44 protein-coding genes are annotated in these 43944 nt (G+C 52.4%); 28 read left to right on the top strand and 16 right to left on the bottom strand.

The features are described from left to right. The first annotated feature begins 235 nt into the window (after nucleotides 1–235). Nucleotides 236–745, top strand: coding sequence for a MarR family winged helix-turn-helix transcriptional regulator (locus JJU47_RS00215; RefSeq protein WP_228615570.1), 510 nt, complete (start codon nucleotides 236–238; stop codon nucleotides 743–745). Continuing rightward, nucleotides 729–1979, top strand: a complete 1251-nt coding sequence (gene tyrS, locus JJU47_RS00210) for a tyrosine--tRNA ligase (protein ID WP_228615569.1) — start codon at nucleotides 729–731, stop codon at nucleotides 1977–1979. The genes JJU47_RS00215 and tyrS overlap by 17 nt, the downstream gene beginning before the upstream one ends. Nucleotides 1980–2012: 33 nt before the next feature. Here tyrS and JJU47_RS00205 read toward each other — a convergent pair whose 3' ends face one another. Further along, nucleotides 2013–2444 (bottom strand): Rrf2 family transcriptional regulator, encoded by a 432-nt coding sequence (locus JJU47_RS00205; RefSeq protein ID WP_228615568.1) that lies wholly within the window; start codon nucleotides 2442–2444, stop codon nucleotides 2013–2015. Between the two features lie 146 nt (nucleotides 2445–2590). Between JJU47_RS00205 and JJU47_RS00200 the strand changes: the two genes are divergently transcribed. Further along, entirely contained in the window at nucleotides 2591–3451 is an 861-nt protein-coding gene (locus JJU47_RS00200) for an SDR family oxidoreductase (protein ID WP_228615571.1), read from the top strand. Between the two features lie 39 nt (nucleotides 3452–3490). Here the strand turns inward: JJU47_RS00200 and JJU47_RS00195 are convergent, their stop codons facing one another. The 3 genes from JJU47_RS00195 to JJU47_RS00185 form a co-directional block, all read right to left on the bottom strand. Beyond that, a complete protein-coding gene (locus JJU47_RS00195) occupies nucleotides 3491–5023 on the bottom strand; it encodes a methyl-accepting chemotaxis protein (protein WP_228615567.1) in 1533 nt (510 codons plus the stop codon). A 134-nt stretch (nucleotides 5024–5157) separates the two neighbouring features. Then, nucleotides 5158–5877, bottom strand: coding sequence for a polysaccharide deacetylase family protein (locus tag JJU47_RS00190; RefSeq protein WP_228615566.1), 720 nt, complete (start codon nucleotides 5875–5877; stop codon nucleotides 5158–5160). A gap of 106 nt (nucleotides 5878–5983) precedes the next feature. Further along, the gene (locus JJU47_RS00185; protein ID WP_228615565.1) at nucleotides 5984–6634 is read right to left on the bottom strand and encodes a TVP38/TMEM64 family protein; all 651 of its coding nucleotides are present in this window, start codon (nucleotides 6632–6634) and stop codon (nucleotides 5984–5986) included. A gap of 199 nt (nucleotides 6635–6833) precedes the next feature. Here JJU47_RS00185 and JJU47_RS00180 point away from each other — a divergent pair, with 199 nt between their 5' ends. Continuing rightward, a complete protein-coding gene (locus JJU47_RS00180) occupies nucleotides 6834–8543 on the top strand; it encodes a methyl-accepting chemotaxis protein (protein ID WP_228615564.1) in 1710 nt (569 codons plus the stop codon). A 35-nt stretch (nucleotides 8544–8578) separates the two neighbouring features. Here the strand turns inward: JJU47_RS00180 and JJU47_RS00175 are convergent, their stop codons facing one another. Further along, nucleotides 8579–9001, bottom strand: a complete 423-nt coding sequence (locus tag JJU47_RS00175; RefSeq protein WP_483298110.1) for a DUF1801 domain-containing protein — start codon at nucleotides 8999–9001, stop codon at nucleotides 8579–8581. Then, nucleotides 9001–9357 carry a DUF2200 domain-containing protein gene (locus tag JJU47_RS00170; protein ID WP_228615562.1) on the bottom strand — a complete coding sequence of 119 codons (357 nt, stop codon included), beginning with the start codon at nucleotides 9355–9357 and terminating at the stop codon, nucleotides 9001–9003. Before JJU47_RS00170 ends, JJU47_RS00175 begins: the two co-directional genes overlap by 1 nt. 143 nt (nucleotides 9358–9500) lie before the next feature. On the opposite strand from JJU47_RS00170, the gene JJU47_RS00165 reads away from it, so the two are divergent. Both JJU47_RS00165 and JJU47_RS00160 read left to right on the top strand, forming a co-directional pair. Beyond that, nucleotides 9501–9953, top strand: coding sequence for a MarR family winged helix-turn-helix transcriptional regulator (locus JJU47_RS00165; RefSeq protein WP_228615561.1), 453 nt, complete (start codon nucleotides 9501–9503; stop codon nucleotides 9951–9953). A 12-nt stretch (nucleotides 9954–9965) separates the two neighbouring features. Then, nucleotides 9966–10472, top strand: coding sequence for a GNAT family N-acetyltransferase (locus JJU47_RS00160; RefSeq protein ID WP_228615560.1), 507 nt, complete (start codon nucleotides 9966–9968; stop codon nucleotides 10470–10472). Here the strand turns inward: JJU47_RS00160 and JJU47_RS00155 are convergent. Further along, nucleotides 10447–11133 (bottom strand): haloacid dehalogenase type II, encoded by a 687-nt coding sequence (locus JJU47_RS00155; RefSeq protein ID WP_228615559.1) that lies wholly within the window; start codon nucleotides 11131–11133, stop codon nucleotides 10447–10449. The two genes, JJU47_RS00160 and JJU47_RS00155, sit on opposite strands and share 26 nt — an antisense overlap. A 125-nt stretch (nucleotides 11134–11258) precedes the next feature. Here JJU47_RS00155 and JJU47_RS00150 point away from each other — a divergent pair, with 125 nt between their 5' ends. Continuing rightward, on the top strand, nucleotides 11259–11855 hold the full coding sequence (locus JJU47_RS00150; RefSeq protein ID WP_228615558.1) for an FMN-binding negative transcriptional regulator: 597 nt from the start codon (nucleotides 11259–11261) through the stop codon (nucleotides 11853–11855). Between the two features lie 50 nt (nucleotides 11856–11905). On the opposite strand, the gene JJU47_RS00145 is transcribed toward JJU47_RS00150, so the two are convergent. After that, nucleotides 11906–12526, bottom strand: a complete 621-nt coding sequence (locus JJU47_RS00145) for a DUF624 domain-containing protein (protein ID WP_228615557.1) — start codon at nucleotides 12524–12526, stop codon at nucleotides 11906–11908. 27 nt (nucleotides 12527–12553) lie between these two features. Further along, nucleotides 12554–13678 (bottom strand): GntR family transcriptional regulator, encoded by a 1125-nt coding sequence (locus JJU47_RS00140; RefSeq protein ID WP_228615556.1) that lies wholly within the window; start codon nucleotides 13676–13678, stop codon nucleotides 12554–12556. Between the two features lie 368 nt (nucleotides 13679–14046). On the opposite strand from JJU47_RS00140, the gene JJU47_RS00135 reads away from it, so the two are divergent. From JJU47_RS00135 to JJU47_RS00055, 18 genes are all read left to right on the top strand, one after another. Beyond that, on the top strand, nucleotides 14047–15396 hold the full coding sequence (locus tag JJU47_RS00135; RefSeq protein WP_228615555.1) for an ABC transporter substrate-binding protein: 1350 nt from the start codon (nucleotides 14047–14049) through the stop codon (nucleotides 15394–15396). Between the two features lie 69 nt (nucleotides 15397–15465). After that, complete coding sequence (locus tag JJU47_RS00130; RefSeq protein ID WP_021066211.1) at nucleotides 15466–16362, top strand: carbohydrate ABC transporter permease; 897 nt, start codon at nucleotides 15466–15468, stop codon at nucleotides 16360–16362. 72 nt (nucleotides 16363–16434) lie between these two features. Further along, entirely contained in the window at nucleotides 16435–17277 is an 843-nt protein-coding gene (locus JJU47_RS00125; protein WP_031200025.1) for a carbohydrate ABC transporter permease, read from the top strand. 69 nt (nucleotides 17278–17346) lie between these two features. Continuing rightward, the gene (locus JJU47_RS00120; RefSeq protein ID WP_228615554.1) at nucleotides 17347–18747 is read left to right on the top strand and encodes an arabinan endo-1,5-alpha-L-arabinosidase; all 1401 of its coding nucleotides are present in this window, start codon (nucleotides 17347–17349) and stop codon (nucleotides 18745–18747) included. 16 nt (nucleotides 18748–18763) lie between these two features. Next, nucleotides 18764–20074: an arabinan endo-1,5-alpha-L-arabinosidase gene (locus JJU47_RS00115; protein ID WP_228615553.1), complete on the top strand. Its 1311-nt coding sequence runs from the start codon at nucleotides 18764–18766 to the stop codon at nucleotides 20072–20074. 280 nt (nucleotides 20075–20354) lie between these two features. After that, the gene (araB, locus tag JJU47_RS00110; RefSeq protein WP_228615552.1) at nucleotides 20355–22052 is read left to right on the top strand and encodes a ribulokinase; all 1698 of its coding nucleotides are present in this window, start codon (nucleotides 20355–20357) and stop codon (nucleotides 22050–22052) included. Beyond that, complete coding sequence (gene araD / locus JJU47_RS00105; protein ID WP_228615551.1) at nucleotides 22046–22744, top strand: L-ribulose-5-phosphate 4-epimerase; 699 nt, start codon at nucleotides 22046–22048, stop codon at nucleotides 22742–22744. The genes araB and araD overlap by 7 nt, the downstream gene beginning before the upstream one ends. Before the next feature lie 34 nt (nucleotides 22745–22778). Further along, a complete protein-coding gene (gene araA / locus JJU47_RS00100; RefSeq protein ID WP_228615550.1) occupies nucleotides 22779–24266 on the top strand; it encodes an L-arabinose isomerase in 1488 nt (495 codons plus the stop codon). A gap of 44 nt (nucleotides 24267–24310) precedes the next feature. After that, the gene (locus tag JJU47_RS00095) at nucleotides 24311–25834 is read left to right on the top strand and encodes an alpha-N-arabinofuranosidase (protein ID WP_228615549.1); all 1524 of its coding nucleotides are present in this window, start codon (nucleotides 24311–24313) and stop codon (nucleotides 25832–25834) included. 1 nt (nucleotide 25835) lies between these two features. Continuing rightward, on the top strand, nucleotides 25836–26081 hold the full coding sequence (locus JJU47_RS14655; RefSeq protein WP_366511927.1) for a DUF6171 family protein: 246 nt from the start codon (nucleotides 25836–25838) through the stop codon (nucleotides 26079–26081). Between the two features lie 14 nt (nucleotides 26082–26095). Beyond that, entirely contained in the window at nucleotides 26096–27100 is a 1005-nt protein-coding gene (locus JJU47_RS00090) for an aldose epimerase family protein (RefSeq protein WP_228615548.1), read from the top strand. Then, nucleotides 27097–28269, top strand: coding sequence for a sn-glycerol-1-phosphate dehydrogenase (locus JJU47_RS00085; RefSeq protein WP_228615547.1), 1173 nt, complete (start codon nucleotides 27097–27099; stop codon nucleotides 28267–28269). The genes JJU47_RS00090 and JJU47_RS00085 overlap by 4 nt, the downstream gene beginning before the upstream one ends. Further along, complete coding sequence (locus JJU47_RS00080) at nucleotides 28266–29213, top strand: glycoside hydrolase family 43 protein (protein ID WP_228615546.1); 948 nt, start codon at nucleotides 28266–28268, stop codon at nucleotides 29211–29213. The genes JJU47_RS00085 and JJU47_RS00080 overlap by 4 nt, the downstream gene beginning before the upstream one ends. Then, nucleotides 29210–30154 (top strand): glycoside hydrolase family 43 protein, encoded by a 945-nt coding sequence (locus tag JJU47_RS00075; RefSeq protein ID WP_228615545.1) that lies wholly within the window; start codon nucleotides 29210–29212, stop codon nucleotides 30152–30154. The genes JJU47_RS00080 and JJU47_RS00075 overlap by 4 nt, the downstream gene beginning before the upstream one ends. Before the next feature lie 202 nt (nucleotides 30155–30356). Beyond that, complete coding sequence (locus JJU47_RS00070) at nucleotides 30357–31391, top strand: iron-siderophore ABC transporter substrate-binding protein (RefSeq protein ID WP_228615544.1); 1035 nt, start codon at nucleotides 30357–30359, stop codon at nucleotides 31389–31391. A 4-nt stretch (nucleotides 31392–31395) separates the two neighbouring features. Further along, nucleotides 31396–32415 carry a FecCD family ABC transporter permease gene (locus JJU47_RS00065; RefSeq protein WP_228615543.1) on the top strand — a complete coding sequence of 340 codons (1020 nt, stop codon included), beginning with the start codon at nucleotides 31396–31398 and terminating at the stop codon, nucleotides 32413–32415. After that, complete coding sequence (locus JJU47_RS00060; RefSeq protein WP_228615542.1) at nucleotides 32412–33443, top strand: FecCD family ABC transporter permease; 1032 nt, start codon at nucleotides 32412–32414, stop codon at nucleotides 33441–33443. Before JJU47_RS00065 ends, JJU47_RS00060 begins: the two co-directional genes overlap by 4 nt. 158 nt (nucleotides 33444–33601) lie before the next feature. Next, nucleotides 33602–34000, top strand: coding sequence for a cytidine deaminase (locus JJU47_RS00055; protein WP_228615541.1), 399 nt, complete (start codon nucleotides 33602–33604; stop codon nucleotides 33998–34000). Between the two features lie 37 nt (nucleotides 34001–34037). Here JJU47_RS00055 and JJU47_RS00050 read toward each other — a convergent pair whose 3' ends face one another. After that, nucleotides 34038–34745, bottom strand: coding sequence for a polysaccharide deacetylase family protein (locus tag JJU47_RS00050; RefSeq protein ID WP_228615540.1), 708 nt, complete (start codon nucleotides 34743–34745; stop codon nucleotides 34038–34040). Nucleotides 34746–34883: 138 nt separating this feature from the next. Then, on the bottom strand, nucleotides 34884–35603 hold the full coding sequence (locus tag JJU47_RS00045; protein WP_228615539.1) for a GntR family transcriptional regulator: 720 nt from the start codon (nucleotides 35601–35603) through the stop codon (nucleotides 34884–34886). A gap of 146 nt (nucleotides 35604–35749) precedes the next feature. On the opposite strand from JJU47_RS00045, the gene JJU47_RS00040 reads away from it, so the two are divergent. Beyond that, nucleotides 35750–37099, top strand: coding sequence for a 6-phospho-alpha-glucosidase (locus JJU47_RS00040; protein WP_228615538.1), 1350 nt, complete (start codon nucleotides 35750–35752; stop codon nucleotides 37097–37099). Nucleotides 37100–37170: 71 nt separating this feature from the next. Further along, nucleotides 37171–38724, top strand: a complete 1554-nt coding sequence (locus JJU47_RS00035) for a PTS transporter subunit EIIC (protein ID WP_228615537.1) — start codon at nucleotides 37171–37173, stop codon at nucleotides 38722–38724. A 50-nt stretch (nucleotides 38725–38774) separates the two neighbouring features. On the opposite strand, the gene JJU47_RS00030 is transcribed toward JJU47_RS00035, so the two are convergent. The 3 genes from JJU47_RS00030 to JJU47_RS00020 all read right to left on the bottom strand — a co-directional run bounded on the left by JJU47_RS00030 (nucleotide 38775) and on the right by JJU47_RS00020 (nucleotide 40638). Next, a complete protein-coding gene (locus JJU47_RS00030; protein ID WP_228615536.1) occupies nucleotides 38775–39245 on the bottom strand; it encodes a GNAT family N-acetyltransferase in 471 nt (156 codons plus the stop codon). Nucleotides 39246–39391: 146 nt separating this feature from the next. Beyond that, a complete protein-coding gene (locus JJU47_RS00025; protein WP_228615535.1) occupies nucleotides 39392–39664 on the bottom strand; it encodes a hypothetical protein in 273 nt (90 codons plus the stop codon). An 83-nt stretch (nucleotides 39665–39747) separates the two neighbouring features. After that, the gene (locus tag JJU47_RS00020) at nucleotides 39748–40638 is read right to left on the bottom strand and encodes a helix-turn-helix transcriptional regulator (RefSeq protein ID WP_228615534.1); all 891 of its coding nucleotides are present in this window, start codon (nucleotides 40636–40638) and stop codon (nucleotides 39748–39750) included. Nucleotides 40639–40713: 75 nt separating this feature from the next. Between JJU47_RS00020 and JJU47_RS00015 the strand changes: the two genes are divergently transcribed. Next, the gene (locus JJU47_RS00015) at nucleotides 40714–41232 is read left to right on the top strand and encodes a dihydrofolate reductase family protein (RefSeq protein ID WP_228615533.1); all 519 of its coding nucleotides are present in this window, start codon (nucleotides 40714–40716) and stop codon (nucleotides 41230–41232) included. A 412-nt stretch (nucleotides 41233–41644) separates the two neighbouring features. On the opposite strand, the gene istB is transcribed toward JJU47_RS00015, so the two are convergent. Next, the gene (gene istB, locus JJU47_RS00010; RefSeq protein WP_131459130.1) at nucleotides 41645–42361 is read right to left on the bottom strand and encodes an IS21-like element helper ATPase IstB; all 717 of its coding nucleotides are present in this window, start codon (nucleotides 42359–42361) and stop codon (nucleotides 41645–41647) included. Next, nucleotides 42358–43794, bottom strand: coding sequence for an IS21 family transposase (istA, locus tag JJU47_RS00005; RefSeq protein WP_228615532.1), 1437 nt, complete (start codon nucleotides 43792–43794; stop codon nucleotides 42358–42360). Before istA ends, istB begins: the two co-directional genes overlap by 4 nt. Nucleotides 43795–43944: the final 150 nt, after the last annotated feature.

Genomic DNA, 43944 nt, shown 5'->3' with positions numbered 1-43944 from the left:
CTTCCAGGGGATCAGCAAGCGAAGGGAGACCCAGCAGCGACAAAGTCGCGATGCGGCTCCCTGCTTGCCCCCAGAAAAGCGAGCTGTGCCCGGTCGGGCAAATAAAAAAGACTGCAGACAATGTTTTGTCTACAGTCTGTGAGGCCGTCTTTGGAGACGGTCTCTTTTTTTTGGTTGCATTTTAGGGAGACTTCAATTAATATCGTTTCATAGCTAACGATTAAGGAGGATGGAAATGAGACACGACGAGCGAGAACCAGTTTTGGATGATCGATTCAAACTTTTTGTGGATGAACTCGATCGGGATGCCATTGCGATTTTGACATCGATTGATCATTTTGCCCACACGATGAGAAGTCACTTTGAGAATCAAGTGCTCGTTCATTATCGTTTATCTTGGACCGCTTTCGCGATTCTGTACGAACTATTCGTCCACGGAAAGCTAGAAGTGCGTGATTTGGCGGGCAAAGTCGGCATAAGTAAGGCCACGGTCAGCAATGTGTCAAAGACGCTTGAGAAGAACGGCTATTGCGGACGTGAGAGCGATCAAAAAGACCGCCGCATGACACGACTATTTTTGACCGAATCCGGTGAAGAGACCGTAGCGACACTATACCCACGGTTCCATGCGGAGGAACGCCGACTTGTCCGCCATTTGGACACGAGTGAGAAGAAAACATTGCTTCGGTTATTAAACAAAATGAACGACAAAGGAGAGAGTGAGTCGAATGAAACCGACGTTTGAAGAGATGACACTGACCGATGAGCAATTACGGGAAGTCGAGAGGCAGATGGCTGAGTACACGCAAGGGGTGGATGACATCATTCCGACCGAAGAGCTAAAGATGAAAGTAGCGAAATCGATGATCGATAAGCGTCCGCTCAAGGTCAAGCTCGGCCTAGATCCTTCGGCGCCTGATATCCACTTAGGACACACTGTCGTGTTAAACAAGATCCGCCAATTTCAAGAGAACGGTCATGAGATCCACTTGATTATTGGTGACTTCACTGGAAAGATTGGAGACCCGACTGGGAAGTCAACGGCGCGGGTCCAGTTGACGGATGAAGTAGTCAAACAAAATGCGCAAACGTATTTTGATCAATTCGGCAAACTGATAGATATGGACCGTGTCGTCCTGCATTATAATTCAAAATGGTTGAAAGGACTCAGCCTAGAGGATGTCATCGGCCTAGCTGGTAAAATCACGGTCGCTCGTATGATCGAACGGGATGATTTTGAGGAACGGCTCGCCCTCGGTAAACCGATTTCCCTCCATGAGTTCTTCTACCCTCTGTTACAAGGCTATGACTCGATTCATCTCGAGAGTGATATTGAAATCGGTGGAACCGATCAGCACTTCAACATCTTGATGGGACGACATTTCCAAGAAAAGTTCGGACGAGAAAAACAAGTCGCAATCTTGATGCCGCTTTTAGAAGGACTCGATGGGGTCGAGAAGATGTCGAAGTCAAAACACAACTACATCGGGATCGATGAGTCACCTGCGGACATGTATGGGAAGACGATGTCGCTTCCTGATGAGCTCATGCCAAAGTTTTTCACGTTGGCGACCGGGTTCCCGCAAGAAACGATTGAAGCGACGCTGCGCGCACTCTCGTCAGGGAACTTACACCCACGAGATGCGAAAATGCGACTCGCTAAACGGTTCGTCGAGCTATACCATGGTGAAGAAGCGGCAGATCAAGCCGAACAAGGTTTCAAACGAGTGTTTCAGCTCCGATTATTGCCAGAGGATATGGAACAACGAAAAATTCCAAACGGGGAATCTGTGACGTTACTTGAGGCAGTCATGAAATTCGATTTATTCGCTTCAAAGAGCGAAGCGAAGCGCATGATTGCCGGTGGCGGCGTCCGCATCAACGGGGACAAACAGACGGATAGCGATGCGCCAATCCTACTCAAAGCGGGTATGATTCTACAGGTCGGCAAACGTAAATTCATTCAACTGAAAGACTAAAACAAGGGAAGCCCGCGTCGGGTTTCCCTTGTTTTACGTGCTCGAGTTGTTAGCCATGTCGTTCACGACATCGGCGAGGGTCACTTGCTTTAAAACGGATTCCATCGCCGATTGGGCATGGATAAAAATTGGCTCGATTGTTGCTTGGATCTGTTGGCCGACGGGACACGCCGGGTTCGGATTATCATGGATGCTGAACAGCTCGTTCTCCTCGACGACGCTGACGGCGCGATAGACGTCATAGAGCGAGATCTCGTTCAAGTTTTTGGCGAGCTTGGCACCGGCAACGCCGGGCGTCACTTCAATCAAATCGGCTTTCTTCAACATCGCCATGATTTTTCGGATAAGGGCGGGATTCGTGTTGACGCTACCAGCCAAAAAGTTAGACGAGGTGACGCCGTCCTGATTGACCTCGATCAACGTCAAAATGTGAATGCCGACCGCGAAACGGCTACTGATGGACATAAGCCACCCCTTTCTGAACAGTCGTGTAAGCGAATTGGTTACATCTTCAGTATAACAGGGAACAAGCAATTGACAAACGAAGATGCTGTAACTATGATGATTACATGTAACTGATTAAATTACAGGTTTGAAGGAGGAAAAAAATGATGAAATACTTAATCACAGGTGCAACGGGGAAACTCGGTTCGAAAATCGTCAACACCTTACTCGAAGCGGTGCCGGCAAGTGAAGTGGCGGTCAGCGTCCGCAACCCGGAGAAAGCGACGCTGTTGAAAGAGAAAGGCGTCGACGTGCGTCACGGCGACTTCGACAAGCCAGAGACGCTCGAAACGGCGTTCAAAGGTGTTGAGCGTCTGCTCATCATCTCGGCGGACGGGGACAACGACACGCGCATCCGTCAACACGCGAGCGTCGTCGAAGCGGCGGAAGCGGCGGGGGTCAAGTTCATCGCCTACACGAGTCTCGCCGATGCGACGAACAGTCAAAACCTCATGGCGCCGCCGCACGTCGAGACGGAAGGGGCGATCGAGCGTACCGGCATCCCACACGCGTTCTTGCGCAACAACTGGTACTTAGAGAACGAACTCGGCAGCATTCAAGGCGTCCTTGCCGGTGCCCCGTGGGTGACGGCTGCCCGTGATGGGAAAGTCGGTTGGGCGTTGCAACAAGACTACGCCGAAGCCGCGGCGAACGTTCTCATGGCAGACGACTTTGAGCAAGACGTCTTCGAACTGTCCGGCCCGCTCCACACACAAGCAGAACTCGTCAAAGCGCTCGGGGAAGTGCTCGGCCGCGAAGTCGAACTCCAGGAAGTGAGTGCGGACGCTTACGCCAACGTCATGCGCGGTGCCGGTGTGCCGGAAGAAGTCATCCCGCTCGTCGTCGGGATTCAAGAGAGCATCCGCAACGGCTCGCTTGAAGTCGAATCGAACGACTTCGAGCTCTTGCTCGGGCGTCCAGTGACGCCGCTGAAAGACGCGTTGAAACAGCTGATTGAGACGTTATAAGAAACAGGCCGCGAACATTGATATGTTCACGGCCTGTTTTTAGGTTGTCTTTGATCGTTCCTCTAGCTGGGTGGTCACGGTTTCGAGCGTGTTCGCGGTCGAGGCGAGACGGTCGGACATGTGGCTCAACTCTTTTTGGACGGCGACTTGTTCCTCGGTCGCAGCGGCGACGTGTTGGATTTGTTGCTGCAAAACGCTCGCCGCTTGTTTTGTCGAGGCGAGACGCGTCTCGAGCGCTTCCATCTGGGCCGTCACGTGCTGACGTGTCTCTTGGATCGAGCCGATTTGCGTATCGATTTCAGACACGTCTTCCGTCAAGCGGTGGAAGACAGCCGTGACGTCAGCGGATACGGTTTGGCAGTTCTCGGTCGCCTGCTTGAACAAGTGGGCCGATTCGCGTACGACCGACGTGTCGTCCATGAGCCCGCCGAGGACGCGTGTCATCTCGGACGCATATTCCCGGGACTGGACGGCGAGCTTGCCGACTTCGGAAGCGACGACGGCGAAACCGCGTCCGGCTTCCCCGGCGCGTGCCGCTTCGATCGAAGCGTTCAAGGCGAGCATGTTCGTTTGTTCACTGATTGTACCGACTTGTTGCAGGATCGCTTGGATCTCGGTCGATCGGTTCGACATCGTTGTGACGACGGCTTCGAGACGCGTCGATTCACCGATGATCTCCTCGACTTTTGTTTCCATGCGCTGCATGTCGCGATTTCCTGACCGGGCGTCGCTTGCAATGCGGGAAGCGGCGTTGGCCGTCTGCCCCATCCGGTCTTGGATGAGGGCGGTGAGAGAGCGAATCGACTGAAGTTCGTCAGCCCCGCGGTTCATTGACGTCTGTTGATCGCTCGCGTGCGTGACGATTGGATCAACGGTGACAGCGATTTGTTCGCCCGATTCGAGGGAGTGATTGGCGACCGTTTCGAGTTCGGCGGCGTGGGCTTTCAATGACGCGACGAGACCGCTCGCGTCTGTGACGGCATGTTCGAGCAGACGGCGCGTCTCGGCCTCAATCGCTTTCACCCGGGTCGATTCGACGTTGCGGAAATGGATCTGCGCGACGAGGACAGCGCTCAACAGCACGAGGTAGATGGCATGTACGAGGAGCAGACTGAACGGATAGTCGCTCGTGCCGCAGATGATTTCTGGGAACAAGAAGTATCCGGCCAAATGTTGCACCGCGAACAAGACGGTGCTGTACAGGATCAAGTCGATTTGGCGCATGAACGACAAGATCGCCAAGACGACGAAAATCGAGAAGTGATACTCGACGAGTCCTTGACCGCCGGCGACGGTCGAGATGCTCGCGAACGTGAGTGTCAGCATCATCCAGTATGGGAACGAGCGGGGATGTTTCCGTTCGCTGACGAGCATAAGGATGAAGAAGACGACCGGGACGGCGAACAAGACCCATGCCGCGACCGGGTACGGGTAACCCGTGGCACCGTTTCGCAGGACGGTATAGGCGTAAGCAAAATCGGTGAAGCGGTGGAGCAGGTGGACGGCGATGGACGTCAAGACGATGACGAGCGTCGTGACGAGCATCAATTGATTGCGTTTCGTTGAACTCATTCGGATTCCTCACATTCGTTTTCTAGTTCGATATGGCTACTTTATTATCGGACGGACGTCCCGAATGTTGATTGAATTTGCATATTCGATGAAACGGGAAGCAAAAAATGAGCGAAGGGCTCGATGTCCCTCGCTCATTTTCGTGACGTATTCGTTTTCCATTTGTTGTAGAAGTGATACGGTGGCGTGGTGTCAGCGATCGTCGTGAACACGTATTGCTCTCTCTTCAAATGACGAAGGATGTAGTCAAGTGAGGCCGGGGAAATCGATTGGTCGTGCATCAACACGACCGAGGCGATCGCGTTCGCCCGGACGTGACGAATCGTCTCGTACTGCAAGAGGCGCGGCTCATTTTTTCGTTTCCAATCGAGACTGTCGACGTTCCAGTCCCACATGTGGAACCCGGCCTTTGTCATCGCGTCGCGGTGAGGTTTCGTCATATGCGGGACGCTTCCGTACGGCACGCGCATGACGTTCGTCTTCACACCGGTCGTCTCAAAGATGAGCTGTTGGACGCGCTTCATTTCCTCGACGGCGGTGTGGGGCGATTTGTAAAACTGTTTCTTGTCATGGGTCATGCTGTGCAGGCCGAGCACGTGTCCTTCGGCGACGATCCGTTTCAACGTCGCCTCATTGGCTTTGATCTGTTTACCGAGAATGAAAAATGTCGCTTTCACTTGATGCTTCCTTAACACGTCGAGCAATAACAGCGTCTCGGGACGGGGGCCGTCGTCAAACGTCATATAGACGAGTCGCTTGTCGTCGTGACGCACCGCTTTTTCCGCAGCTGAAACAGACGGCGTCAAGCTGACGAGTAGACAAAGCAACAGGCAGGATATTAGCCATTTTCTCAATGTGATCGTGTCTCCTCATCCGTATTGGTTCTCATTTCCATTTTCGATTGTACGGCAAGGAAGGGAAGCGATTCAATCGCTTCTTTTCACGATGAGGGAATCAGATTCACGTCAGGCCGAGCCACTTTTGAACGGGCTCACGGAAGTAGTAGGTCACCCCGAGCAGACTCACGAAGACGAGGGCGGCGATGAAGATCGTCGTCACGCTCCCCGAGGCGAGGCTCGCTCCTAAAAAGCTGTAGGCGAGCGTCCCGGGAATCATCCCAAGCACGGTCGCGAAGAGAAACGATCGGAACCGGACTTTTGCGATGCCGGCCGCATAACTGAGCAAATCGAAACTGACGAGCGGGATGAGCCGTAACACGAACACGTAGAGGAAGCCGCGTTGTTCCATTTGCGTGAACAGTTTTTCCGACCATGGGTAACGATCGACGTTGAGTACCGAACGCCCGAACAAGCGGGCCATGACGTACCCGGTCACGGCGGCAGCGGTCGCGCCGACGATGATGTATAACACACCGGGCCAGACGCCGAACGCGAGCCCGGCCCCGAGCGAGAGGACGGACGTCGGCAAGAAGATGAGCGGGCCGACCGCATAGATGAGGATGAACACGAGCGGTCCCCACCAGCCGAACGACAAGACGACGTCACGCACGTCAGACGGCCGCAACTCGTAATGGAAGTGCGTGAGATAAAACAGGCTTCCGAACAAAGTGAGCAGAAGACTGAGTTTGAGCCAACGTGGCACGAGAATCATTCCTTTCCGTTCCTTTATTCTTTCACTAAGCGTATCTTATTTTCCCTCACGATGACGGTGAGCCGGCTTACAGAATATGCTCGCGATGTGTCCCGAATTCGATGATGGACCTTGAAAGTGGAAACTTAGGTCAACGGATGTGTAAAACCGCTTCATTCACCTATCCTTTCCTACGATAAAGCAAGTAGGAGGGATTACAGTGAAAAATTTAAGTATGTTCAAAAAGTTTACGGTGCTGCTCACCGTTTTCATTACGACGCTCGTCGTCATCGCCGCACTCAGCCACACACTCATCGTACGGATGGCCGACGAGGGACAGGCAATCTATGAGAACCGGCTAGTGCCGATTCGCGCGCTCGGTCAGATTCGCACGGACAACCGGGCGCTAGACGGGTATTTGCTCGAACTGATGTTGACAACCGATGCGACCCGGAACGAGGAGTTGCAAGCCGACATCTCAGAACGACGCAACAGTATCGGCACGAACTTGAAGGTGTTCAATGAGACGTTCTCATCGACGGATGAGACGGTGACGCAACAAGTCGAGAAGTTGAACCGAGAAATCAGCGCCTATCTAGAAGGGACGGAAGTCGTCTTGCTCCCGGCGTTGCGCAACGAAAACGCAGCGGCGTACCGCGTCTATTTGGATGATTTGCGGCCAATCCGGTTGAACCTCGTCAACACGGCAGCGGCCGTCATGGACGGCATCAATCAAGAAGCCGAAGCGGCAAGCGTCGCGATGCAAGATGACCGAAACCGGTCAGTGCTTACGTTTTGGGTGCTCGTCGCCATCGGAGCGTTGGCCTCGATCGGGCTCGGTGTCTACATCACGCGGCTCGTCGTAAGTCCCGTCCGTGAGCTGAATGCGCTCATGAGCCGGGCCGGTGCCGGTGACTTGACGGTCGAGAGCGCGTATTCGTCACGGGACGAGCTCGGTTCGCTCGCCGTGTCGTTCAATCAAATGAAAGACAACTTGCGCGAACTGATCCAGCAAGTGACACAGACGTCAGGCCGTGTCGCCGTCTCGTCTGACGATTTGAAGAACAACGTCGAAGAGACGACAAAAGCGACGGAGATGGTCGCCGTCACGATGGAAGAGATCGCGTCGGGCTCGATGCGTCAATTGACGCGAGTGAAGGAGTCGAACGGAACGATTACCGAGTTGACGCGAGGGATTCATCACGTCTCGAACAGTGCGCAACACATGACCGAGCTCTCGGACGGTGCGCTTCAAAAAGTCGGGACCGGCAACGACTTGATTGACACGCTCGAGTCACAGCTCGAAGCGATGAACGAGAAAGTGAAAGCATTGCAAACGGTCATCGGGCAGCTCGACGTCCGCTCGCAAGAAATCGGCACGATCACCGGTACGATTTCCGGCATCGCCGAACAGACGAATTTGCTCGCCTTGAACGCGGCGATCGAAGCGGCACGGGCCGGCGATCACGGACGCGGTTTCGCCGTCGTCGCCTCGGAGGTCCGAAAGCTCGCTGAAGAATCGGCCGTCGCGACGAAACGGATCTCCGGCTTGATCGGGGACACGCAGACGGAGACGAAACAAGCGGTCCAAACGATGCATGTCGTCGAGAGCGAGATGGGCCATAGCGTCACGAACGTCCAACAGGCAGGCGTGGCGTTCGAAGACATCAAGCGCGCCATCGAAGAAGTCGGACAAAACGTCGAAGAAGTATCAGGTGCCGTCCAAGAGATGGCAGCCGGTGCGACCGAGATTTTGACGTCTGTGAACGAGATCCAAGGCATCACCGAGACGACCGCGACCGAGACAGAGAACACGTCGGCGGCGACGGAAGAACAGATGGCGTCGATGGAAGAAATCACGGCATCGGCTCAAGAACTGTCGAACATGGCGGACGAGATGCGTCAGATGACGAAAAAATTCAACGTATGACAAAAGAGACAAGTCGCGCGCGACTTGTCTCTTCTTTAGCGTTGTTCGTAGGCGTGGACCCATTCCGCCGGTGTCATCTTCGAGACGAGCTCGCCGATCAGCTCGTACGGGATATGCTTGACGTTGCCGAAGCGGATACAGCTCTTGCCCATGTCGAGCTTCGTCGGCACTTCTTTAGCGTACGCTTCCTCGAACCAGCGGAGTAAATTTGGGTCGCTGTAGACACCCATATGGTACAGCGCGATGTGCCGCTTCTGGGCGATGACGCTCAAAAACGGGAGCGGAGTGCCGGGCGTGACGTGATACCCGTTCGGATACGTCGACAGCGGGACGACGTAGTGGATGCCTTTGCCGTCGTTCATCTTCTCGAAACCGTCCGGCAGATTCGCGTCGATGACTTCGATCAAGCGGATGAAAGCGTCGAGCCGTTTGTCGTCAACGAGTGTCGTGTAGTCCATCATGCGTCACCGCCCCGTAAAATCTTCGTCATCGCCTTGCCTTTGGCGAGTTCATCGACAAGCTTGTCCAAATAGCGGATTTCGCGCATGAGTGGCTCTTCGACGTTCTCGACACGGACGCCGCAGACGACGCCTTTAATCAAGGCGCGGTCTTCATTCATGCGTGGTGCGGCAGCGAAGAACGTCTCGAAGTCGACTTCATCTTTGAGTTGTCGGTCGAGCCCGGCCTCGTCATAGCCGGTCAACCATTTGATGATCGTATCGACTTCTTCTTTCGTCCGGCCTTTCCGTTCAGCTTTCGCGACGTAGAGCGGATAGACGCTCGCGAAGCTCGTCGTGTAGATGCGGTGTGCCATGAAATCCCCTCGTTTCGTGGAATGATACCTCCATTTTCTCATACAATCAAAATTCATATCTAAAAACATTTTTTGTTGCAAATGCAACTAAATGAATTATACTGAACGTAACGTATTGCAAATACAACAATCAGGAGGATTTGATGAGAGACCAGTTACGTGAAATCGGGATGATTGCCCGCGCCCTCGATTCAATCAGCAACATCGAGTTCAAGGAGCTTGCGCTGACGAAAGGACAATATCTCTATTTGGTGCGGATTTGTGAAGAGCCGGGCATCATTCAAGAGAAGCTCGCCGAATTGATTAAAGTTGATCGGACGACAGCAGCGCGGGCAATCCAAAAGTTGGAGACGAACGGGTTGATCACAAAACAGGAAGACCCGCACAACAAGAAAATTAAACGGCTCGTCCCGACCGAACGGGGCCAGGAGCTGTACCCGATCATCATCCGCGAGCACGAGCACTCGACGGACATCGCGCTCACCGGGCTGAGTGATCAAGAAGCCGAACAGTTGCTACGCTTGTTGAAGCGGGTCCGCCACAATATCGAAGGCGACTGGGAGTCGGTGAAGAAAGGCAAGAAACGAGACTACTGAGGGGGAACCGAGATGATTACCATCAAACCTTGTACAATCGCAGACATCGACGTACTTCGTACCATCAGCATCGAGACGTTCGAGGCCGAGAACGACCCGACACATCTCGCTGCTTATCTCGAGCGGGCGTACAACGTGCCGCAGCTCGAGTCCGAGCTAGCAAACCCGGACTCGCAATTCTTCTTCGCCATGCTCGACGGGGAAGTCGCCGGGTATTTGAAAGTGAACGCGAAAGACGCCCAGACCGAGGCCTTGGGCGAGGACGCGTTCGAGCTCGAACGGATTTACGTGCGAAGGGCGTTCCAAGGGAGTGGCGTCGGCAAGGCGCTGTACGACCAGGCCATCCGATGTGCGAACGAGCTGGACAAACGGGAGATTTGGCTCGGTGTGTGGGAACATAACCACAAAGCGCTCGTCTTCTATAAGAAGCACGGCTTCGTCCAGACCGGGGCGCACACGTTTTATATGGGCGATGACGCCCAAGTCGATTTGATTATGGCCAAGCCGCTTCGTCCGTGACCCATTCGAGTAAGCCGGACAAGTCGTCATAGACGGCGTCCGGTGCCAAGTCGGGCATGTCGATCGGCTTGCCCTCGCGATTGATCCAGGCGGTGTGGAAGCCGAAGCTTTTCGCGCCAGCGATGTCCCAACCGTTCGAAGAGAGGAACAGCACCTCGTCTCGCTTCAACCCGCTGTTCTTGAACCAGTGCAAGTAGGCGGCCGGTGACGGTTTGGCCTGTTTGACGCCGTCGATGCTGACGAGTTCATCGAACAGTTCCGTGAATCCGGCATTCTCGATCAACGCTTCGAGCATCGCATCCGTCCCGTTCGATAAGACGACGGTTCGCTTATGGTGGAGCTGTTTCAACACTTCCTCGACTTCGTCATAAGGGGTCAACTCGGCATACGTGGCAATCAGTGCGTCTTCGATATCGATGGTCCATGTCACGTCGGCCGCGGCCAATGCGTAACGCAAGGCGTCACGGGTGACGACAGAAAAGTCCTCATAACGGCCCATCATGTACCGCGTGAAGAAATAGTCGAGTTGTTTCGTCCGCCACGTTTGGCTGATTTGTTCGCCTTTCCCCGGAAACTGTTCGTCACATGCCGTCTTGACGGAATGGACGTCGAATAGCGTCCCGTACACGTCGAACACGAACGCTTGAATCGTCGGTTTCATGAGAAATCCCTCCTATGTGGTATAGCATCCTCTAGTCTTTACCCGACTTGATGAGGATTAGACGAATGAACGCGATATCCGATAAGCTAAAGGCAGTCACCAAAGTCATAGATGGGAGGAATTCGATGTACGTCCCGAAACTATACGCCGTCAATCAACCTGAAGAAGTCTACGCCTTTTTGAAGGCTCATCCGTTCGGCACCGTCGTCACGTATGACGGACGAAAGCCGATCGCGACGCACGTGCCGCTCCGGTTTCACCATGAGGCGGGAAAGACTTGGTTCACGACGCACGTCGCCAAGAACAATCCACAGTGGCAGACGATTGAAGACCAGACGGTGCTCGTCATCGTCCAAGGACCGGATGCTTATGTGTCGGCGTCGTGGTACGGGCATGAAGACGTGTCAACGTGGAACTATCAGGCCGTCCATGCATATGGACAGGCGACTATCCTGAACGCGGAACAACTCGAGGAAGACCTAGCGGGACTGCTGCGGGATCATGAAGGAGACCGTAATGACGCCGTCGTCTGGGAAGAACTATCCGAGCCGGTCCAACGACAAAAATACGGTGTCGTAGGATTCCGCATCGACGTCTCAGAGATGCAGGCGGCGTTCAAGTTGAGTCAAAATCGAAACGAAACGGATTATACGCGAATTGTCTCTGAGCTCGAGCAAGCAGGGTGTCCGATGGCGGACGTGATGCGAGGACATAAAAAATAACCCTGACCTCGTCTGCGCGACCGAAAACGCAGATGGGGGAAGGGTTTGTTTCATGACGATTCGACGTCGGCATGTTGGCTCGTGATGGTGCGGTCTATCTGGTGAAGATACAATTTCGTCGTTAAAAAAACGATGAATGAAAAGCCGAACAACAGATAGAGTGGTGACCGGTACGCGAGCATGCCGAGTGCTGTGAACAATAAGAGCGCGAGCACGACGATATAGCCATATCGCATGATGCTGAATAGCGCCAACTTCAAGGCGTCCATCGTCTTCATCTCATAATGCGTCAAAACCGGAAACAGAAATAACGAAAGGGCAAGGAAGATAAACCCGATCACGAATAGGCTTGTGAAGAGAATCGTCTGGCCGGTATCGATTTGACGAATGAGTAAAAAGTCGATCAACAAGACGGATAAAAACAAGGTCCAAGCTACACCGAGTTTATAATGACGGCGTACTCCTTCATTAAAAAAGCGGAAGTAAGCGTGGAATACGCTATAATCTTGATTGATCGACCATTGCCGTGTGACGGCACTCAAGGCGTACAAGCCAGGGAACAGCGTGATGAGAGGCAAAATGGTCAGTAAGAAGACCACGTTCAGTTGAACCAGGCTAGTGACAAATTCGAGCGCTTGGAATAGTTTGTTATGTTCATGTTTTAAATTCATGAGGACCTCCAAGAAGTTAGGGATGAATCAGCCTAATTTAGATTCGAGACGGTTATAAGGTGCGGTCGAGTTGCGGACGATCAATTCTGGTTCATACGTGTGTGACGGTGGCGTGTCCTTTTTCTCAACAGCTGCGATGATCCATTCGGCCGCGGCACGGCCCAGTTCTTGCTTCGGGTGGATGATGGAAGTCAGTTTTACTTCTGTCGCGACGGCGAGCACCGAATCGTCGTATCCGACGAGTGAGACGTCTTGGGGGACAGAGAGACGCAGACTTCTCAACTGGTCTAACACATTGAGGGCAAGTTGGTCGTTGTAACAGACGATTGCGCTCGGCCGTTCGTCCGCGTTCTTGAACACGCGATGAATCACGTCATAAAAAGAGGGCACAAGTTCTTCTGTCGTATACGTTATAATTAATTCTGGTTCTAAAGGAAGATTGTATTCCCGGAACGCGCGTATGAAGCCGCGCATCCGATGGACCCCTTGAAGGTCATCTGTTTTAAAGAGTCCCATGATGCGCTCATGGCCAAGTTTGATGAGATGTTCTGCCGCTAAGAATCCACCCTTCTCGTCATCCATGATCAAATAAGGAGGCGTCAACTGCGAATAGTATTGGTTAATCATCAAATAAGGAGTATGTTGTTGTTCGAGTTCTAAATAATATTTGATATTCGGATTGTAGCTGCTGCTCTTCGTCGGCTCGACAATCAATCCATCAATTTGACGATCTAACATCATCTCGAGGCATTGTCGCTCTTTCTCGACGTTGTTATCCGTACAAGACAGTGTCAACGTATATCCTTTCGAAGCCAAGTGGGATTCAATCCCCCGGATGATAGACGGGAAGATATAGTCAGACATGTAAGTCGTGATGACCCCGATATTTTTACCGTTTCCAGAACGTTCCATCGTTTGGGAAGTAGAGGTCGGAAGGACAGGGGAACAGTATGTGCCCGATCCTTGTTCGCGGTACAGATAGCCTTCATTCACTAATTCTCCAACAGCTTGCCGAATCGTATGACGGCTCACTCCAAATGATTGGACCAATTCATTTTCAGACGGAATTTTTTCACCTGGTCTTACCGTTCCATCTTTTATCCATTCAAGAATATGATCTTTGACCATATTGTACTTTGTGCGTTGTGCCATTTGGCGTCCCTGCTTTCTCTCGTGTACGTCGAACAACTCATACGTACAAGATATGATCTTATCTCCATATTAACAAACAAATGTGCCGTTTACTATGAATAAGCAAAAAAAGCATCTGAATTTTCTATGAATATGTACGGACGAAATGTAAAAAATACATAAAAATCAAATTGACATGTCCGAACGTGTGTAATAGACTCGAATTGTACAGAAAACGCTTTCATTACTTATCGTATTGGTTTAATGGCTAGGAAATGTATAGTGTTGTGTGGGCTTCATTATGCAGGATGCTTTTTTATTTAACTCAACATGTACGTACATCTTCATCGTGCATTAAGCATGAATATAAATTGACGGAGGAATTCACAATGAATCGTAAATCGAAAAAAATGTTTGCGTTAACGATGTCAGCACTCATGACAACTTCTTTGGCGCTCGCCGGTTGTTCGGGAGATGAGGCAGGCGCTGACGGGAAAGTTGAACTGACATTTATGTTCCGTGGAAATCCAGAAGAGTTAAAAGCCTATCAAGCAACGGTAAAACGTTTTGAAGAAGCGAACAAAGATGTGAAGGTAACGATGGTCCAAACGGCGCCAGATCAGTACGATACAAAACTCAAATCGGCCATCGCAGGTCGGAAAATCCCAGACGTCTTCTTCTATAATCCTGCCCAAGTAAAAGCATACGTAAACTCGGGTGTGTTACTCGATATCACAGAGGCGGTCGAAAATTCGGAAGACGTCAAGTTGGACGACATTTGGGAGAAGGGTGTCGATAAGTATCGTTTCGATGGTGAGACGCTCGGAGAAGGAGCGATTTACGGACTGCCGAAAGACCTAGGTCCGTTCGCTCTCGGTTATAACAAGACGATGTTTGAAGACGCGGGCATCCCGCTTCCAGATAAAGACAAACCATATACATGGGATGAATTCGTGGACGTCGCTAAACAGTTGACGAAAGATACGAACGGTGACGGGAAGATGGATCAGTACGGTACTGGTTTCAACGTGAACTGGGCCCTTCAGCCGTTCGTTTGGAGTAACGGGGCGGACTGGATTAACGAAGACGGAACAAAAGTGACAATCGATGATCCGAAGTTCATCGAAGCGTTACAGTTCTTTGTCGATCAACAGTTGAAACATGGTATTACACCGTCGATCGGGGAAACGCAGACGCTCGACACGTACCAACGTTGGTTGAAAGGGCAGCTCGCTTTCTTCCCGGTCGGTCCTTGGGATATGGCGGCATTTAAAGAACAATTGAAATTCGAGTACGACTTACTCCCATGGCCAGCCGGTTCGACAGGTAAAGCGTCAGGATGGGTTGGCTCGCTCGGGATTGGAGTCGGTTCGACGACGAAACATAAAGAGGAAGCAGCAGAGTTAGCCATGTACTTGTCTGCTGACCAAGAAGGTCAACAAGCGCTCGTAGACGCACAAGTCCAATTGCCAAACAGTATGGAAATCGCCGACAACTGGGCGGCTGACACGTCAATCAAACCAGAAAACAAACAAGAATTCCTTGATTTGATCAACGACTATGGCCGTGGTTTCCCGGCTGAGAAAACATACACGGCAGAATGGTATGACGAGTTCTTCAAAAACATCCAGCCTGTCCTCGACGGCAAGACATCGGTCGAAGACTATGTGAAGACGGCGCAGCCGAAGATGCAGAAATTGCTCGATGCGGCAATCGCACAAGAGGAACAGGCGAACTGATCAGAGAGTCGAAACGGGGGTGGCGATGTTCGCCACCCGCGTCTCTGACGTTGAAAGGATGGAAGGACAATGAAGACAAAATCGATTTCCAAGTTATATCGAACTGAACAGCGTTACGCTTACTTGTTCGTTGCGGCACCGGTCATTGGATTCTTCCTCTTCGCGTTCGTACCGTTGATGTACTCTGTTTACGGCGCCTTCACGAATTGGAACGGCCTCGGTCAAATGAAATTTATCGGGTTTGAGAACTTCGTTAACTTGTTCCAAGATGAATATTTTTATAAATCGATGTACAACACGCTCTTTATGATGATTGGGATTCCGATTGGCATCGTTCTCGCGCTCCTGCTCGCCCTCGCGTTGAATCGAAAGATTTTTGGGACGGACACATTCCGCGTGATTTACTACATTCCCGTAATCTCGTCGATTGCTGCCGTGTCGATCTTGTGGCAATGGGCGTACAACGGGGACTATGGGTTGGTGAACCAATTCTTGGCATTGATCGGGATCGATGGGCCGAACTGGCTTCAAAACACCGATACCGTCAAACCGGCGCTCATTCTCATGGCGATTTGGAAAGGGCTCGGCTACACGATGCTCCTCTATCTTGCGGCGTTACAAAGTGTGCCAAAATCATTTTATGAAGCAGCAAAATTGGACGGGGCGAACGCGTGGCAAAGCTTTTGGCACATCACGCTCCCGATGGTCAAACCAGTCACATTCTTCATTATTGTAACGAACATCATCGGTGGGGCACAGATTTTCACGGAAATTAACGTCATGACACCGACCGGAGGACCGGAATACTCGTCTGCCTCTGCGGTCTTCTATATTTGGCAAAAATCGTTCGGGAATTTCCAACTCGGTTACGCTTCGGCGATGGCGCTCGTCCTCGGGCTCTTCATTTTCATCGTCACGTTGCTCCAATTCCGGATGAATGAAAAATCATCGTTCGATCTTGATTGAGCGACTCGTGTATATGAAAGGAGAATGACCATGCAATTAGCTCTCTCGCGGAAAAAAGAGAACGTGGAAACGATGTCGGTTAAGAAGAAGGATCGAATTACAGATTTCTTCATCTTTATCTTCCTGTCCATCGGAGCTGTCGTCATGATTGCGCCGCTACTCTGGATGGTGTCGACGTCGCTAAAATCAAAAGAGGATGTATTTGCGCTCCCGCCGGTGTGGATCCCAACCGATATTTCGTTTAGCAAATATACGGAAATTTGGAGTATGGGTCCGCTACTGTCCGGGATATCAAACAGTTTGATTGTCGCCTTATCGGTCACAATCGTCGGGACGTTCACGTCGAGCTTGGCGGCGTTCGCGTTTGCGAAGTTGAACTTCAGAGGCAAGAATAAAATCTTCCTGCTTTTGTTCGCTTCCGTCATGATCCCGTATCCGGTACTCATGATTCCTCAGTTCATGATGTTTTCGAGCATCGGCTGGGTGGACACGCTGTTGCCGTTGATTGTGCCTGGACTGTTCGGAAATATTTTCATGATTTTCTTCTTGCGTCAGTTTTTGAACAGCATCCCGAACTCGATTATCGAAGCAGCGAAGATTGATGGCTGCTCGTACTTCCAAATCTTCTACAAGATTATCTTCCCATTGATCAAGCCGGCCGTGGCTGCGCAGTTGATTCTTTGGTTTATGGCAATCTGGAACGACTATCTCGGGCCGATTCTGTATTTGAACTCGCCGGAGAAACAGACGCTTCAACTTGTCATCGCGAACTTTAACGCATCTTATGCAATTCAAAGTGATTATCCGTTAATCATGGCCGCGTCCGTCGTGGCGTTACTCCCGATGTTGATTGTCTTCATGATCTTCCAAAAACAGATCATCGAGTCGATTGCGATTTCTGGTGTGAAGGGCTGAGGTGTGACAGGACAAAGGCACCCGTCTTTTTAAGGCGGGTGCCTTTTTGACGGAGAAAGGAGATTTGGCATGAGAAAAATGATGGTATGGCTAACACTACTCGCCGTAGCAATCGGAGGAATCTTTTTCTGGCAGACGACGAGTGCGTCAATCGATGAGTTGGCGCTCCCGAAAGCGCCGTTTGATCAAAAGGTGGAAGATGTGACGCCGGATGTGCTCAACAAAGAAAGCGAGTGGACGACGAACTTCACGCATGACGGGGCAATCTTTAAAGATGGTGACACGTACTACGTCTTCTCGACGGATTACATGGTGGGTAGCCCCCCGACGCCCGGCATTCAAATCCGACAATCGACCGACCTCGTTCATTGGGAGTTCGTTGGCCGTGTGTTCGATCAAGTGTCTGAAGAGGCGTTCGCTTGGGCCGGTGGGAATACGTTCTGGGCTCCGGCGATCACAAAAATTGGAGACCGTTTCCACTTGTACTATTCCGTATCAGGGGTCGGGAGCCGAACATCGTACATCGGGCTAGCGACCGCGTCAACAATCGAAGGACCTTGGGAAGACGAGGGTGCCGTCGTGGCGTCTAAAGACGGGGACGGAGGTGTCGCCAACGCGATTGACCCTCACGTGACACAGGATGCAGAAGGGAAATGGTGGATGACATATGGGTCATACTTTGGTGGAATCTTTTTGACGGAGATTGACGCGGACACCGGGAAGCGAGTGGACGAATCGTCAGAAGGAACGCTGCTCGCCAAGCGGAAAGACGTGTCGATGGGCATCGAAGGACCGGAAATCTTATATAACGACGAGACCGGCTATTACTACTTGATGGTGTCGTACGGTTGGTTAGAAGATACGTACAACGTCCGAATCGGTCGCTCGAAGTCGATCACTGGACCGTTCGTCGACTCGCGTGGCCGTGACTTACGCGACGAATCGGATGAGTCATTTGATACGGGTGTGAAAATCGTGGGCTCGTACCAGTTCGAAGGAGATGACGGATATGTCGGGACCGGACACTCGGCATTCTTACAAGACGGGACTGATACGTTCGTGCTACATCAGGCGCGGCCGAGTGAAGACATCTATTGGTCACAGCTGCACGTCCGGAAAGTGTATTGGACGAAAGACGGTTGGCCGGTCGTCTCGCCCGAGCGCTATGCAGGCGAAGGAGACGTTAAGGTCGACGACGCCCATCTGGTCGGGGACTGGGACGTTATCACGTTCCCGCGATTCGATGACGGACAGCAAGCTTCGAGTAAATTGACGCTCAAACGAGACGGGAAGCTCGGAAACGGGGACGGATCTTGGCGATTGACCGGCTCAGTCCTCGAGATCCAAGTCGGGCAAGAAACGTATGAGACGCAAGTCGGAGCGGCTTGGGACTGGGAGACTTGGCAACCGACGATCATCTTCACAGGCCTGATCGAGGACGGCACCGCCGTATGGGGAAAAAAACGATAAGAGGAGAAACGGGAACATGCAAAAGCTGAACAGTCCGAAACGAGAAGAACGTTATGTGTTAGAGCGATTGACGAACGAAACGATGTGGGGCACACACAACGCCCACGACCCGGCTTCAATCAAAGTCGGGGATTGGTATTACGTGTTCTCGACGGACGCCGCCCACGGGCATCACATTAACGGTGGGATTCAAGTGCGCCGCTCGAAGGATTTAATCCATTGGGAGTTTGTCGGTTTGGCGTTGAAGGAACTTCCGCACGAGGCTGTGGAATGGACCGGGGCGCCGGGGCTTTGGGCGCCGGAAGTCGTGTTTATGGGTGGTCGCTATCTCATGTACTATGCAGCTTCACAGTTTGGACAGACGCAGTCCTATATCGGTGTCGCCAGCGCGGAAACGATAGCCGGACCGTGGCAGGATCACGGGCTCGTTGTGAAGAGTGAGGCCGGGACGTCTGGACCGAACGCGATTGATCCGAATATTACGTTCGATGCGCACGGAGAGCCTTGGCTCGTCTACGGCAGTTTTTTCGGTGGACTGTATGTATTCCCGGTCGACCCGGAAACCGGCAAGAAACGTCCGGGCAGTGTAGAAACGTTGATCGCGAAACGGCATCAAAGTGTCGAAGGGGCGATTGAGGGACCATACATCGTCTATCGCGAGACGGATCGACATTATTACTTGTTCGTCTCCTACGACTCCCTTTTCAAGGATTATCATATTCGTGTGGCTCGATCGACTTCAATTACTGGACCATACGTCGATTTTGACGGGAACGTCATGACCGACCTCGTGCTCGATCCGCAACAGGTCGGCATGAAGATACTAGGCGGTTATCGGTTTGGGGACGATGAGGGCTGGGTCGGACCTGGTCATAACTCCGTCTTGCAGGACGGGGACAAGGATTATCTAGTCCATCACGTCAGAGGTGAGAAAGATCCGCACTGGCACGAGCTGCATATCCGAAAGATCATCTGGACGGAGTCGGGGTGGCCGCTCGTCTCTCCGGAACGATACGCCGGAGAAGCGGAGCGGTCCGTCGGGATGGAAGAGCTCATCGGCGAGTGGGAGTGGATTTATATGGACCGAACGAACCATGGCGTCCTACCTTCGAGTAAGATTCAACTCATGGCTGATGGGACGTTTGTAACGGAATACGGCAAACGAGGCCGTTTTGAAAAATTAACGGATACGAGCGTCAAACTCTACGGGTCAGAAGAAATCACCTGGTACATGTTGCCGGGCTGGGACTGGGAGCGTTGGCGAGAGACGGTCGTGTTCGCGGGACTGTCTGATCGAGGTCATGTCTTCATCGGTAAGAAACTATAAAGATACGTACAACTTCTCTCGGTTTATTTTCGTGAAATGGTCACAGATTGCTCAGAAACATTACGGAAATGTTGAAATAAAATGTTGAAAACAGTTGATTAATTTAAAATAGTTGATACAATCAAGGTGTAAGTTATACGTACAACTTGATTGTATTTTTTGTTTTCTGTATGAAACAGGCACGATATTCGAATAGTTGTACGGATGAAAGGGATAGGAGTGCCCACACACTTTATTTTTTTCATCCTATATGTAAGCGCATTCTTTTGAAGGTAGGGTGATGAATATGGCCAACTATACAATCGGCGTCGACTATGGGACGCAATCAGGACGTGCGGTCCTCGTCGACGTAGCGACAGGTCGAGAAGTGGCGACTGCGGTCAAACCGTACACACATGGCGTCATGGATGAATATTTACCGGACGGGGTGACGCGTCTCGAGCATGACTGGGCGCTCCAACATCCGCAAGACTATTTAGAAGTGTTAGAACTTACGATCCCGGCTGTCGTGAAAGAAGCGGGGATCACGCCGGACCAAGTCGTGGGGCTCGGCATCGATTTCACAGCCTGCACAATCTTACCGATTGACGAACAACTGAACCCGCTCTGTTTCCGCGAGGAACATCAACAAAATCCACATAGTTATGTGAAGCTTTGGAAGCATCATGCTGCGCAAGACGAGGCGGACGAGTTGAACCGCATCGCGGCCGAGCGGGGCGAAGATTTCTTGAAGCGATACGGTGGGAAAATCTCATCGGAATGGATGATCCCGAAAGTGTGGCAAATCCTGAACGAGGCGCCGGCGATTTATGAAGCGGCGGATCAGATTCTAGAAGCGACGGATTGGGTCGTCTCCCAGATGACAGGTCATGTCGTTCGGAACAGTTGTACCGCTGGCTATAAAGCCATTTGGCATAAACAAGACGGTTACCCGTCAAACGAGTTCTTCAAAGCGCTCGACCCGCGGCTAGAGAACGTCGTCGAAGAGAAGTTATCGCGTGATATCGCACCGATCGGAGCCAAGGCAGGTGAGCTGACAGAAGCGTTCGCCGCACGGATTGGGCTCCTTCCAGGTACGGCCGTCGCGGTCGCGAACGTCGACGCCCACGTGGCGGTGCCGGCCGTCGGGATTGCCGAACCCGGTAAGATGCTGATGGTCATGGGCACCTCGACGTGCCACATCCTACTCGGTGAAGGCGAACAGGTTGTCCCAGGCATGTGCGGTGTCGTCGAAGACGGCGTCATTCCAGGTTTGATGGGCTATGAAGCTGGTCAATCGTGTGTCGGGGATCATTTTGAATGGTTCACCGAGATGTGTGTCCCTGGACATTACGTGGAAGAGGCCGCCTTGAAAGGCATCGGTATTCATCAATTATTGACGGAGAAAGCAGCCCGGCAACGAGTCGGGGAGAGTGGTCTCGTCGCCCTTGACTGGTGGAACGGGAACCGATCGACACTCGTCGATACGAATTTGACGGGCGTCCTGCTCGGGGCGACGTTGCTCACGAAACCAGAAGACATTTACCGGGCATTGATTGAAGCGACAGCTTACGGGACGCGGACGATTGTGGAAGCGTTCCGTAACAGCGGAGTCCCTGTCCATGAAGTATATGCAGCTGGCGGGATCGCCGAGAAGAATGCCCTCATGATGCAAATCTATGCGGACGTCTTGAACATGGAAATCAAAATTTCGGCCTCCTCGCAAACGCCTGCCCTCGGGTCAGCCATGTTCGGAGCGGTGGCCGCCGGTGCGGAGCGAGGCGGTTACGCCACAATCACGGAAGCTGCAGCGAAGATGGGCCGCGTCAAAGAAGAGACGTACAAGCCGATCCCGGAAAATGTTGCGACGTATGACGCTTTGTTCGCCGAATACACAAAACTATACGATTACTTCGGTCGCGGTGAAAACGATGTGATGAAACGCTTGAAAAAAATCAAAGCTGAAGCGTCACGCGTGAAGGAGGAACCGGTATGGTAAGTCGTCGCTTGAAGGAAGCTGTGCTCGAAGCGAACTTGGCTCTCCCGCAACACGGCTTGGTCACATTCACATGGGGCAACGTCAGCGGTATCGACCGTAACGTCGGCTTGGTCATCATTAAGCCGAGCGGTGTCCCTTACGAACGATTGACCGTGGAAGACATGGTCGTCGTCGATTTGGAAGGTAACGTCGTCGAAGGCGAGCTTCGTCCCTCATCAGACACACCGACCCATCTTGCACTCTATCGGTCTCTCCCTGAGATTGGCGGGGTCGTGCATACCCATTCGCCATGGGCGACGAGCTGGGCCCAGGCGAAGCGGGCGATCCCGGCGTTTGGAACGACACACGCCGATTACTTTTATGGAGAGATCCCGTGCACTCGAGAATTGACAGACGAAGAAATCGCAACGGCGTATGAGCTTGAGACGGGACATGTCATTTTAGAGACGCTCGATGAGTTAATGCTCGAAGCGGTCGCCGTACCTGGTGTGCTCGTGGCTAACCACGCACCTTTCTGCTGGGGCAAAGACGCGAATGAGGCCGTCCATAACGCGGTCGTCCTCGAGGAAGTCGCCAAGATGGGACTTCACGCCTTGAACTTGAACCCTGGCCTGACACCGATTAAACAGAGCATCTTAGATAAACACTATTTGCGAAAACATGGGGCGAACGCGTACTACGGCCAAAAATGACCGGCACTTCGCCCTCACATTAGGGGGACTTTGGATGTTGACAGCGAAAACATATGAATTTTGGTTCGTGACAGGGAGCCAAATGCTTTACGGCGAAGACGTGCTTCGACAAGTGGAGGAGCATTCAAAAGAGATGGTGGCCGGACTCGATGCAGCCGACGTCTTCAGCGACCGGATCGTCTTCAAGGGCGTCGTCAAAAACGCAGACGAAATCCGTCAAATGATGCTTCAGGCGAATGCGGACGACTCATGTGCAGGCGTGATCACCTGGATGCACACGTTCTCACCATCGAAGATGTGGATCAGTGGTATGCGCGTCCTGCAAAAACCGTTGCTCCATTTTGGGACACAGTTCAATCGTGACATCCCGTGGGATGCGATCGATATGGACTTCATGAACTTGAATCAATCGGCGCACGGCGACCGGGAGCACGGCTTCATCACGAGCCGGATGAATGTCAAACGCAAAGTGCTCGTCGGGCACTGGGAAGACGAGACGACACGTGGCAAGATGGCGAGCTGGATGAAAGTCGCTCATGCATTGGCCGAAAGCAAAGTGTTAAAAGTGGCTCGTTTCGGTGACAACATGCGCAACGTCGCCGTGACGGAAGGTGATAAAGTCGAAGCGCAGATTCGCCTCGGTTGGACGGTGGACGGGTATGGGATCGGCGACCTCGTCGCATATATGGACGCCGTAACAGATACGGATCTCGATACACTGATGAACGAGTACGCGTCTCGTTACGAGCTGACGAACAACGGAATGGCTGAAGAAGAGTTCCTCGACTCGGTTCGTTACCAAGGCCGGATTGAACTCGGCATGAAAGCCTTCCTCGAGGCAGGCGGCTATACCGCTTTCACGACGACGTTCGAAGACTTGTACGGCATGAAGCAGTTGCCAGGTCTCGCCGTCCAACGCTTGATGGAGCAAGGTTACGGTTTTGCCGGAGAAGGGGACTGGAAGACCGCAGCGCTCGTCCGTCTCATGAAAATTATGGCGAACAACGAACGGACTTCGTTTATGGAAGATTATACGTACCACTTCGAGCCGGGCAACGAGATGGTGCTTGGTGCCCACATGTTGGAGATTTGTCCGACGATTGCGGTCGATAAGCCAAGAATCGAAGTCCATCCGCTCGGTATCGGCGACCGGGAAGCGCCGGCCCGGATTGTCTTTGAAGGACAGAGCGGCAAGGCGCTGAACGCGAGTATCATTGATCTCGGCCATCGCTTCCGTCTCCTCGTCAACACGGTCGAAGGCATCCAGCCGGAAGAGGCTATGCCGAACTTGCCGGTCGCACGCGTTCTTTGGAAAACAGAACCTTCGATGGCGCAAGCAGTCGAAAACTGGATTCAAGCCGGTGGGGCGCACCACACCTGTTATTCGTATGAAGTGACGCCCGACCAACTGAGGGACTTCGCGGAACTGCTCGACGTTGAAATCGCGGTCATTGACGCCAAGACGGAGACTGTCCAATTCAACAACGAACTACGGTGGAACGAACTTTACTATCGACCATAATCTAAAGGGCCACTTCGTTGGCCCTTCTTCATGGAGGAGATACAATGAACAACCAACTCATCAAACCGACGCACACGGCGACAGGAACGACACAACTCATCGTCAATGCCGACTTGTCGAAAGGGACGATTAGCAAGCACATTTATGGTCACTTCGCGGAGCATTTAGGTCGTTGCATTTATGAAGGGCTGTGGGTCGGTCCCGAGTCACCGATTCCAAACACGGATGGTATTCGCAACGACGTGCTCGCCGCTTTGAAGAAATTGAACATCCCGGTCCTCCGTTGGCCGGGCGGCTGTTTTGCCGACGAGTATCATTGGAAGGACGGGATCGGTCCGAACGAGAACCGAAAACGGATGGTCAATACTCACTGGGGCGGGGTCGTCGAAAACAACCACTTCGGTACACACGAATTCATGCGCCTCTGTGAACTGCTCGAGTGTGAACCGTACATCTGCGGGAACGTCGGAAGCGGGACGGTGCAAGAGATGTCAGAATGGGTGGAATACATGACGTTCGGTGGCGAGTCACCGATGTCGAACTGGCGACAAGAGAACGGCCGCACCGAACCGTGGGAACTCACTTACTTCGGCGTCGGAAATGAGAACTGGGGATGCGGCGGAAACATGCGCCCAGAATATTATGCAGATCTGTATCGTCGCTACCAGACATACGTCCGTAACTATGACGGCAATAAACTCTATAAAATCGCCGGTGGGGCGAACATCGATGACTATAAATGGACAGAGGTACTGATGCGGGAAGCTGGGACGATGATGGATGGACTCAGCCTTCATTACTACACGATCCCAGGCGATTTCTGGTTGGGCAAAGGGTCGGCTCTCGATTTCACAGAGGACGAATGGTTCATCACATTGAAGCGTGCCCTTCATATGGACGAGTTGATCACGAAACACGGTCAAATCATGGATCAGTATGATCCAGAGAAACGCGTCGGCTTGATCGTCGACGAGTGGGGCACGTGGTTCGATGTGGAGCCAGGGACGAACCCAGGTTTCTTGTATCAGCAAAACTCGATTCGGGACGCACTCGTGGCCGCAATCCACTTCAACATCTTCCATAACCATAACGACCGCGTTCATATGGCGAACATCGCTCAAATGGTCAACGTGTTGCAGGCGATGATTTTGACAGAAGGAGACCAATTCATCCTCACGCCGACATATCATGTGTTTGAGATGTACAGCGTCCACCAAGACGCCGAACGTGTCGAACTCGCCGCGCATACACGCGATTATGTGGCCAAAAATGAAGCCATTCCGGCCGTGAACGCCACTGCTTCACGAAATGCGGAAGGTGTGCTCCACATCAGCCTCTGCCAACTCGACCACGAACAAGGCGATACGGTCGAAATCGACTTACGGGGAATCGGCGCCATCTCTGGCGTGTCGGCCCGGATTTTGACGGCAGATCACTTGAACGCCCATAACACATTCGAACAGCCTGACCTCGTCACGCCACGGGACCATGACGTGACGGTCACGGAAGACGGAAAGCTCATCTTCGACGTGCCAGCGATGAGCGTCATCACAATCGCGGTCCGTTAAAATGAGTCCAACCGAGACGCGACGATGCCGGACCTGTCCGCCTCACGAGGCGGATGCGGACGCGCATTGGCTCTTAGCACTCGATTCGGACCTAATGGATCAAGTCACAGCGGCTGAATATAAAGCACGTCTACAACAATGTGCAACATGTGAGTTTCATCAAAAAGATACTTGTTTGAAATGTGGGTGTTTCGTCTCTTATCGAGCAAAATTAGCGACGAAGCATTGCCCGCTGAACGTTTGGTAAAAGGAGTAGATAGAATGAAGCGGCAAACGGAAGAGTATATAAAAAATTCAACGATCACACTTCAGAACGACCTGTATCGACTGAAAGTGTTGACCTACGGGGCGACACTGCAAGAGCTCTCCATCCAGGAAGACGGTTGGCAAAATATCGTCTTGTCTTATGACTCAGTTGAGGAATATGTGCAAGACTCTTACTATTTAGGAGCAACGATTGGCCGGGTAGCTGGTCGTATTGAAAATAGTACGTTTGACCTTGGAGGAGAGACATATACTCTTCCTGCTAACGAAGGCGATCATCATCTCCATGGCGGAGACGGCTTGCACTGTCGTATTTGGACGGTCGATCAAGTCACGCCCGATTGCTTGACGCTTCGTTATATCAGTCCTGATGGGGAGAACGGCTATGCCGGAACACTCCATGTGCGGGCAACTTTTGAACTAACTGATCAAGACGTCAGCATTACGTACGAAGCGACGACTGATCAAGATACAGTCTGCGATATGACGAATCATACGTACTTCAATTTAAGTGGTGGCGAACGTGATATTTTAAATCACGAACTTACGCTGTCAGCTGATAGATATGCTGAATTAAAAGACGATTTAATTCCAACCGGCCAATTGAGTGCGGTAGACGGGACGCCATTTGACTTTAGATCCGGTCGAGTCTTGGCAGACGGTCCATCTTCACACCATCCCCAAAATCAGTTGGTCAATGGGTACGATCATCCATTTGTGTTCAAAGATAAAAACGAAGCAATTTTATATGATCCGGATACACGTAGACAATTGACGTTATCAACGACAGCCCCCGCTATCGTTTTGTATTCAGGTAATCAAATAAACAATCACACGCCATTGCGTGAAGGTACATCAAGAACTTACTACGGTCTTTGTTTAGAGCCGCAACATCTCCCGAATGCGGTTCATCAAGATGCGTTTCCTTCAATCGTGTTACGTGCAGGGGAAACGTATAAATGGCAAACGACTTACCGAGTCGAGACAGGAGTCAGTCGATGAATCTCGAACAAATCAATCAGGACGTACAAGCCTGTGGTTGCGGGAATCCCCATCACGCCATCACAATTGAACGTATGGTGGCTTCTGAACAAGTTTGGGAGCACCTAGCTGAGTTCGTGCAAGAAAAAGGATGGAAGCATCTGCTCGTCGTTGCCGATGACAATACCGAGCGTGTCGGGTTTCTCCCGCTACGAGAAGCCATGACTCGAATCGGTATCCAAGTAAATTTGGTTTCGCTACAACCAGATGAGCGCGGTGACGTCTTGGCAGATGAACGTTCAGTCGTACAAGTACTACTTCGCCAAGAAGAAGCCGTCGACGTGCTCATTGCGCTAGGTGCTGGCACGATTCATGACGTCACCCGTTTCTGTGCGGCCAAAACAAAAGTGCCATTCATCTCCGTACCGACAGCGCCATCTGTTGATGGATTCACATCGAAAGGCGCACCTCTCATCATACGAGGGAAGAAAATCACATATCAGCTCGTTTCCCCGGTTGCGGTCTTCGTCCCAAGCCTTATTGTTCGAGAAGCACCTGAGGCATTAATCGCTGCCGGTGTCGGCGATATGCTTGGCAAGTACACCTCATTATTAGATTGGCGTTTCGGCGAATTCGATGGCGGTGAACCGTTCTGTCCTGTTGCTGTTTCACTTACGGAAGAAGCGTTACTTTCTTGCGTGGATGCTTTACCTGCTATTTATAGACGTGAAGCAGAGGGGTTAGATCAATTGATGGAGTCTCTTCTATTATCCGGCGTCGCGATGCTGATTTTTGGACATTCGCATCCGGCATCAGGAGGTGAGCACCATCTTTCACACTACTGGGAGATGGACTTCATCGCGAATGAACGACCTGCCGTTCTACACGGAACAAAAGTGGCAGTCGCCATGATGCAACTCGTTGACGACTATAAGCAGACCATTCTTCATTGGCCAAAGACACCGGCTTCATTACGAGAATGGGCCCAGCAAATGCCGAGCAAACAAGAACTTGAAACGATTTTTACGGCGCTCCATGCACCAATTAAACCGGAAGACATCGGTGTCTCATCGCTTCTTTTAGCAAGTAGCTTAAGAGAAGCCTATCGCTTGAGAAACCGCCACACGATTTTAAAACATAAGAGTTTAAGCCGAACACATCCTATTGAAATGAAGGAGCGTTCCTTATGAGAGAAACATTATCAAATCCGTTAATTGAACAGCGAGCGGATCCGTGGATCATGCGTCATACGGACGGCTATTACTATTTCACTGCTTCTTTGCCAGACTTTAGCGGAATTCCGTTGCGACGGGCGACATCACTCTTCGTTTTGAAAGAAGCCGAAGAAAAAGTCGTTTGGAAGAAACGTGAGACAGGTATTATGAGCGCAAATATTTGGGCGCCTGAGTTACACCATATTCAGGAGAAGTGGTACCTCTATTTTGCGGCAGCTCGGGAAGATCATATTTTCGATCATCGAATGTATGTGTTAGAAAACAGTTCACCGAATCCATTGGAAGGTGAGTGGATTGAAAAAGGACAGGTGCGTACATGGTGCGAGTCGTTCGCCCTTGACGCAACAACATTCGAGCATGAGGGACGCTTGTACTATGTGTGGGCGCAAAAAGACCCGGACATCGAAGGGAACTCAAACCTCTATATTTCTGAAATGGAGAACCCGTGGACGTTAATCGGTCCTCAAACGATGATTGCAACCCCTCACCTTGAATGGGAAACAATTGGCTTCCTCGTGAATGAAGGACCAGCTGTTTTAAAACGGAACGGTAAAATTTATATAAGCTACTCAGGAAGTGCGACAAATCATCATTATTGCATGGGCTTGCTCGTTGCTGATGAATCAAGTGATTTGTTGGATGCTGACAGTTGGACTAAACGTCCTGAACCGGTATTTCAAACGGACGAAGCAGCCAGCCAATTTGGACCTGGGCATAACAGCTTCACGACGCTAGAAGACGGGACAGATGTTCTCGTTTACCATGCTCGTAACTATAAAGAAATCGAAGGGGATCCACTTTGGGACCCGAATCGTCATACACGTGTCCAGACGTTCACGTGGGACGAATCTGGCCCAGTGTTCGGCCGACCGATTCGCGACGAGGAGGCAGTACGATGAAGCAAGTAGAAGATCGACATTTGCTATTAGAACAACGGGCCGACCCGTGGGTATACTTGCATACGGACGGCTACTATTACTTCACGGCGTCAGTGCCTGAGTATGATTTGATCGAGCTACGACGCGCCAAGTCGCTTCAGGCGCTTCGGACGGCCGAGCCGGTGACCGCATGGGTGAAGCACGAAACGGGTCCGATGAGCGACTTGATTTGGGCGCCTGAACTGCACTATATTCACGGCAAGTGGTATCTCTATTTTGCGGCCGCGAAATCACGGGACATCGTCAACGGTCTGTTCGACCACCGCATGTTTGTGTTAGAGAATGACTCGGAAAATCCGCTCGAAGGTGAGTGGACCGAAAAAGGACAAGTCAAGACGGCATGGGACTCGTTCGCCCTTGATGCAACCGTGCTTGAACATAAAGAAACCCACTATTTGGTATGGGCCCAGAAAGACCCGGCTATCGACGGGAACTCAAATTTATATATCGCCGAACTCGAAAATCCATGGACGATCAAATTGCCACAAATCATGCTGACGAAGCCGGAGTATGACTGGGAGACTCGCGGTTTCCTCGTCAATGAGGGACCGGCCGTGTTGAAGCGGAACGGCCATATCTTCATCACGTACTCGGCGAGTGCGACCGATGAGAACTATTGTTTGGGCATGTTGTGTGCTTCAGACGACGCCGACGTGTTGAACTCGGCGGCGTGGTCGAAGTCGTTCCGGCCGGTTTTCGAGACGAATGCCGACGTGAGTCAATTCGGTCCGGGTCACAACAGCTTTACAGTGAACGAAAAGGGAGAAGACATCCTCGTCTATCATGTTCGGACGTATACAGAAATCGAAGGGGATCCCCTTTACGACCCGAACCGTCATACGCGTGCGCAAGTGTTTACGTGGAATGAAGAAGGGCGCCCGGAATTCGGGAAGCCGCATTAAATAAAACGCGTTGATTTCAACCTGCCCTTCTCTAAAAGCGGAGAGGGGCGTTTTTTCTGGAGTTTTCAATGATTCAACGTATGAATTCCTCAAACTTCACATTGACAAGTTCAAGACATTCATCCTATACTCATAAATGATAATGATTATCAGTGTCGATGATAACACATCGTCATATGAGAGAAAAAAAGGGGATTCGAATATGAAAAGCTATAAGAAATTGCTACATATGTTCATCGTCCTGTCTGCCTTCGTGCTCGTGCTCGCCGGTTGCGGCACGAACAATGAAGATGCAGCCACGACAGATGAGAACGAAGAGACGGCGGAAGGGTATCCGATCACGATTAAGCATGCGCTAGGCGAGACGGTCATCGACAAGAAGCCAGAACGCGTCGCGACGGTCGGTTGGTCGAACCAAGACGTCGCACTCGCTTTAGGCGTCGTGCCGGTCGGTTTCTCGGCTGCGAACTACGGCGTCCAAGACGGCAGCGGCGTATTGCCATGGACAGCTGAGAAGTTGAAAGAACTCGGCGAAGACAACCCGAACGTCTACCAAGACACAGACGGCCTCGACTTTGAAGCGATCGCCGATTCAGAGCCAGACGTCATCTTGGCCGCTTACTCAGGCATCACGCAAGAAGACTACGATACGTTGACGCAAATCGCTCCGGTCGTCGCTTACCAAGAGACGCCTTGGGTATCATCTTGGCAAGACACGGTCCTTTACGACGCGATGGCGATGGGCATGGAAGCAGAAGGCAAGCAGTTGATTGCCGACACAGAAAAACTCATCGCGGATAAAGCGGCGGAAGTGCCGGACATGCAAGGGAAGAAAGCGGCGTTCGTCGCTTTGAGCCCTGGCGATTTGTCGAAGTTCTACATCTACACGACCGGTGACCCGCGCGGTGCCTTCATCGAAGAGCTCGGCATGGAATACCCGCAAAACATTAAAGATCAACTCGAAGAAGGCAGCTTCTACCTCGAGCTCAGCTCAGAGAACGCCGACATCTTGAACGATCTTGACTTGTTCGTCGTGTACGGAAACGAACAGACGCTCAAAGAACTGCAAGCGGACCCGCTCTACGGCAAAGTACCGGCCATCGAACGCGGATCGGTCGTCTTGATCGAAGACAACACGCCGCTCGCTGCAGCCGGGACACCGTCACCGCTCTCGATTGAATACACGATCGATGAGTACGTGAAACTCGTCTCGGAAGCACTCGAGAAAGTCGAGTGAACAAATGAATAAGCTGAAGAAGTTGCAAACGCCGAAACGGTTTCCTCTCATCTTGATGGGGGCGCTCGTCTTGCTCGTCGTCTGCATGCTCGCTTCACTTGCTTTCGGCTCACGGACAGTCGGATGGAATGAACTGCTTGACGGTTTATTCCGTCCGGCTGTTCAGTCGTATGAAGCGGACATCATCCGGCAGCGGGTCGTCCGGACGATCTTTAGTCTCATGTGCGGGGCGGCGCTCGGTGTCTCGGGTGCGTTGATGCAGTCGGTCACAAGAAATCCGATCGCCGACCCGAGCATTCTCGGGGTCAATACGGGGGCGGCGTTGTTCGTCGTCGTCGGGATCGCGTTCTTCAACATCTCGTCGTCGTCGGACTACATCTGGTTCGCGCTCGTCGGGGCGCTCCTCACGGCCGTCTTCGTGTTCGGCATCGGCTCGCTCGGACGGGGCGGTGCGACTCCGCTCAAACTCGTCCTCGCCGGAGCGGCGACGAGTGCGGCGTTGTCGTCTCTCGTCATGGCGATCATGATCCCGCGCTCGAACGTCATGGACCAGTTCCGGTTCTGGCAAGTCGGGAGCGTCGGCGCCGGCAACATGGATGCGATCATGACGTTCTTGCCGTTCTTTATCGGGGGAATCGTCATCGCCATCCTTGCGGCACCGTCGTTGAACATTTTAGGGCTCGGGGAAGAGCTCGCCAAAGGACTCGGCGTCCGGATCGGGACGCTCAAACTGATCGCCTCGTTCGCCGGCGTGATTCTTTGCGGGGCGGCGACGGCGCTCGCGGGGCCGATCGGCTTCATCGGGCTCCTCGCACCGCACTTGATCCGCTTGACGATCGGGCCGGACGAACGATTCGTCATCCCGATGTCGGCGCTCGCGGGGGCGATCCTGCTCACGTTCGCCGACGTGACGGGACGCCTGCTCGGTAGCCCGGGGGAACTCGAAGTCGGCATCGTCACCGCCTTTATCGGGGCCCCGATTTTGATTGCCTTGACGATGAAAGTGAAGGTGCGTGACTTATGATGCAAAAACCATTCCAACCGATGATTCAAAACAGTAGACGACGCCGGCAACGGACCGTCGTCGTGACGCTCGTCCTCAGCCTGCTCGCGCTCGCTTTGAGCGCGTTGATGCTCATGCTCGGCAACACGATCTATCCGGCCATAGATGTCGTCCGCGTCTTGTTCGGGGCTGACGTACCGGGCGCCTCGTTCGCCGTCAATACGATCCGCCTGCCGCGCATGCTCGCCGGCGTGTTCGCCGGAATCGCCTTCGGTGTCGCCGGGACGGTGTTCCAGACGATGCTAAGAAACCCGCTCGCCAACCCGAACGTCATCGGTATCACGACCGGGTCGAGTGCGGCGGCCGTATTCGGCATCGTCGTCTTGCAGGCGAGTAATACGTTCGTGTCGGTCATTTCCGTCATCGGGGGACTCGTGACGGTGCTTGCCATCTATTTCTTGTCGAAGAGCGCCATGTTCTCGATCGGCCGCCTCGTCTTGGTCGGGATTGGCATCCAGGCGATGCTGACGGCGGTCATCAACTATCTTTTACTCATCAGTCGCCAAAATGACGTCGGGACGGCGATGCGCTGGTTGAGCGGCAGTTTGAACGGCGCCAAAATGGAGTCGCTCCCGCCGCTCATGATCACGGTCGCACTCTGTCTGCCGGTCATCATTTGGCTCAGCCGTCAGCTTCAGATTTTAGAGCTCGGGGAGATGACGGCGACGTCGCTCGGCGTGCGGACGAACCAGACGCGGGTACTTCTCATTATCGCCTCGGTGCTCATGCTCGCACTCGCCACGGCGACGACGGGACCGATCGCTTTCATCGCCTTTCTCGCGGGACCGATCGCGAAGCGGCTCGTCGGGGACGGGCGTTCGACGATCATTCCGGCGGGGCTCGTCGGTGTCGTTTTAGTACTCGCTGCTGACCTCATCGGCCAGTTCGCCTTCACGGCGCGCTACCCGGTCGGTGTCATCACCGGCATGGTCGGGGCACCGTATTTGATTTTCCTCTTGATTCGGATGAATCAAAAGGGTGAACTATAAAAAGAGTCACGTCATTTGATGTGACTCTTTTTATGTGAAAGCGCCATCAAAAAGTCGTTGACTTTGCTTGGCGGGGAGTGTATGCTAAAAATCCTGCCCAAAAAAGAGAGGCCGGGAACTGGCATCAGTTCATTTCGATTCGAGAGGACATGATCCCTATGAACCAACAACAATTAGTCGAACGCGCCCGCCAAGTGAAAGAGAACGCCTACTCACCATATTCGAACTTCCGCGTCGGAGCGGCACTTCTCATGAAGGACGGAACGGTCATCGACGGTGTCAACGTCGAGAACGTCTCGTTCGGTGCGACGAACTGTGCCGAGCGCACGGCCATCTTCACGGCGGTCGCGCAAGGTTATAAGAAAGGCGACTTCGAAGCGGTCGCGGTGTCGGGTGACACGGTCGACTTCTTGCCGCCATGCAGCATTTGCCGTCAAGTGCTCGTCGAGTTCGGCGACCCGGACTTCAAAGTGTTGCTCACGAACGGCAACGCCGACGTGAAAGAAGTGACGCTCGACGAACTCGTCCCGCTCGCTTTTACTGAACTTGAAATGTGATTCACCAGACCTTGCCATTCGTGGCAAGGTTTTTTTGTTAGCGCCATTTGTTGAAGAAGTTGTGCGGGTTTTTGATGCCTGTTAACGTCCGGAACTCGTAGCCGCGTTTTTTGGAATGGCGGAGGATGTAGTCGAGCGCGGTCGGGGTGATCGAGTGGTCGTGCGTCAAGATGATTGAGGCGACATTCGCTTTGTAGTTCGCGTTCAGGCGGGCGAACACTTGGTTTTGGACGCGGCGGTTGTCCGTCTTGTACCGATAGTCGAGACTGTCGACGTTCCAGTCCCACATTTGAAAGCCGGCCTTCGTCATCGCTTGCCGGTGCGCCGCTGTCATGTACGGGTCGCTGCCATACGGGGTGCGGACGATGTTCGTCTTGACGCCAGTCACTTGGAGCACGAGCTTTTGGACCGCCTGCATCTCGCGCACGGCCGTCGTCGGTGTCCGGTAAAACTTGTGTCGGTCGTGTGTCATCCCGTGCAAGGCGATGAGGTGGCCTTCGGCGACGATGCGTTGGAGCATTCTTTCGTTGCCTTGTATGTTGTTGCCGAGGATGAAGAACGTGGCTTTGACTTTATGCTTCTTCAACACGTCAAGCAACGCGCCCGTCTGCCGGTGCGGTCCGTCGTCGAACGTCAAATAGATGAGGCTGCGGTCGTTGTACGCTTTCGGAGTCGACGCGGCGGCATGGGACAGCGGGCTGAGCAACAGACAGACGAGCGCGAACAAGAGGAAACTTTTCTTCATCGTACATACCCTCCTAACGTGGAAGCGATGAGGGGACGGTGCCGGCGTGAAACATACGTTACCCTTTACCCGATTAAAGTGTCTGCAATCAAAAACCGACATCGAATCGTTCGATGTCGGCTAGCAGATAGGGGACGGTCAATGTCTTCGCCCAGCCCGGATAATAAAGCGGTACTCCTCACTCTTGAAATACGTCTCCGTGAATTCGAAGCGGCTGCCGTCCATGAGAAACGAGTAGAGTTCGACTTTGAGCACCGGCGTCCGTTCACTCACGCCGAGCATCTCGGCGATATCTTTTGTCGGCAGCACCGGGATGAACTCTTGGACGCTGTCCGCGATCTTGAGCTGTTTCACTTCTTCGATATAGGCGTATTTCGACTGCGTCATCACTTCATACGTCAAGTCAGGGAAGAGCTTGAGCGGAAGGTACGTGTCTTCGACGATGAGTGGTTCACCATCGGCGAAGCGTTGACGGCGCACGTAGAAGACGAGTTCGCCTTCTTCAAGCTCGAGCGCTTCCCGGACTTTCTCGCTCGGTGGCTGGAGCGTGAACGTGAGCACTTTATTCGTTACGTCTTTTCCTTCACGCTTCATATCCTCGGTGAAACTTTTCAGCTCATACATATTGTGCTCGATCTTCTCGGACTGGACGTACGTGCCGCTGCCTTGGCGTTTCCATAGCAGCCCTTCCTCCTGGAGCAGTTTGACCGCCTGACGGACGGTGACCCGACTGACTCCGAACTCTTCGACAAGCTGTGCCTCCGTTGGAATCGCCTCGCCGGGTGCCCACGTGCCGGACTCGATGAACGAGCGCATTTGTTGGGCGACTTGCTGATATAACGGTGATTTTGCTTTCATGGATGACCCTCCGATTTCAACGTAAACTCATACTTCAAGTATACACAAAATAAAACGTTTTCAAAAATGGTGTTGACGATTATCTAAATATGTATTAGATTTGTATTGTAATCAATGAGATATGTATTTGAAAGGGGAACGCACACATGAAACAAGGACAACGCCTCGTCGTCGTTGGTGGCGGCAGCACGTACACAATCGGTATGATCATGAGCTTGATCGAAGAGAAGGCTCACTTCCCACTACGTTCAATCACGTTTTACGATACGGATGGTGAGCGTCAAGCGCGTGTCGCCAAAGCGACTGAAGTCATCTTGCGTGAGCATTATCCAGAGCTCGAGCTGTTCGAGTACACGACGGACAAAGAGTACGCCTTCCGCGACAAAGATTTCTTCTTCGTCCAGATTCGGACAGGTGGCCTGGAGATGCGCGAAAAAGATGAGCAGATCCCGCTCCGTCACGGCGTGGTTGGACAAGAGACGTGTGGACCGGGCGGGATGTCGTACGGGATGCGTTCGATCGGGGATATGATCGACCTCGTCTCGGACATCCGTCAAGGTTCGCCGGACGGTTGGATCTTGAACTACACGAATCCGGCCGCCATCGTCGCCGAGGCGTTGAAGCGTGCCTACCCGAATGACAAAAAGATTTTGAACATCTGTGACATGCCGGCCGCGATCATGGTCAGTTACGCGAAGATTCTCGGGAAAGAGATTTGGGATCTCGTGCCGGAATACTTCGGGCTCAACCACTTCGGCTGGTTCACAGGCATCTATGACAAAGAAGGCAACGAGTTGACGGAAGACATCAAGCGCGCCATCTTAGAGGACGGTTTCATCCCGGAAGACTCGGAGATCGCCAACGATCCGTCGTGGATCAAGACGTTCAAGCAAGTCGAGAAGATGCTCACCGACTTCCCGGAATACTTGCCGAACACGTACCTCCAGTACTACTTGTATCCGTCCGACATGGCGGAGAAGGAAGACGTGGAGAACACGCGGGCCCGTCAAGTCATCAATGGCCGCCAACAGCGCGTCTTCTCGATGTGCGATCAAATCATCGCTGACGACTCACTCGAGAACGCGCACTTGGAAGTCGACATCCACGGTTGCTACATGATCCGCGTCGCGGCGTCACTCGCTTACAACAACGGGGACATCTTTATCGTCATGGTCAAAAACGACGGCATCATCGCCAACTTGCCGGACGATGCGATGGTCGAAGTGCCGGCGATGCTCACGAACCGTGGACCGAAGCCGTTCGCCGTCGGCCACATCCCGCGTTTCTACAAAGGGATGATTGAAGGACAGCTCGCCTACGAACAGCTCGTCGTCGACGCCTACTTCGAGAACAGCTATGAGAAGGCGCTCCAGGCGCTCACGCTCAACCGGACCGTCGTCGACGCGCCGGTCGCCCGTCAAATCCTTGACGACTTGATCAATGAGAACGAGAACTATTGGCCTTCCCTTAAACAACGGGAGACGGTCACGCGCTAAAGACGAAGGGGAGATTTTCCCCTTTGTTCGTTTTGTGAATTGATAACGCTTACACATGAGGAGTGAATCAGATGAGTCAATGGTTCGGGGTATTTCAAAAGTTCGGGAAGGCGCTCATGGTGCCGGTGGCGCTCTTACCAGCGGCCGGGATCTTGCTTGGTCTCGGCGCGGCGCTGACCGGTCCGCTCGCCGAGAGTTGGACGTTTCTACAGAATGGGACGGTCGAGGCGATCAGTGCCGGGATGCTGCAAATCGGGTTGAGTATCTTCGCCAACTTGCCGATCATCTTTGCCATCGGCGTCGCCGTCGGTCTATCCGGAGGGTCAGGGATTGCGGCACTCGCCGCGCTCGTCGGCTACGTCATCATGAACACGACGATCTCGATTGCGCTTGGAATCACGCCGGAGATGGCGGCCGAGAGCGGGGAGTACGGCATGTTACTCGGTATCCCGTCGCTTGAGACGGGTGTGCTCGGCGGAATCGCGGTCGGCTTGCTCGCCGTCTGGGTGTATAAGAAGTTCCATACGTTCAACCCGCCGGAAATGCTCGGTTTCTTCGCCGGGGATCGTTCGGTCGGGATCGTCATGGTGTTCTTCTCGATTTTGCTCGGGTTTGTCATGATGCTCATCTGGCCACCGATTCAGGGCGGACTCACAGCGATGGCGAACGTTATCGCGAGCGATGCGACGAATCCGGCCTACGTCGGACTTTACGGGATGCTCGAACGGCTGTTAATCCCGACCGGACTGCACCATATCTGGTATGCACCTTTCCTTTGGACGTCGCTCGGTGGAACGGCAACGGTCGGCGGATCGATCGTGAGTGGGGACCAATACATCTTCCTCGCTCAAATCGCTGAAGGCGTCGACGTCACGGCCGGTCGTTTCATGGCCGGGAAGTTCCCGATCGTCATGTTCGGTCTCCTCGGTGCGGCGTTCGCCATGTACCGTCAGGCTGATCCGGACAAGCGTCCCGTCGTCCGTGGGCTCTTGCTCGCTGCGGCAGGGACGGCGTTCTTGACGGGGATCACGGAACCGATCGAGTTCACGTTCTTGTTCATCGCGCCACTCCTCTACGTCGTCCACAGCATTCTAACAGGGGTGTCGTTCGCCCTCATGTACGCGCTCGATGCCCATATCGGCTGGGCCGGCGGATCGGGATTGATCGACTATGTATTGGTGAACGTGTTGCCGGGGACACCGCGCTGGTGGATGAACCTCGTCGTCGGGGCAGGCTTCTTCATCGTCTATTACGGCATTTTCACGTTCGCGATTAAAAAGTGGAACTTGGCGACGCCAGGTCGCGGGGGACAAGAGACGAAACTGTTCACCCGCAAAGATTATAACGAGAAGAAAGCAGGGAAGACATCGATCCAAACGACGGCGCTCGCCATTCAAGAAGCGCTCGGCGGTCGAGACAATATCGTCGACATCGATGCGTGTTTCACGCGGCTTCGTGTCGAACTGAAAGACGTGTCCCAAATTGATGAGGACGAGTTGAAGGCGCTCGGTGCGGCTGGGGTCGTCAAAGTGAAAAATAATATTCAAGCCATCTTCGGGGGACGCTCAGACTTGTATAAGAATGAGTTGCTAAAACTGCATAAAGAGATGGATCAAGCGAATTGAACAAAGAGCCTAACCGGGTATGCGGTTAGGCTCTTGTTCATTGAATCACCTCACTTGGAGACAGCGAGCTGATAAATCTGTTCGTCGTCTTCTGTCGCAATGTAGACGAAATGGAGTTTTTGCAAGAGGGCGATGGACGCCTCGTTCGCCGCGAGCGCACCCGCTTTGATGGTCTTCGCACCTCGCGCCGTCAACTGCGCGATCAGTCCGGATACGACTTCAACGGCATAACCTTGGCGAGATTGTTGAGGCGTGATCGTGTAGCCGATCCAATACGTCGCGTCTTCTTGATGAATATACAGGTCACCGATTAACACGTTCGTCTCCTTCGAGATGATGGCGAGCTGCATCCCGTTCACAATCGAGGGCTCACTTAACAAGGAACGCTTATATTGTTCGACGGTTAAGCCTTTGAATGATTGATGCTGCATCCACTCCAAATCGTTTCGATAGTTCATGAAGGCAACGAGGTCTCGTTCTTGGAATGGACGGATGAGGCAACGGGTCGTTTCGAACGTCATGGCGGGCACACCTTTCGAGTAGGAGGATGGGGATCAAGAAACGGACTGTCTCTTTCCATTATTTCAGGTTCGGTTCGGAACACAACAATCTTTCTAAAGTTCAGGCGCGAACAAGCCCTCCACCACAAAGGGAGAAGGGCACTTCGTCAGTTCGTCAACGACGGGGTCTTGTAGTGTTGAACGACTTTGATGAGCGTCGAGACGACGAGACCGATGGCGAGCGGCAACGTGATGACGCCGATGCCTTGCTCGGTGACGATCATGTTGCCTTCCTCATAGTAGCCCCTCAAGTAGAACAGCCCTGAACCGATCGTCTCGTTCAGTTCGAGCGTTGAGACGTTGAGATACACCATGATGGCGAACAGTGAGATGATACTGATAGAGGTGAACAAGGTAGAGAATGATAGCTTTATAGTCATCGTGGCGCTCCTTTTGAATTGTTAGATGTGCTTAGATTACCATATTAAGACAATTGATTCATGAGGCGAAAGCATCGATTCGGTCACCGATACACGGTCCACAACCGCTCCGCGTGCTCCCGCATCATCTCCCGCAATTTAAGCGGCGCCAACACCTCGACTTCTGCTCCGGACGCAAGCAACTGCCGCGACAAGAATGGAAGCTCGGCATCAGGGACAACCCACTCATTCTTTTCGCCGATATCGGGTAATGCGTCTTCAAGCAGACGGCGGCCGAGCGGCGTGAGCTTGAGCCGGACGGTCACACCGCTTCGCTCATCACTCGCCTGCAGAAGCGTCTTTAAGTCAGTCGCTTCGAACGTCTCATCGAGCAACTGTATCGCTTCAATTCGGTCGACCCGATATTGTCGCAGTCCATACTCTGACTGCCCGAACACGTACCACCGCATCCCGAGGAGAGCCATCCCGACCGGTGCGACGGTGAAGGTGCGGCTTCCTTTCGTCGTCGCGTACGTCAGCTCACTCTTCCGTCGTTGTTCGACGGCATGATAGACGTCTTTTGTGAATGGGGCCGGTGGAACGGTCTTGTTGCCGAGCCAAAGGATATTCTTCTCGAGCCGGCTAATCTTTTCTTCGAGATCGTGCGGAAACTCGTTCACGTACCAATCGGACAACGTGTCCCGCATGTCGCCGAACGGCACGTCCGGGATCTGTTCCATCCATTTGAGCGTAAGGTAGAGCGCGACCGCTTCTTGCTCCCGGAGTTGGAGCGGCGGGAGCAAGCGGTTCGGCAACATCTCATAGCCGCCGCCTGTGCCAGGGACGCTCCAAATCGGATAGCCGAGTTCTTCAAGCGTCAGCATGTCGCGTTGGATCGTTCGGATCGAGGCACCCGTCTCTTGTGAGAGTTCGTCCGCCGTAAATCGACGTCTCCGGTTCAACAGGCGAATCAAGTGTAGGTGTCGTTTTTTCATGTCATCCATTCCCGTCATGTTTTGTCGTGGTTATCGTCTACAATGAACTTATCACGAATGAAGGAGGAATTCATCATGGCAAACGTCGTCTTATATATCGCGGCGAGTTTAGATGGGAAAATTTCCCGCACGAACGATCAACTCGATTGGTTGTTCGAAATCAAAGGGGAAGGGGACAACGGCTATGCCGACTTCTTCAAGACGGTCGGCGCCGTCATCATGGGACGGAAGACGTATGAGGAAGTACTCGTGTTAGAGCCGGACGGTTACCCGTACAAAGACATCCCGAACTATATTCTCACACGCAGTCCGGACCGGGAAGCCGAGCACGTCACGTTCACGGACGAGCCGATCGAACAGCTCATCGAACGGTTGAAGCAAGACATCGATGGTGACATCTGGCTCGTCGGGGGAGGCGAAGTCATCAAAGCTGCGATGGCACACGACTTGATCGACCGCTATGAGATCGCCATCGCCCCGGTCGTATTAGGGGAAGGCATCCCGCTCTTCCCGGAAGGAACGAACGAGACGAAGTTGAAACTGACGAGTCAGCGCGCGTCCGGACAGTTCGTCATGGTGACGTATGAGCGGTAAGTTAGAAATTAGGCAGTTCATCTGCTTATGGATGAGCTTCCTAATTTCTAACTTATTGTAGGTATAGTATCAAGTTGATAACCTTTGTTACCCATGTAATGACCTTTGAGTATTGAGATGGCAAGGAGGTCGTGAATCAGTTTTTCTCCCGAAGTATCAATAAAAGAATCGTTTTTAACATCATACATACCTAGATACAATTCATTCGACTTGTCATTAATGTCATATCCACTTGTTCGTAAATAATGGTTAATACTTTCTTGCTTTTTTGATCTAACTTGTTTAGCTGATTCAGCGTCACCTTTGATTTGATCGGAAAATTTAATTTTTTGCTTGAAGATAATTAATGTATTTTGCAATACAAATGTGCACAATAATGCAACGAAAAGTACAGAACTTTGCCAGCTAGGTTTTAGTGTTTCGACAACGCATGCGTGACACGATAACTGTCACCTGTGAAATTTAATATGTGAGCGTGATGGATGACGCGATCGACGAGTGCCGCCGTCAGGCGCGCGTCGCCAAAGATACGATTCCACTGGCTGAACTCAAGGTTGGATGTGATGATCAGGCTCTTTCGCTCATACCAGTCGGTGATGAGATGGAACAGGAGTTCCGCAGATTCTTTTGTGAGAGGGATGTATCCCATCTCGTCCAAAATGATAAGGTCTGCCGATTCGAGACGTGAATGGAAGCTGCTCAGTTTCCCATCCCTCCAGGCCTTGTTGAGTTGCTCTACGAGCTCGGAGACCCGGAAGAACCTCACCTCATAACCTTTGTGGCAAGCTTCTCTCCCGAGTCCGATGGCCAAGTGGGTCTTTCCCGTTCCCGGGGACCCTGTCAGAACGACGTTCTGTGAATGCTCTACGAAATTCAGTGAGGTCAGTTCGTCCTTATCCAAATGTTTCGGGAAGTAGATGTGATTGCCCCAGTGATAGTCGTCGAGTGACTTGTTGTTGATGAATTTCGCCTTTTTGATAAATCGTTGCGCCTTCGCTTCTTCGCGGAGGCGCATTTCCATAGAGAAAAGTTCCATAAGAAATTTTTCAGGAGATTCCGTTGGAATCGATTCATAGATTTCGGCGACGTAGGCAAGGCGGAGCGACTTGCACATTTCTTTTAGGCTCATGCAGTGCCACCTTCTCCCCACGGCCGGTTTAGGCTATCATATTTGCTCCAGTCCACATCATAAGGATGGTCCTCAACCACGGCTGGATCATCGTCCTCGCTCAGTAGTTCGTATAGGCGTTCATTGACCTCGAGGATCGGATACAGTGCGAGCTTGGCTCGGATCCAGGCCAGTCTTTCTTGCCGGACGAGTAAGTTCGGTACGCCCAGGTACTCTTTGATTCTACCCGGCAGGTATTCGGAATAACGGGAGTGACCGAAGCTTCTCGGTTTCTTGTGCCAAGTGCTGATGATGTTTTCCCACGGGAGCGCACGTTTTGTCATCATGTAGGGACGTTTTTCTTCGTAGAGGATTTCTCCGTAAAGTGAGAGAATCTTCATCGAATCCCATCTTAGTATGGCGCGTACTTGCCCATGACGAGCTCCAGAGGGGATCAAGACTTTCGTCTTATCGATCGTTATTTCGCCGTACTTGTTCACCTTGAACAGTTCTACTTTGAAGACAGGGAAGTCTTCTTGGGGCAATCGCAATAGATGTCTCTGCTCTTCTTCGAACAGCTCACGGATCAGCACATGCTTTTCGTAATGCACTCTCTCCATGTCGTCCCGTAGGGAAACTGCGAGTTGTCTGTTCATCGAATCGTAATCATGCATGACAGGGGCCGGGACAAGAAAGTTGTATCGAACGTATCCCACCTTGTTCTCGACACTTCCTTTCTCGTTCCCACTGTAAGGATTACAGCTTTGGACTTGGAAGCCATAATGAGCCATGAACTGCAGGAAAGCATCAGTATAGATCGCCTCTTCTTTCGTCGTTCGCGGTTGGATGACTGCGGCAGGGAGATTATCGATTCTGAGTTGTTGCGGCACACCGCCGATTTCTTCAAAAAGCATTTTGAGTCCCGTAAGGAAGCACTCTTGGTTTTCAGCGGGGAGAACGACGGCTGCCGTGCGGTTGCTGAAGGGCAGACTCATGACGAGGCACTTCACATCGACCGCATGACTATCTTTGACGACTTCCATCGTCCCGAAATCCACCTGCGCCTCACCCGGAGGGTGCTGCAGTCGTTCATGCCTTGTGTCGTTTTCCTCTTCGCTTGTCATATGCCAGCTCTTGATGAAATTGCAGACCGTTCGATAAGAGCCCTCGAATCCGTTTGCCACCAGCGTTTCATAAATCTTTTTATTCGTTCGTCTCAACTTTTTCTGAAGCATCTGATCCTCGGTCAACCAATCCTCGACCATCTCGCCCCATCTCGTTCCGTACATCATGCCCCTCTTGGGGCGAATGGTTTCACTCGGCAATTGAGCTGAATCCGCGTATTTTTTTACTGTCCTCCAATTGAGGTCTAGATTTTTAGCGATTCGATTGATCGAATGTGATTTGTGGTTTCTGAGAAATTTGATACAATTGATATCGGACATTGCTAGCATTCCTTCCATCTCCTAACGTTCTTGTGTCGCAACTTAAACGTTAGGGTGAGATTATGATTGCTGGCAAGTCCTTTTTCTTTTCAAAAATAGGAGTGCAGAGTTGTGTACGTTTCCGTTGCACACTTCTGCACTCCTATTTTGCACTACACA

Origin of the sequence: Exiguobacterium sp. (genome assembly GCF_020832205.1) — a bacterium.
Taxonomy (GTDB): domain Bacteria; phylum Bacillota; class Bacilli; order Exiguobacteriales; family Exiguobacteriaceae; genus Exiguobacterium.
This window is presented reverse-complemented; position numbering and strand designations above follow the sequence as displayed.

Bases quoted from the DNA above. Each gene is read 5' to 3' on its own strand.
- JJU47_RS00215 (WP_228615570.1), top strand. From the start codon at position 236: ATGAGACACGACGAGCGAGAACCAGTTTTGGATGATCGATTCAAACTT.
- tyrS (WP_228615569.1), top strand. From the start codon at position 729: ATGAAACCGACGTTTGAAGAGATGACACTGACCGATGAGCAATTACGG.
- JJU47_RS00205 (WP_228615568.1), bottom strand. From the start codon at position 2,444: ATGTCCATCAGTAGCCGTTTCGCGGTCGGCATTCACATTTTGACGTTG.
- JJU47_RS00200 (WP_228615571.1), top strand. From the start codon at position 2,591: ATGAAATACTTAATCACAGGTGCAACGGGGAAACTCGGTTCGAAAATC.
- JJU47_RS00195 (WP_228615567.1), bottom strand. From the start codon at position 5,023: ATGAGTTCAACGAAACGCAATCAATTGATGCTCGTCACGACGCTCGTC.
- JJU47_RS00185 (WP_228615565.1), bottom strand. From the start codon at position 6,634: ATGATTCTCGTGCCACGTTGGCTCAAACTCAGTCTTCTGCTCACTTTG.
- JJU47_RS00175 (WP_483298110.1), bottom strand. From the start codon at position 9,001: ATGGACTACACGACACTCGTTGACGACAAACGGCTCGACGCTTTCATC.
- JJU47_RS00170 (WP_228615562.1), bottom strand. From the start codon at position 9,357: ATGGCACACCGCATCTACACGACGAGCTTCGCGAGCGTCTATCCGCTC.
- JJU47_RS00165 (WP_228615561.1), top strand. From the start codon at position 9,501: ATGAGAGACCAGTTACGTGAAATCGGGATGATTGCCCGCGCCCTCGAT.
- JJU47_RS00160 (WP_228615560.1), top strand. From the start codon at position 9,966: ATGATTACCATCAAACCTTGTACAATCGCAGACATCGACGTACTTCGT.
- JJU47_RS00155 (WP_228615559.1), bottom strand. From the start codon at position 11,133: ATGAAACCGACGATTCAAGCGTTCGTGTTCGACGTGTACGGGACGCTA.
- JJU47_RS00150 (WP_228615558.1), top strand. From the start codon at position 11,259: ATGTACGTCCCGAAACTATACGCCGTCAATCAACCTGAAGAAGTCTAC.
- JJU47_RS00145 (WP_228615557.1), bottom strand. From the start codon at position 12,526: ATGAATTTAAAACATGAACATAACAAACTATTCCAAGCGCTCGAATTT.
- JJU47_RS00140 (WP_228615556.1), bottom strand. From the start codon at position 13,678: ATGGCACAACGCACAAAGTACAATATGGTCAAAGATCATATTCTTGAA.
- JJU47_RS00135 (WP_228615555.1), top strand. From the start codon at position 14,047: ATGAATCGTAAATCGAAAAAAATGTTTGCGTTAACGATGTCAGCACTC.
- JJU47_RS00130 (WP_021066211.1), top strand. From the start codon at position 15,466: ATGAAGACAAAATCGATTTCCAAGTTATATCGAACTGAACAGCGTTAC.
- JJU47_RS00125 (WP_031200025.1), top strand. From the start codon at position 16,435: ATGTCGGTTAAGAAGAAGGATCGAATTACAGATTTCTTCATCTTTATC.
- JJU47_RS00120 (WP_228615554.1), top strand. From the start codon at position 17,347: ATGAGAAAAATGATGGTATGGCTAACACTACTCGCCGTAGCAATCGGA.
- JJU47_RS00115 (WP_228615553.1), top strand. From the start codon at position 18,764: ATGCAAAAGCTGAACAGTCCGAAACGAGAAGAACGTTATGTGTTAGAG.
- araB (WP_228615552.1), top strand. From the start codon at position 20,355: ATGAATATGGCCAACTATACAATCGGCGTCGACTATGGGACGCAATCA.
- araD (WP_228615551.1), top strand. From the start codon at position 22,046: ATGGTAAGTCGTCGCTTGAAGGAAGCTGTGCTCGAAGCGAACTTGGCT.
- araA (WP_228615550.1), top strand. From the start codon at position 22,779: ATGTTGACAGCGAAAACATATGAATTTTGGTTCGTGACAGGGAGCCAA.
- JJU47_RS00095 (WP_228615549.1), top strand. From the start codon at position 24,311: ATGAACAACCAACTCATCAAACCGACGCACACGGCGACAGGAACGACA.
- JJU47_RS14655 (WP_366511927.1), top strand. From the start codon at position 25,836: ATGAGTCCAACCGAGACGCGACGATGCCGGACCTGTCCGCCTCACGAG.
- JJU47_RS00090 (WP_228615548.1), top strand. From the start codon at position 26,096: ATGAAGCGGCAAACGGAAGAGTATATAAAAAATTCAACGATCACACTT.
- JJU47_RS00085 (WP_228615547.1), top strand. From the start codon at position 27,097: ATGAATCTCGAACAAATCAATCAGGACGTACAAGCCTGTGGTTGCGGG.
- JJU47_RS00080 (WP_228615546.1), top strand. From the start codon at position 28,266: ATGAGAGAAACATTATCAAATCCGTTAATTGAACAGCGAGCGGATCCG.
- JJU47_RS00075 (WP_228615545.1), top strand. From the start codon at position 29,210: ATGAAGCAAGTAGAAGATCGACATTTGCTATTAGAACAACGGGCCGAC.
- JJU47_RS00070 (WP_228615544.1), top strand. From the start codon at position 30,357: ATGAAAAGCTATAAGAAATTGCTACATATGTTCATCGTCCTGTCTGCC.
- JJU47_RS00065 (WP_228615543.1), top strand. From the start codon at position 31,396: ATGAATAAGCTGAAGAAGTTGCAAACGCCGAAACGGTTTCCTCTCATC.
- JJU47_RS00060 (WP_228615542.1), top strand. From the start codon at position 32,412: ATGATGCAAAAACCATTCCAACCGATGATTCAAAACAGTAGACGACGC.
- JJU47_RS00055 (WP_228615541.1), top strand. From the start codon at position 33,602: ATGAACCAACAACAATTAGTCGAACGCGCCCGCCAAGTGAAAGAGAAC.
- JJU47_RS00050 (WP_228615540.1), bottom strand. From the start codon at position 34,745: ATGAAGAAAAGTTTCCTCTTGTTCGCGCTCGTCTGTCTGTTGCTCAGC.
- JJU47_RS00045 (WP_228615539.1), bottom strand. From the start codon at position 35,603: ATGAAAGCAAAATCACCGTTATATCAGCAAGTCGCCCAACAAATGCGC.
- JJU47_RS00040 (WP_228615538.1), top strand. From the start codon at position 35,750: ATGAAACAAGGACAACGCCTCGTCGTCGTTGGTGGCGGCAGCACGTAC.
- JJU47_RS00035 (WP_228615537.1), top strand. From the start codon at position 37,171: ATGAGTCAATGGTTCGGGGTATTTCAAAAGTTCGGGAAGGCGCTCATG.
- JJU47_RS00030 (WP_228615536.1), bottom strand. From the start codon at position 39,245: ATGACGTTCGAAACGACCCGTTGCCTCATCCGTCCATTCCAAGAACGA.
- JJU47_RS00025 (WP_228615535.1), bottom strand. From the start codon at position 39,664: ATGACTATAAAGCTATCATTCTCTACCTTGTTCACCTCTATCAGTATC.
- JJU47_RS00020 (WP_228615534.1), bottom strand. From the start codon at position 40,638: ATGAAAAAACGACACCTACACTTGATTCGCCTGTTGAACCGGAGACGT.
- JJU47_RS00015 (WP_228615533.1), top strand. From the start codon at position 40,714: ATGGCAAACGTCGTCTTATATATCGCGGCGAGTTTAGATGGGAAAATT.
- istB (WP_131459130.1), bottom strand. From the start codon at position 42,361: ATGAGCCTAAAAGAAATGTGCAAGTCGCTCCGCCTTGCCTACGTCGCC.
- istA (WP_228615532.1), bottom strand. From the start codon at position 43,794: ATGCTAGCAATGTCCGATATCAATTGTATCAAATTTCTCAGAAACCAC.